Below are 53,398 nucleotides of genomic sequence, written 5' to 3' on the forward strand. Positions count from 1 at the left end.
CGCGGCCCTTCGTTCGAAAACGTAACGCTGAGCGCAGAAGAACGATTTACCTCCGGCGGCAGCCGTTTCCGGGTTTGTCAGCAATCTCGGGTTCCCCGTGGGGAACCCTTTCACTGCTGCCCCGGGGGCGCGGCACCTGATCTTTCGCCGTGCCGCCTTATGCCGCTTCGGCGCGCTCCTGGGCAAAGCCGCAGAGCGTGGACAGGGCTTCGGCGAAACGGCTGTCATCCACGGTCATCGCCACCCGCAGGTGGCCCGCGGCGGCGCGGCCAAAACTTTCCCCCGGCATCACCGCGATATGATGCGCGTCGAGCAGCGCATCGGCAAAGGCCTCACCGCTCAGCCCGGTGCTGCGGATGTCCAGCATCAGGTACATGGCCCCGTCCGAGGGCACCAGGGTGACGGCATTCTGCCCGGCCAGGATGTCATGCGCCAGCGCGCGGCGGCGGCGGAAGGGTTCCCCGACCTCCGCTTCAAAGGCCGGCCCCTGATCCAGCGCAAAGACGGCCGCATCCTGTATGAACCCCGGCACGCCATAGGTGGTATGGGTGGCCAGGTTGGTCAGATGCTCGATCATCCCGGCCGGGCCCACGATCCAGCCACAGCGCGAACCTGTCATGGCATGGGATTTCGACATGGAGCCGATCACCAGCGTGCGATCCGCCATGCCGGGCAGGGCGCGGGGGCTGATGTGTTCGCCCTTCCAGACCTGGGTGTCATAGACTTCGTCCGAGATCAGCCAGAGGTTGTGATCGGCGCAGACCTGCGCGATCCCCTCCAGCGTTTCACGGCTGTAGACCACGCCGGTGGGGTTGTTGGGCGAATTGACCAGCAGCGATCTTGCGCCTTTCGCCACTGCCGCGATATCCGCCGCCCGGGGCTGGAACCCCGCGTCTGGGCGCGCGGCAATGGCCAGCGGCTCGGCACCCGCGCCACGGATCGTGCCGGGGTAGGTGGCATAATAGGGGTCGATGAAAAGCGCGGTATCACCCGGATCGCAGCAGGCGATATGGGTTGCGAACAACCCGGCCTGACCGCCCGGTGTGATCAGCACGTTGTCGCGTGTGGTCGGCACGCCGGTGCGTCTTGTGACCCGCGCCGCAACCCGGTCACGCAGCGCGTCGGTGCCGGGCACCGCGGCATATCCGGTATGCCCCTCGATCGCCGAGCGGTGCATGTCCTGCAGGATCGGCGCGGCGGTGCGGATGTCATGTTCCCCGATGGTCAGCTCGGTGACTTTCGTGCCCTGGGCGATCATGCGGCGTGCCTTGGTGAAAACGCCCCATCCGTCGGAGCCTCCTCCCAGAATGTGGCTGATGCGGTGTGATGCTTGCATGGCGGCGCTCCTTGTTGTGACGCGCGCAGGGGCGCAGAGGCGGCGCGGTTTGTCAATCAGCCTTGACCTGCGGCAATCATGGGCGTACCTCATCCCCATGACCACGATGACATGCAAAACACGCATCATTATTACCTGCTGAGATTTCTCGCGGGCGTGCTCATGTCGTTTTCATTCTGAACCAGATGTGGCATCCCGCGCCAGACATGGCCGAGGACGACCGATGACGACAATCAGACTTCACAACACCAGGACCCGCAAGCGCGAGGACTTCGTGCCGATTTCGGCGGATGACGTGCGGATGTATGTCTGCGGACCGACAGTCTACGACCGGGCCCATATCGGCAACGCGCGGCCCGTGATCGTGTTCGACGTGCTCTACCGGCTGCTGCGGCATGTCTATGGGCCGGACCACGTCAGCTATGTGCGAAACTTCACCGATGTGGATGACAAGATCAACGCGCGCGCCGCCGAAAGCGGCCGTTCGATTGGCGAGATCACGGCGGAAACAACCCGCTGGTTCCTGCAGGACATGGCGGCGGTCGGGGCGCTGGAACCTTCGCTGAAAGGGGCGGAACACGACCGCGCCATGCCGCGCGCCACCGCCTATATCGAAGAGATGATCGCGATGATCCAGGACCTTGTCAGCAAGGATCACGCCTATGCCGCCGAGGGGCATGTGCTGTTCCGGGTGCGGTCATACGACGCCTATGGCGCGCTTTCGGGGCGGTCGGTGGACGACATGATCGCCGGAGCCCGGGTCGAGGTGGCGCCCTACAAGGAGGATCCGATGGATTTTGTCCTGTGGAAACCCTCCGACGCGGACACACCCGGCTGGGACAGCCCCTGGGGCCGGGGCCGGCCCGGCTGGCACATCGAATGCTCCGCCATGGCCGAGGCGCTGCTGGGCGATACCTTCGACATTCACGGCGGCGGCAATGACCTGACCTTTCCGCATCATGAGAACGAGATTGCCCAGTCGAAATGCGCGGGCCACGGCTTTGCCAATGTCTGGATGCACAATGAGATGTTGCAGGTCGAGGGGCGCAAGATGTCCAAGTCGCTGGGCAATTTCTTTACCGTGCGGGACCTGTTGGATCAGGGCGTGCCGGGCGAGGTGATCCGCTTTGTCTTCCTGTCGACCCACTACCGCAAGCCGATGGACTGGACCGACAAGAAGCGCGAAGAGGCCGAACGCGTGCTGCGCAAGTGGTACACCCAGGTGGCGGGGGGCGAGACGACGGCACCCCCGGCCGAAGCGGTTGACCTGCTGGCGGATGATCTGAACTCTCACGGGGTGCTGACCCTCTGCCACAGGCTGTCGGGCGAGAATGATGTCGCGGGTCTGCGCGGCGCGCTGGTGCTGCTGGGGCTCCTGGGCGACAAGATCCCCGATTGGGCGGTGGAACAGGCCTATGACCTGTCCGATGTCGAAGCCTTCCTGAGCGACGCGCGGGTCACCGCGATGGAGACCAAGGATTTCGCCGAGGTGGACCGGATCAAGACGGCGCTGACCGCGCTGGGGATCGAAGTGCAGATGAGCAAGGATGGCGTGAAGCTGAAAGCGCCGCCGGGCTTTGACGGCACCGGCCTGGAAGGTGTGTTGTGATGGTTGCCGCATCGCAGACCTTTGCCCGGCCGCGGGTGGGGCTTGTCCCCGCCCGGGGGGGCGGCCGGGGACAGGTCGTGCTGTGCGCAGGACCTAAAAGAGAAATCGGGGGGGCAATGTGATGACGAAAACCCGCCTCTACCTTTACGACACCACCCTGCGCGACGGGCAGCAGACCCAGGATGTGCAATTCTCCACCGAGGAAAAGCACCAGATCGCCGCTGCGCTGGACGCCCTGGGGGTGGATTACATCGAGGGCGGCTGGCCGGGGGCCAATCCCACCGACAACGCCTTTTTCGATGCGGCACCAAAGACCAGGGCCAAGCTGACCGCCTTTGGCATGACCAAGCGTCTTGGCATCTCGGCCCAGAATGACGATGTGCTGGCGGCGGTCATGAACGCGGGCACAGGGTCGGTCTGTCTGGTGGGCAAGACCCATGAATTCCACGTCACCCGCGCGCTTGGCATCTCGCTGGAGGATAACCTGAGCCTGTTGCGCGACAGCATTGCGCATCTGACGGCATCGGGCCGCGAGGCGCTGTTTGACGCGGAACATTTCTTTGACGGCTACAAGGCCAACCCGGAATATGCCCTGTCCTGCCTGAGGATCGTGCTGGAGGCCGGGGCGCGCTGGATCGTGCTTTGTGATACCAATGGCGGCACGCTGCCCGCCGAAGTGGGGCGGATCACCGGTGAGGTCATCGCGGCGGGCATTCCCGGCGACCGGCTGGGCATCCACACCCATGATGACACCGACAATGCCGTGGCCTGCACTCTGGCTGCGGTCGACGCGGGCGCGCGCCAGATCCAGGGCACGCTGAACGGGCTGGGCGAACGTTGCGGCAATGCCAACCTGACGGCGCTGATCCCGATCCTGTTGCTCAAGGAACCCTATGCCAGCCGCTACGAGACCGGCATCAGCCACAAGGCGCTGAAATCGCTGACCCGGACCAGCCGGATGCTGGACGAGATCCTGAACCGGGTGCCGCAGAAACAGGCGGCTTTCGTGGGGGCTTCGGCCTTTGCCCACAAGGCGGGGCTGCACGCCAGCGCGATCCTGAAAGACCCCAGCACCTACGAGCATATCGAGCCCGCGACCGTGGGCAACAGCCGCATCATCCCGATGTCCAACCAGGCCGGCCAGTCCAATCTGCGCCGCCGCCTGACCGAAGCGGGGCTGAACGTGGCCAAGGGTGATCCGGCCCTGGCGCGGATCCTCGAAGAGGTGAAAGCGCGCGAGGCCATGGGCTATGCCTATGACACGGCGCAGGCCAGTTTCGAACTGCTGGCGCGTGAGGCTCTGGGCCAGATGCCCGACCTTTTCGAGGTCAAGCGCTACCGCGTCACGGTCGAACGCCGCAAGAACAAGTACAACCGGATGGTCAGCCTCTCCGAGGCGGTCGTGGTGGTGAAGGTCGACGACGAAAAGCGCATGTCGGTAAGCGAATCCATGGACGAGGACGGCGACCGTGGCCCGGTCAACGCGCTGTCCAAGGCGCTGGTCAAGGACCTTGGCCAGTATTCGGCCATGCTCGACGACATGCGGCTGGTGGATTTCAAGGTGCGCATCACCCAGGGCGGGGTCGAGGCGGTGACCCGCGTCATCATCGACAGCGAGGACGGGCAGGGGCGGCGCTGGTCCACCGTGGGGGTCAGCCCCAACATAATTGACGCCTCCTTCGAGGCGCTGCTGGATGCGATCCGGTGGAAGCTGATCCGTGATCTGAAGGGCTGAGGCGCATGGTTTTCAACCTTGTCAAATTTCTGGCAATCTCGCTTGTGGTCACCGGGGCGATTGCCCTGATCCTGATCGCGTCCCAGCGGGCGGGCCGGCTGAGTGGCAAGGGGGGGCTGGATTTCAACGGCCCGCTCTCGGCGGCGGGTGCGCCTGCGCAGCCACAGGAAAGCCTTGCCCTGCGCGACGGGTTCGCGATGCAGCTCCGCGCCTATGACAGCGGGCGCGGTGACGCGCCCTTGCTGGTGCTGGTCCATGGGTCCGGCTGGCACGGGTTGCAGTTCGACCCCCTTGCCCGGCGTCTGTCGGCACGGGCCGATGTGCTGGTGCCGGACCTGCGCGGTCACGGGGAAAAGCCGGGTGTGCGCGGCGATCTGGCCTATATCGGCCAGTTGGAGGACGACCTCGCCGACCTCATCAAGGCGCGCCGCAAACCGGGGCAGAAGGTCATTCTGGGCGGTCATTCCTCGGGCGGCGGGCTGGTGGTGCGCTTTGCCGGTGGCCCGCATGGCGGGATGCTGGATGGGGCGGTGCTGCTCGCCCCCTTCCTGAAACACAACGCCCCGACCACACGGCCCAGTTCCGGCGGCTGGGCGCAGCCGCTGACCCGGCGTCTGATCGGGCTGAGCATGCTGAACGCGGCACGCATCAGGGCGCTGAACCACCTCACGGTGATCCAGTTCAACATGCCGCAGGCGGTGCTCGACGGTCCGCTGGGCGATACGGCGACGACGGCCTATTCCTACCGGTTGAACGCGTCCTATGCCCCGCGCGGCGACTATCTTGCCGATGTGGCAGCCCTGCCGCCCTTCCTGCTGGTGGCGGGCAGGGCGGATGAAGCCTTTGACGCCGCCCGCTACCAGCCCACGATGCAACCGGTGACCGACAAGGGCCGGTATCTGCTGGTCCCCGACATCGGCCATCTGGCGATTGTCGATGCCCCTGAAACCGCCCAGGCCATAGAAGGTTTCCTCAATGCGTTCTGACGACATGACCGCCTTTTACCAATTGCACCGCGACCTGCCCCGCGAAGGACCGGGGGAGGCGGCGGATGTGGCCTGGGCCACGGCGCTGGCGGATCTCGCGCCGGTGGCGCGGGTGGCGGATGTGGCCTGTGGCCCGGGGGGCGACATCCCGGCGCTGCTGGAGGCCGCGCCACAGGGCCATGTGACCGCGCTGGACAAGACCACGCATTTCGTGGATGCGGCCCGCGCGCGCTGGCAGGATGATCCGCGCGTGACGCTGCTGCGCGCGGATATGGCCGCGATCCACAACGAATATGATTTCATCTGGTGCGCCGGTGCGGTCTATTTCATGGGGGTGACAGAGGCGCTGACCGCCTGGCGCCGGGCGCTGCGCCCCGGCGGCATGATCGCCTTTTCGGAGGTCTGCTGGTTCACCGGCAGCCCGTCACCGCGTGCTGCGACACACTGGCAGCAATATCCCGCGATGACCGATGCGGAAGGGATCGCGGCACGGATCGCGGCGGCAGGTTATGAGACCATCGCGACCCGCAGGCTGTCCGATGCGGCCTGGGAAAGCTATTACACCCCGCTCGATGCACGCATTGCCAGCCTGCGCCCGGGGGCGGATGCAGCGCTTGCCGCGGTGCTGGACGCCGCGCAAGAGGAAGCCGCCTGCTGGCGCGCGCACCGGGAAGACTTCGGCTATCTGCTCAGCCTCGTGCGGCCCTTGCCCAGGGCCGGGTCGGCGGGCCGCTGATGGGGTTCGACGCTGATCTGACCGCCTGCGCCGCAATGTTGGAGCGGGGCGACCCTGCGCGTTTTCGCGCGGCGATGGCAGCCCCGGTGCCCGCGCGGCGGGTGCTGTTCCCGCTTTATGCCTTCAACATCGAAGTGGCGCGCGCGCCCTGGGTGACGCAGGAGACCATGATCGCTGAGATGCGGCTGCAATGGTGGCGCGATGTCTGCGAGGAGATCGCCGAAGGGGGCGCGGTGCGCCGCCACGAGGTTGCAACGCCGCTGGCAGATGTGTTGGACGCCGAGGATGCGCGCCTGCTGGACGAGCTGGTGGCCGCGCGGCGCTGGGACGTCTATCGCGACGCATTCGAGGATGCGGATCATTTTGCGCGCTATCTGGACCAGACCTCGGGCAACCTCACATGGGTTGCGGCCCGCAGGCTTGGGGCGGCGGATGAGGCCGTGGTCCGCGATGCCGCATATGGCGCGGCGGTTGCCGCCTGGCTGCTGGCCATTCCGGAGCTGGAGGCGGCGGGCCGGGTGCCCCTGCTGGACGGGACCGCCGAAGGGGTGCGGGCGCTCGCCCTTGGCGCGCAACAGCGGATGGCAGGTGCGCGCACCAGGCGCGGCGCCGTGCCCAAACCCGCCCGTGCGGCATTGCTGCATGTGGGCCAGGCGGATGCGGTGTTGAAAGCCGCCATCAGGGACCCGTCGGCGGTGGCCGGTGGCCGGTTGCCCACCGCTGATCCCGGCCTTGCCTGGCGCGCCCTGACCGGGCGCTGGTAGTCAGTCCTCCTCGGCCCAGGCCTTGCGCAGCCAGCGCGCCGGGCGCGCGCTCAGATGCGGCAGCGCGTCCGCCGGACCGAGGTCGTGGAACTTCAGGAACATCGCCAGAGCGACCGCACGGGATGGCTGGCCCATGTAACCGGCCCAGCCCGCGGTTTCGGCCCCTTCCAGCTCGATCACGCCGAAACCGGCGATGATCGTGTGCAGGTCGGTGGCCAGTTCATGCATCTCCGCGCCACCCGGCAGAAGATGCGCGACCTCTTCGAGGCGCGCATGCATGACCTCGTGGGCCAGCGTGTTGAGGAAGGTGAGGGGGCGGCGCACCAGCGTCGGGTCGTAGGTGATGAGCCTGGTCTCGCCATCGCTCATGTAAGTGCCCGCGACCTCCGACATCTGGCCGTACTGGTGGCGCAGATCGTCCGGCAGCACCTCAAGCGGTTGCAGGTCGATCCTGAGGTCGAGACCCATGAGGTCCTGGATGTTGCGCAGCACGCCCAGCGCGGTTTCGTGCCCGCCGCCGGGCGGGGCGTCGAAGAAATCCTTCGTCGGAAGGACCAGCCGGGCCTGATCGTGCCACTGGGGCCGGTTGGTGCTGACCCAGTCGAAATGGTCGACGATCCAGTCACGCATCTCCTCGCTGACCAGCGGTTTGCGTCGCCAGAACATGCGCTTCAGACCGTGCTCGGCCGCCGCCGCATGGTGAGCCACATCAGCGACCCGCCCGCCAGCACCAGGAAGGGGATCATCGCCCAGTTCACCGCCGCCCAGCCCTCGACCGCAGAGCCGCCGGAGCAGTTCATCAGCCCGCCCGAGGCCAGCGAGGCCATGGTCACGCCGCCAAAGACGATCAGGTCGTTCAGCCCCTGCATCCGGCCCCGCTCATGCGGCGCATGGGCACCGGCCAGCATCGTGGTGGCCCCGATGAAGCCAAAGTTCCAGCCCAGACCCAGCAGGATCAGCGCGACATAGAAATTCTCCAGCGCCACCCCCTGCAGGGCAACAACGCCGGCGGCCCCCAGGATCAGGATGCCCAGGCCCATGATCCGCTCCACCCCGAAGCGGGCGATCAGATGGCCGGTAAAGAAGGAGGGCGCGAACATCGCCAGCACATGGCCGGTGACCACATTCGACGCGAGGTCGAGGAAGGATTTCAGCCGCTCGGTCTCGGACATGCCGGCGGTGGCGCTTGCCCCCAGCAGATCCCCGCTCAGCCCGCAGCCGACAACGGCCAGCGGCGTGGAGGTCATCACCAGGTTCATCAGCGCATAGGAGACGGTGGCACAGATCACCGCCACCGCGATGCGCGGCGTGCGGATCAGCTCCATCCGGCTGCGCCCGCGCGGCGCATCCTGGGTCGGTACGGGTGGTTTCGGGATGTCGATGAAGAGAAACAGCAGGCTGCCCAGAACATTGACCCCGATGGCGGCAACATAGGTGCCGAGGAAGGGGATCACATAGGCATCCGCCGTCCATTTCACGATCTGCGGCCCGATCACGGCAGAGACGAGCCCCCCCGCCATCACGTATGAAATCGCCTTGGGCCGGAAAGCGTCCGAGGCGGTATCGGCGGCGGCAAAGCGGTAGAAGCCCTGCGCCGACATGTAGATGCCGGTCAGCAGCGAACCGATGAGGAAAATCGGGAAGGAGGCGGCGTAAAGGCCGTAGGCCCCCACCATGGCCCCCAGCGTACCGCCCGTCGTGCCGAGGAAGAACCCCGCGCGCCGTCCGTAACGTTGCATGATGGCAGAGACCGGCGTGGCCGAGAGCATCGAGCCCAGCACGATCATCGAGATCGGCAGCGTGGCAAAGCAGATGTTGCTGGCAAGTGATTGCCCGGCAAGCCCGCCCACCACGAAGAGCATCGGCATCTGAGCGCCCAAGAGGGCCTGCGCCAGGACAAGGATGGTTACGTTACGCTTGGCGCGGCTGTCATCAATCATGGGTTCTCGTCCGTTGCTTGGGGTCAGGGGTACTCCTGCGCTACCGGGGGGGCAAGTGTCAGATGTCAGGCAAAACCGACTTTTGCGACAGGTAACTGATCCAAAACGCATGGGAAAAAGGACAGCGGTCATTTGTGCCTGGCGCAGTGAAGGTCAGGATGGAGGCCAACCTGTGCTCTCAAAGTGCAGACCCATTGCCAAAGCAAAGCTTTGGCAGCGCCCGAACCGCCCCCACGGGGCGGGCGCTTCGCTTCCGCCCCTCGGTTCGGGCGCGACCTGTTTCGGGTGTTGGACACGGCAGCAAAGTCCGCAAGCGAACCCTCGCGTGTCCCGCACTGAAGGTGCGGTTTGGTTCCGGGCTTTGGGCGGCTTTGGTGGAACCGCTGTGCCGCGATCCCCTTGCCACGGCAGGGTCTCTGGCTAATGTCGGCGGATGACGTGCAGAATCCTCCTTCTTGCGGGCAGTGCAGAGGCCCGACGCATCGCCGTGGCCCTGCAGGCGCGGGGCGTCGAGGTGAAGGCGCTGGTGTCAGAGCCGCCGCGCGGCCCCGATCCGATGCCGGTGCCCTGCCGGTTGACCGGTTTTGACGATGTGGGGCGATTGGCCGGGGAAATGGCCGGTTTTGATGCCGTGATCGACGCAAGCCACGGATTTGACGGGCAGATGAGCCGCGCCGGACATGCGGCCGCCGCGCGCGCCGGTCTGCCCTTTGTCGGGTTGACGCGCCCCGGCTGGGGGCTGGAGGCGGCCAATTGGCGCGAGGTCGCGGATGTGGCCGCAGCCCAGCCGCTGATCAGTCCGGGGATGCGGGTATTTTCGGCCACCGGCTGGGCCAGCCTGCCGGATTACGCCGGATTTCCCGGGGCGCGGCTGCTGCTGCGCCAGACAACGCACCATGACAGGGTGCCACCCTTTGATTTCGTCGACCTGATCTTTGGCGACCCGCCCTTTGATGCGGCGCAGGAGAGGGCGCTGTTCCGCGATCTGGGCGTCGATCTGCTGATCTGCCGCAATCTGGGCGGCCGGCCCAGCCGCCCCAAGCTGGATGCGGCAAAGGCGCTGGGCCTGCCGGTGATCCTGATCGCCCGGCCCGCCCTGCCTGAGGGGGCGGAAGTGCTGGCGGATGTCGATGCGGTGCTGGACTGGGCCGCGGCCCTGTGAGCGACACGGGCGGCATCATCCGCAACGCCGCGGACCTGCAGGCCGGTGCCGCCTGGCTGGCTACGCACGAGCCGCGCTTTGCCCCGGTGCTGGCGGCCACCGGTCCCTTGCCCCTGCGGCTGAAACCACCGGGGTTTGCCGCATTGATGGAGATCATCGTCAGCCAGCAGGTCAGCGTGGCATCGGCCAATGCGATCCGTGCGCGGCTTGCAGCGGCGGGGCTGAGCGATGCCGCCGCCATCAGGGCCGTGGATGAACCCGCCCTGACCGCCACGGGGCTGAGCCGCCCGAAAGCCCGCTATGTCAGCGCCCTGGCCCATGCTGACATAGACTTTGACGCGCTGGGGAAAATGACAAATGCCGGGGCCGAAGCGGCGCTGATTGCCCAAAAAGGCATCGGTCCCTGGACGGCGCAAATATATGTGATGTTCGCGATGGGCCGGGCCGATGGCTTTGCCCCCGGCGATCTGGCCCTGCAGGAAGCCGCCCGTGTGGTGTTTGACCTGCCACAACGCCCGACCGCAGATCAATTGGCCGCGATGGCGCAGAATTGGTCGCCCTGGCGGTCGGTTGCGGCCCGCGCGCTATTTGCCTACTACCGGGTGCTGAAGAACAGGGAAGGGTTGGGATGACACGGGTATTGAACGCAGAGCGCCGCGCGCCGAAATCGGGGGACACGCGGTCGATTGTTGTCTTCCTGCATGGCTATGGGGCGAATGGGGCCGATCTGCTGGGGCTGGCGGACCCGCTGGGCGAACATCTGCCGGACACGCTTTTTGTCGCCCCCGATGCGCCGGAAATGGTGGCGGGGATGCCCAATGGCTACCAATGGTTCCCGATCCCCTGGATCGACGGCTCCTCCGAGGAAGAATCAGAGCGCGGGATGATGCAGGCGGTGGCCGATCTGAACGCCTTCCTCGACGCGCTGATGGTGGATGAGGACGTGCTGCCCGAGCAGGTGGTGCTCTTCGGCTTTTCCCAGGGGACCATGATGGCCCTGCATGTGGCGCCGCGCCGCGAGGATGAAGTGGCCGGGATCGTGGCCTTTTCCGGGCGGCTGCTGTCGCCCGAGGCGCTGAAGGACGAGGTCGTGGTGCGCCCGCCGGTGCTGCTGGTGCATGGTGACGCCGATGATGTGGTGCCGCCGCAATCCCTGCCGCAGGCCGCCGAGGCGCTGCAGGAGGCGGGCTGGCAGGACGTTTATGCCCATGTGATGAAGGGCACCGGCCATGGCATTGCGCCTGACGGGTTAAGCGTGGCGCTGGCCTTCATGCGCGACAAGCTCGGGCTTTGAAACGGTTATAAAACTGTCACCTTTCCGGTCTACTCCTGTCCGCGACATCTTGTGCCACGCTTGGGCTTGCCAGAGCTAAACCACGAGATATAGTCAGATTAAACGGGCAGGGGACGATACCGGACATGGACGGCGATTTCAGGACCGAATTTACCAGGCAGCCGGCGGGGCTGAAACACAGGCCCGCGCTGGTTTTGAATGCCGATTACCGACCGCTCAGTTACTATCCGCTGTCGCTTTGGCCCTGGCAGGAGGCGATCAAGGCGAAGTGGCTGGACCGGGTCGATATCGTTGCCGAATACGATGAAGTGGTCCGAAGCCCCTCGACCGAGATCAGGATACCCTCGGTTGTCGTTCTGAAAGACTATGTAAAACCTCAAAAGCGCGTGGCCTTCACGCGCTTTAATTTATTTCTGAGGGATGAATTCCGCTGCCAGTACTGCGGCGCGCGGGGCGATCTGACATTCGACCATGTGGTGCCGCGCGCCAGCGGCGGGGTGACGTCGTGGCAGAATGTGGTGGCGGCCTGTTCGCCCTGCAACCTGCGCAAGGGGGCAAAGGCCCTGCACCAGACCGGCCTGTCCCTGCGCAAACCCCCACGCCAGCCCGGCGCAGAAGAGCTGCGCAACATGGGCCGCAAATTCCCCCCCGGTCATTTGCATGAGAGCTGGATGGATTTCCTCTACTGGGATGCGGAACTGGAGGCCTGAGGGGGGGCACCAAATTACGTCCCGAGGGAAAAATCATGCCTGCCCAAAAACCAAAAAAGCCCTTAAGTCTTTGAGACTTAAGGGCTTTTTATGGCTCCGGCGGTAGGGATCGAACCTACGACCAATTGATTAACAGTCAACTGCTCTACCGCTGAGCTACGCCGGAACGGTCCCGGGCATATAGCAGTGGCATTTTTCCGCGTCCAGAGGGGAAAGGCGCAAAAATGTGATTTTTCCTCTCCCCGGTCAGAGCAGGCGAAAACGGGCGTCGGCCTGCAGATCATCCTGCAGTGCCACCATTGATTTCTGAGTGAGATCAACAAGATGCGCCAGCACGTTGCGGGTGGCGGCGGGCAGCAGGGCGGCGGGGGTGTCGGCATAGATGCGCGCGGCGAGGGTTGCGGCATCGGCGGGGCCGTCCCTCAGGGCTTGCACGATGGCCGCCTCGCGGGACAGCCGGTGGCTGACCAGCCAGTCCAGCCGCGCATTCGGGCTCTCCACGGCGGCACCGTGACCGGGGTAGAACACCCGCCAGTCCCGCGCCTGCAGCCGCGCGCAGGAGGCCATGAAATCGGTCAGGTCGCCATCGGGGGGCGACACCAGTGACGAGGCCCAGCCCATCACGTGATCGGCGGTGAAACAGGCATCACCCCAGCCGAGGCTGACATGATTGCCCAGGTGTCCCGGCGTGTGCAGCACCTCCAGACTCCAACCCGCGCCGGTGATGTGTTCGCCATCCGCCAGGGTGATGTCGGGCGCGAAATCGTGGTCGATCCCTTCGCCGCCGCCCATCGGGCCGCTTTGGGCCAGCCGTTCCATGATCGCGGAGCGGCCCGCCAAGGGTCCGCCAAAAGCCAGCACCGGCGCGCCGGTCCGTTCGGCCAGAGGCCGGGCGAGGGGGGAATGGTCCAGGTGGCTGTGGGTCACCAGAATATGGCTGATCCGCTGACCGGGGGTGAGGGCGGCCAGGATCGCCTCCAGATGCGCCGGGCTGGCGGGGCCGGGGTCGATCACCGCGATGTCGCGCCCGCCCAGAAGATAGGTATTGGTGCCGCGATAGGTCATCGGCGAGGGGTTGGGGGCCACAATGCGCCGCAGCCCCGGCTCCAGCTCCTCTGCCACGCCGACGGGCGGATTGAAATCATCGGGTGGCAGCATCGGCGGGACCTTTCATTTCGGCTTTCGCGCCGGTCGGGCGCTGGCTAAGGTCTAGCCATGTTCTTTGTCTGGCTCAAACGCTATGTGCCGCGTGGCATCTATGGGCGCGCTGCGCTGATCCTGCTGTTGCCGGTGGTGTTGTTACAGCTTGTGGTGGTGGTGATCTTTGCTCAGCGGCATTTCGAAGGTGTCACCACCCAGATGACAGATACGGTCCTGCGGGAACTGGCGCAGGTGCTGGACGTGGTGGCGGAAACCCCGGACCGGGCCGATGTGCCCGCTGCGGTCCGGCAGCGGCTTGGGCGGCTTGATATCGCGGTGACGCCGGTACAGGCGGCGGATATGCCCGGCACCAACATCTATCTGTGGTACGATTATTCGGGCCGGGTGCTGGCGCGGCGTCTGGCTGCGCGGCTGCCGGAATACCGGTCCGTCGATCTGAGCGATGGCGGGCTGGTCGATCTCTACCTTGAGACCGGCAAGGGGCCGCTGAAGCTGCGCTTCGACCGGCGGCGCATCTCGGCGGCAAATCCGCATCAATTGTTTGTCTACACGGTGTTTTTCGGTGTGGTCCTCAGCCTGATCGCCTCGATCTACCTGCGCAATCAGCTGCGCCCGATCAAACGGCTGGCCCGGGCGTCAGAAGCCTTTGGCCGGGGGCGCCATGAACCCTACAGCCCCTCGGGCGCGGTCGAGATCCGCGCGGCGGGCAATGCGTTTCTCGACATGCGCGCGCGGATTGAACGGCAGATGGAACAGCGCACGCTGATGCTGTCCGGGGTCAGCCACGATCTGCGCACGCCGCTCACGCGGATGCGGTTGAGCCTGTCGATGCTGGAGGACGAGGAAGCCGCGGCTCTGTTGCAGGATGTGGAAGACATGCAGCGGATGCTGGATGAATTCCTGAACTTCGCCAAGGGCGCGGCAGAGGGCGAGCCGGAGCGGGTGGACCCCCATGCCCTGATGGCCGAGGTGGTGGAAGACGCCAGGCGGGCAGGGCGCGACGTGACCCTGCTGCCGCCCGAGGGGGAGGGCACCGGCACCGTCAAGCTGCGGCGCATCGCGATCCGGCGCGCGGTGGACAACCTTGTCTCCAATGCGGTGCGCTATGGCGCGCGCGCCGAGGTTTCCGTGATGCTCAGCGACAAGACCCTGCGCATCCGGGTGGAGGACGACGGCCCCGGCATTCCCGAAGCGCAGCGGGTGGAAGCGGTCAAACCCTTCAGCCGCCTTGACCCCGCGCGCAACCAGGACAAGGGCAGCGGCGTGGGGCTGGGCCTGGCGATTGCCACGGATATCGCCCGCGCACATGGCGGCGTGCTGCGGCTGGGGGAATCGACGCGGCTGGGCGGATTGCGCGCGGATATCGTGATCGCGCGCTAGCAGGCGGGCAGAGACTTCGCGCCCGCCGAAGCGGCAATGGCACCCATGGGGCGCAACAGGCCTTGCATGGAAATTTGACAGGTCCCGATTTCACGGTGTTAGACAGATGCATCCGCCCTCGTGGGATGGCGGAATTTTTACAAAAGCCATTTAGCGCCCGCCCCCTGACCCGGGGTGGTGCCCGTGAACGGGAGCCTGCCCATGATCATTCACCGCATGTCGCAATATGCGTTGTTTCTTATATCCGCACTTGCCGCGCATCCGGCGGGCGCAGAGGATGTGTTTTACGAAGGTGTCAATATTTCTGACTACGATGTGTCGCGACCCGATCTGTGGGTGGATGACGATACTGTTCTGAACGGCAATCTCTGTGTCGGCTGGCGATGCCTCTTTGCCGAAAGTTTTTCGGCTGAGAGCGTGATGAAACTCAAGGCCACGGAAACCTCCATCTATTTTGACGATCAGCCCTGGATTTCAGGGTATCCGTCCCGCGACTGGCGCCTGATGGTCAATGACAGCGCGCTGACCAGCGCGGGCGGCATTGACCGATTTTCCATCGAAGATATTGATGCGGGCACCGTGCCCTTTACCGTTGCGGGCGGTGCGCCGGACAATGCGCTTTGGGTTGCCGATACCGGTCAGGTCGGCTTTGGCACCATGCTGCCTCAATCCATGCTGCACGCGGCCGGGCTTTTTGGCCCCGGACTGCGGCTGCAGCAGATCGGCAGCGGTGGCATGTTGCCGGCCCAGACCTGGGAGGTCAAAGGCCAGACCATATTCTCCATCAATGACATCACCGCCGCCACGATACCGTTTCAGATCGACCGCAATGCGCCCAGCTTTGCGTTCCATATCGACGAAAGCGGATTTGTCGGTCTCGGCACCAGCTTGCCCCAGGAGTTGCTGCACATCCGTTCGGACGCGGCCGACACCGACGCCTTTGCATTGTTCGAAGCGGTGGGAACAGGCTCCGACGCGGCCTTCCGCCTCAAGCAGAACGGGGTGACCCCCACCACCTGGGAATTCCGCAACCAGCAGGATTCAGGCCGGTTGAATGTCGGGCTGGCCGGGGGGAACACGCCGTTCAAGATCGACAATGCTGCCAACAACAACCTGATGCTGCTGGGCCGCAACGGTCGCCCGGACGAGGTGCATGTCACCGGCAAGCTGGTGGTGAACAACACGCAGCTGAATGTGCCGGATTACGTGTTCAGTGACGATTACGCCCTGCGCCCGCTGGCGGAGGTCCAGGCCTTCATCGACGCGCATTCCCACCTGCCGGATGTGCCGTCAGAGGCCGAGATCAAGGCTGATGGCGTGAACATGACCGCGATGCAGATGGCGCTGTTGAAAAAGGTCGAGGAACTGACGCTGTACACGCTGGAGCAGGAGGCCAAACTGGCGCGGATGGCGGAACTGGAAGACAGGATCGCCCGGCTGGAAACACTTCTGGATTGAATCAAGACAACCCTGCGTTGAATATATTGGGCCGGATTTCTTCGGCTGGGGCATCCGTTCTGACCGGAAAAAATTCCTTTAGATTAAAAATAACATAATAAGTTCAACCAATTATGGTCAAACTTTGAAAATATGTCAAAACCGGGTACAATGTCGCGATAGTGACGAATCTGCGATCTCAGCCCTTTTTGCTGAGTTTTTTAAACAACCTATTGATGCGATGACGACAGGGGACACCATGAAAAACACAACATTCACCCAGCGCGCGGCCTTTTTTGCGGCAACCAGCCTTGCCGGACTGACGGCCATTCCCGCAACCGCTCAGGATCTCGTGGTCGACGGCAGCCTTTGCGTCGGCCTGGATTGCCCGGCAAACCCGAGCTTTGGCTTTGACACGATCCGCCTGCAGGAAAACAACATGCGGATCCATTTCGAAGACACATCGACCTCCGCCAGCTTTCCGTCGAACGACTGGGCGATCCAGGCGAACGATTCAACCAATGGCGGCGGCAACTATCTGGCTTTCGTTGACCGGACCGCCAACCGCTTGCCCTTCCGGGTCGAGGCCGGTGCAAGGGCAGATGCGCTGGTTGTGGAAAGTGATGGCGACATCGGCATCGGAACGCAGAACCCGGTCACAGAGATCCATGCCGTCCGGGGCGACACACCGACATTGCGGCTGCAACAGGATACGTCATCCGGTTTTACGGCGCAGACCTGGGATCTGGCGGGCAATGAAACCAGCTTCTTCATTCGGGATTCCTCGAACGGATCGACATTGCCATTCCGCGTGCGCCCGGGCGCTGCCTCGAATTCACTGACCATTGACACAGATGACGATGTGGGGATCGGCACACTTACCTCAGATGCCCCCCTGCACGTCAAACGCACCGGTACGACAGAGGCAAAGGTGCTGATCCAGTCCGCTTCCGCCGACTCCTCCTTTGTGATCGAACAGGCCGGCACGGTCGCGACAAGCTGGGAGTTCCGCAATCAGGAAGACTCCGGGAACCTGAACGTGGGACTGGTGGGGGGCAATACCCCGCTGAAGATCAACAATGGCGCGGACAACAATCTGCTCAAACTGGGGACGAATGCGAATTCCAGCGCGGTTGTCGTGACCGGCGAATTGCTGGTGAACAACATCACCATGAACGTGCCCGATTACGTGTTCGAGCCGGATTATGCCTTGCCCAGCCTGCACGAGATCGAGGCCTTCATCAATCAGAACGGCCATCTGCCCGGCGTGCCTTCGGCCAGGAAGGTCGCAAGCGACGGTGCGCTCAACATGACCGAAATGCAGATGGCACAGCTTGAAAAGATCGAAGAGCTGACCCTTCATTCCATCGCGCAGCAAAAAACCATCGAAGCGCAGGAAACCACGCTGACGGCGCAGCAGGACCGCATTGCCCGGCTTGAGGCCGTGGTTCGGTCGCTTGCGGATCAATAAAGCGTCAGATCCCGTTTCTGGAAAGGCCCGCCACAACAGGAGGCGGGCCTTTTTCCGTTCACGGCAATTGGCGCCCGCAGGACGGGAGAGGGGGCTGACCCGAAAGGGGGGGCGTCGGATTGATCATGCAGGTGCAGGGAAAGTCAGGTTCAAGCTCTTTCCCCAAGCGCGAAATCGAGGTCGCAGGCCGCCGCGTATCGCGGGACCGCCTGCCAGCCCGCTCCGCCGGACGTCAACAGCAGGCAAAGGCTGCATTATTTTGTGTAGCGAAAATCATCTCATCCGGGCCAACAGGATTATTCAAGGCACGCCCCCGGGCCAAAACGCCGATAGCGCGACTGAAATTTCCAACTGAGGGACAATTGAACCATGACCAATTTTCACTTTAGCGCAGCTTTGCTGGCGACCGTTTCGACGATCTCTCTGGCCGGAGCGGTCAGGGGAGAGGAGCTGATCCTCGATGATCTGGTGGTGGACGGTTCCACCTGCATCGGCGCCGGCTGCGCAACTGGCGAGGTGTTCGGCGGCACCGACCTGAAGATCAAGCAGGCCGCGATCAGCATCCTTCTGGAAGACACCAGCAGTGGCACGGGCTTTCCCACCACCGATTGGGAGATCAAGGCCAACGACATCAATTCAGGCGGTTCGGATTTCCTTGTCTTCCGCAATGTCGATGCGAATTCCGCGCCGTTCCGGATCTGGGGGGATGCGCCCGACAACACGCTGGCCGTGTCGAACGTGGGGACGGCGGCCATTCCGGAGGCGGGGCTCGGCATCGGCACACGTATTCCACAGGCAAACCTGCATGTCAGCACGGCCGACAACGTCCCTTCCATCCGGCTGACCAGCAACGGATCGGGCGGCTTCACGCCAAGCGACTGGACGATCGAGTCGAGCGCCTTTGAATTTGCCATAAGGCATATTGATAACACCAACCAGCGCCCGTTACGTATCCGGGGCGACGCGCCCGAGGACAGCATTTATGTCTCTCCCCTCGGCAATGTCGGGCTGGGCACCGAAGCGCCGGAGGAAAAACTGCACATCGTGACCACGGCGGCAGACACCGATTCATTCGCCCTGTTCGACGCACAGGGCGCAGGCTCGGATTCGGCCTTCCGCCTGCGCCAGAACGGGGTGACCCCCACCACCTGGGAATTCCGCAACCAGGAAGATTCCGGCCGGTTGAACATCGGCATCGCGGGGGGCAACACACCGCTGAAAATCGACAACCTTGCCGACAACAACCTGCTGCGCCTGGGCCGCAACGGGAAACCGGATGAGGTGGTGGTGACCGGCACCCTGGTGGTGAACAACATCGACATGAACGTACCGGATTACGTTTTTGCCGAGGATTACACCCTGCGCCCTCTGGCCGAGGTCCGCGCCTTCATCGACGCCAACAATCACCTGCCGGAGGTGCCGTCAGAGGCCGAGATCAGGGCGGACGGGGTGGACATGACCGCGATGCAGATGGCGCTGTTGAAAAAGGTGGAGGAACTGACGCTGTATACGCTGGATCAGGAGCAAACGATCAGTGATCTCAAAGGCGAGGTATCGCGTCTCTCTGCGGTTGAGGCGCGGCTGGCGCAGATCGAAGCCTTGCTGATCGCGCAGGCTGAGTGAAATCACAGGACAGGCCCGCTCAAGCGTCCGACCTTTAACTTGAAACAAACTGTGACACGATTGTCCCGAGAGCGCCGCAAACGCGGCAGGGTATTCGTGTCTCAGGTATTACAGCGTTTCGGGATAGGCCTGAAACATCCCACATCACTTTTCGCCTAGGGCCGAAGGGAAAGGCAGCGAACAAGTGATTCAGGTATATCCCGAAGCGCTATAGGCCCGGCGCTTTCGGCTGTCGTTTTCCTGACTGTGGCGCGCCGCGTGCCGGAGTTTTTGAAAACTCCGGGCCGTTTTCTTTGAAGAAAACGTAAGGCTGGCGGTGGCGCTTGTGCCTAAGTCCGGCGCTTTCGGCTGTCGTTTTCCTGACTGTGGCGCGCCGCGCGCCGGAGTTTTTGAAAACTCCGGGCCGTTTTCTTTGAAGAAAACGCAAGGCTGGCGGCGGCGCTTGTGCCTGGGTCCGGCGCTTTCGGCTGTCGTTTTCCTGACCGGGCCTTGCCGCGCGCCGGAGTTTTTGAAAACTCCGGGCCGTTTTCTTTGAAGAAAACGCAAGGCTGGCGGCGGCGCTTGTGCCTACATCGTTTCGGGATAGGCCTGAAACATCCCACATCACTTTTCGCCTGGGGCGAAAGGGAGGGGCAGCGTACAAGTGATTCAGGTATGTCCCGAAGCGCTATGGGTCGGACGCTCTATTTGGGCGAGCGATTCACGTCAAGCGTGTGATTTGCCTTGAAAATGTCCATTTTGTTGCATTTCGAAGATTGCGCGGTCTAAGCTCCGACCCATCGCAATTTTCGGGGTTTCCCCCCATTTTCAGGAGTTTTTCGACTTGTCTATTCGCACCAATAAATACGCCAAATCTCTCCATGCTGTTGCAGCCGCCGCCTCGACCGCTTTTTTGTTTCCTGCCGCGGGCAGCGCTGAATATCTCAGTCTCACAAATCCATCCATCGCTTCGATGGTTTGCATAGGCTCAAATTGTTCGTCGTCGGAAACCTTCACCGGGGATGAGATCAGGTTCGAAGCGCCGACGATCAGCATTCTGTTTGATGACAGATCGAGCACTTCCAGCCTTCCCAATAACGACTGGCGTCTCAAGGCCAATGACGAAAACAACTCGAGTGGCGGGGAAGAATATTTCGGCATCGTGGATGTGTCGAATAGCAATACCACGCCTTTCCGTGTCATGGCCGGGGCGCCGGAGAATGCTTTCCGGCTGGGGGCAACGGGCGATCTGGGGCTGGGCACCGCGATCCCGCAGGCCGATCTGCACATCACCGAAACCGATGCTGTCACTGTCAAACTCGACGTTCAGGGGGTCACGCCGCAAAGCTGGGAGATGGCCGCCACGCCGGATTCCTTTGCGATCAGCTACGATTCATTTACAGTGCAGCCGTTCCTGATTTCCAACGGTGCGCCCACAGGCAGTTTTACAGTTGATGCAACGGGTCAGATCGGCCTTGGCACGACGACGCCTGAAGAATTGCTGCACATCCGCACCGATGCCGTCGATACAGATGCCTTTGCGCTTTTCGATGCCAATGGGGCGGGCTCGGATTCCTCGTTCCGCCTGCGCCAGAACGGTGTTGTCCCCACCACATGGGAGTTCCGCAACCAGCAGGACTCAGGGCGTCTGAATATCGGCATCGTGGACGGCAACACGCCACTGAAGATTGACAATCTCGCCAACAACAACCTGCTGAAACTGGGCCGCAACAACCGCCCGGACGAGGTGGTGGTGACCGGCAAGCTGGTGGTGAACAACACCGAGATGAATGTGCCGGATTACGTTTTTGAGCCGGGGTATGAGCTGCCCACCCTGGCCGAGATTGACGCCTTTATCGCCGACAACGGCCACCTGCCGGGCGTGCCTTCCGCCGCGGTGGTGGCCGAAACCGGGCTCGACATGACGCAGATGCAGCTGGCCCAGCTTGAAAAGATCGAGGAACTGACCCTGCATGTCATCGACCTGGGCAAGGCAAACGCCGAACAGCGCGACCGCATCGCGCAATTGGAAGGCATGGTCGCGACATTGATCGCCGACCACTGAACCGGGCCCGCCCTGTCAGACGCGCCGGACAAGGGCAGGTTTGACAGGGCACTGGGCTTCACAATACTTTGCCGGCATCCGTCACCGGGGACGGCGGATATTTTTATTGCAACGTTTCAGACGTCTTATTTTTGGGTCCCCGATTATTGCCGGGAGCATTATCTTGAAAACCTTCAAATCCTCCATCTTCTTTTCCGCTGCGCTGAACCTGCTGGGGCCCGTGGCTGCCAATGCCGACGTGCTGGCGACCCACGATCCAACGATCAGGAATTTCCTTTGCGTCGGTCCCGGCTGCGATGACAATGAAACCGCCGCCGGGGACGAATTGCGGCTGAAGGGCAACAATGTGCGCCTGCATTTCGTGGACGATTCAACCGTCGCAGGTCTGCCAGACAACGACTGGAGAATCTCGATCAACGATAGCTACAACGGTGGCGAAGATTATTTCTCCGTCGTGGACGCGACCAATGGCACGGTCCCCTTCCGCGTCGATGCCAACGCCCCTTCCAACGCGCTCCGGGTGACATCCAGCGGCAGACTGGGGCTGGGGACGGCCATACCGTTGCAGGAAGTCCATATCACCGACTTCTACGAACCCGGGATCCGGTTCGAACAAACCAGTGGGGCCTCATACGCTTGGGATCTGCGCGCGAACAAACATGGTTTCTACCTTTTCGACCTGGAGACCTTCCATATTCCTTTCGAGGTGCGCGCCGACGCGCCTGAGGGCGCGCTCTTTGTCGAATCCGACGGTTCCGTCGGGATCGGCACCCGCGACCCGGACGAGCTTCTCCACATCCGGAGCAACGCAGCGAACAGCGACGCTTTCGCCTTGTTCGAAGCGACGGGCAGCGGCTCTGACGCGGCCTTCCGCCTCAAGCAGAACGGGGTGACCCCCACGACCTGGGAATTTCGCAATCAGGAGGATTCCGGCCGGTTGAATGTCGGCATCGCGGGCGGCAACACCCCGTTCAAGATCGACAATGCCGCCAATAACAACCTGCTCAAACTGGGCCGCAACGGCAAACCGGATGAGGTGATCGTGACTGGCAAGCTGGTGGTGAACAATACCCAGATGAACGTACCGGATTATGTCTTTGCCGAGGATTACGATCTGCGTCCCCTGGCAGAGGTCCGCGCCTTTATCGCGGCCAACAGCCACCTGCCGGATGTCCCCTCCGAAGCACAGATCAGGGCGGACGGTGTCGACATGACCAAAATGCAGTTCGCCCAGCTCAAGAAGATCGAGGAACTGACGCTTTACACCCTCGCGCAGGAAGACCGCATCACCGCGCAGGAGGCCGAAATCTCCGCTTACCGCGATGCGCTGGCGGCACTGACACAGCGGCTCGACAGGCTCGAAGCCGTAAAGTGACCCCATGCGGCGGGGCGGCCTGCGCGCCGCCCACCGCCCTTGGCAATATAAAAGGAAGTTGTGCAAATTCCTCCGGCCCGTGCGGAGGCCCATCGGAGTTTTCAGAAATGATTTTCAACACCAAACTGCCTGCCACTGTCATGGCTCTCTGCCTGCTGGCCCTGCCTGCAGGCGCGCAGACCGAATTGGCAACCGGCGATCAATATATCGACGGCCGGCTTTGCGTCGGTGTTGCCTGCAACGGAACAGAGCAATACGCCCTTCACAGCCTGATCATGAAGGACACCAAGCCCTCGTTGCTGTTCGAGGATACTTCGGTCAACGGCTTTCCGACGGCCGACTGGATCATCGAAGTCGGCGGCGATTTCCCCGAACGGCTGTATTTCCGCAGCCTCGACACCTTCACCACGCCCTTCCAGATCGAAGCTGGCGCGCCGAACAATGCGCTTTATATCCAGGACGACGGAGATGTCGGCATCGGCACCACGTTGCCCCAGAACCAGCTTCATATCGTCGGCGCCGGCTCCTCTATCATCCGGCTGGAGAGTACCACCCCGGCACCTCAGTCGTGGCTGATGCAGGGCTTTCCGTCGATCTTCGCGATAACCGACATCACCAACGGCTCTTCGCTGCTGGGGTTGGAGACCGGTGCCCCTCCGGCGTCAATATATGTCGACGATGCGGGCTTTGTCGGGCTGGGCACCAACACGCCAGAGGAAAAGCTGCACATCGTCAGCAATACGGATGGCGTCGACGCCTTTGCCCTGTTCGACGCCCGGGGAGAGCGGGCCGACGCGGCCTTCCTGCTGCGCCAGGACGGACAGATCCCGACCACCTGGGAGTTCCGCAATCAGGAAGATTCCGGTCGGCTGAACATCGGCATCGCGGGGGGTAACACACCGCTCAAGATCGACAATCTTGCCGACAACAACCTGCTGCGCCTGGGCCGCAATGGCCGCCCGGACGAGGTGGTGGTGACCGGCACCCTGGTGGTCAACAACACCGACATGAACGTGCCGGACTATGTCTTTGCCGAGGATTACGCCCTGCGCCCGCTTGCCGAGGTCCGCGCCTTCATCGAAGCCAACAGCCACCTGCCGGAGGTGCCGTCAGAGGCCGAGATCAGGGCCAATGGCGTCGATATGACCGCCATGCAGATGACCCTGCTGAAGAAGGTGGAGGAGCTGACGCTCTACACCCTCGCGCAGGAGGAACGCGCGGCAGAGCAGGACAGCACGATTGCCCGCCAGCAACGCGAAGCCCGCGCGCAGGAAGCCCTGATCGCCTCCCTGGCGCGTCGCATCGAGGCACTGGAGGGCCACTGACCGCGCTTATGCAACGGGTCAGCATGCGAGACGACACCCCGCGCCGCAGATGGCGCGGGGGCAGGGGCACCGCTGTCATGCCATCAGGGGGAACCCGCACGGGCACGTTGACCAACCCCATGGCCCCGTGACGTGGGGGTCGCGGAGCGCTTGGGCTTCCGGTATTGTGATTGCGCGGTGATCTGGCTGACCCGGCGGAACAGTTGATCCGGCGCGCGGTGCAGGCCAGTCTGACGTCAAACGGAACGGAGCCCGCCATGACCCCCTATGACATGATCAAATCACATCTCGATACCGCCGTGCCTTTCGCCACCCACACCGGTGTCGCCTTGATCGAACTCGGTGACGGCACGGCCAGCGCGCGGCTTGACCAGCGCAACGAGGTGTCGAACCACATCAAGTCGATGCACGCAGGGGCGATGTTCACCCTGGGCGAGGCCGCCTCGGGCGCCGCCATGGCCGGGGCGCTGGCACCGGTGATTCTGGATATGCGCCCGGTCGCCGCCACCGCACAGATCGCCTTTGCCAAAGTCGCGCATGGCACGCTGACCGCCCATGCAAAGACCTCCGCCCCCGGTGCAGAGCTGCTGGAACGGATCAAGTCGGAGGGCAAGGCAGCCTTTGACGTGACGGTGGATATTCGCGATGAGAGCGGTGACAGCGTGGCGGAGATGACCGTGAACTGGCATGTGAGCGCGGCGCGGTCGGTTTAACGGCACCAGAGCCTGAAAACCTTCAGGTACTGCCCCGGTAAACGCAGCCGAATTTTTGTTGTATCTCTCGGTGTAGCTTTTTCCGCCGCGCGTCGGCTTCGGCGATGAGGGCCTGCAACTCGGTAATGACTTCTGCGGAAACGCTGTTTGACGTCATGGCAACAACCAGGGCCTTGGCCTGGATGCGGGCGGTCTCCCGCAGAGCAGGCTCAAAGAGCGCATGGGCGGCACGGGCGTTTTCCTGCGATATCCGGGTGGTTGCCGTGTCAGCGCAGCGATAGCTCAACGCGCCTTTGCCGTCCGAGGCGGGGAAAATGAAATCGCCGGACCCGGATGCGAACAAGCCGAGACTGCTGATTGCCATTGCAACCAGAATGCCAAGCCCACAAAAACCTGCGACAAGTCCGAATTTCATCAAAAACCGTCTGCTAATCGTTACCCGGCGGGCAATAACAGCGGAACGTGGCACAATTTTGACCTGTCGCCGCGGTTCCGGGCAAAACGCCTTATCGGCGGCGCTGCGGGATGCGCCCGATCCGTTAAGCTGAAAAAGGCAGGAATGAAAAAGGCAGGTGTGGTAGGCCCGGCAGGACGCGAGGTCGTCGCGATCACTAACGCGGTTTGTTTTCCGCCACCCAGCCCTTCTCGTATTCCGAGAAGCCGTTCGGACTTCTGCTCCATGTCGTATTGCTTCTGACGACGCGGGCCGGGCTGCCTGCGGCAATGCAGAAACTGTCGATATCGCGCGTCACAGTGCTGCCCGCACCCACAATGCTGCCATGTCCTATCCGAACATCCGGCATGATCAGAGCACGCCTGCCAATCCACACATGTTCCTCGAAAGTCATTCCATTTCGACCCGTGCGCAAAATAGAGCCGCTATCGAGGTCATGAATGCCGTGCTGGTCGCTTGTCTGGACGATAATTTCGTCCGACCAAAGGTTGTCCTTGCCAATTTTCAGATCCGCATTATCCAGAAATATCCGGGCATTATTGATGGTGGTTCGTTCACCTATCCACAGAGCAGAGTTCCGCCAAAAATTTATTACCGCTTTTAATTTACCAGCGGTTTCAATTGCGCATCTGTGCTTCCCCGGACCAACACCAAATAGGACCGCGCCAACGAAACTCACGTCGGAAATCTCCAACTGGAAACTTCTTTTGGACGGCGCTGCACCCATCGGGGTGATGTTGATCTTGCTCTTTGCGGCCCTGGAGCAGCGAACCTCGCCTTCAATGTGAAACTGGTCCTTTCCCTTTCCCAGGAAGTCGCGAACATCATACGTTTCAATCATTTTCTCGCCCTAAGGTTAAAATATGAACGGTGCGTATAGAAAGAAGCGGGCTTGATCAACGCAGTCCTTCAAAGACTAACCACGCCTACCGCAGCGGTGCTGTCTCGGCATCCTTCTCGCGGTACATAATTCGCTACAAAAAGGGCAATTGGCGGCATAATGGTAGGCCCGGCAGGACTTGAACCCGCAACCAAAGCGTTATGAGCGCTCTGCTCTAACCAATTGAGCTACAGGCCCGCCATGGGCGCTTGGGTATGCGCGGGGCGCGCTTTCGTCAAGGCTTACCGTTGCGCAAAAGGCGTCGATGCACTAACCCCGGCGCGAACGGGATCACTGCGCCGGGGGCCATGCCATGTCATCACCAAGAAACGGGATCACCTACGCCGATGCGGGCGTGGACATCGACGCCGGCAATACGCTGGTCGAACGGATCAAACCGGCGGCGAAACGCACCGCACGGCCCGGCGTCATGTCGGGGCTGGGCGGCTTCGGCGCGCTGTTCGATCTCAAGGGGGCGGGGTTCACCGACCCGGTGCTGGTCGCCGCCACAGACGGCGTGGGCACCAAGCTGCGCATCGCCATCGACACCGGCAATGTGGACAGCATCGGCATCGACCTTGTTGCCATGTGCGTCAACGATCTGGTCTGTCAGGGGGCCGAGCCGCTGTTTTTCCTGGATTATTTCGCCACCGGCAAGCTGGAGCTCGATCAGGCCACGCGCATCATCGAAGGCATTGCCGCGGGCTGTGCCGCCTCGGGCTCTGCGCTGATCGGGGGCGAGACGGCAGAGATGCCCGGCATGTACCACGCGGGCGATTTCGACCTCGCGGGCTTTGCCGTGGGCGCGATGGAGCGGGGCACCGAATTGCCCCGCGCGGTCAGTGAGGGCGATGTGCTGCTTGGCCTGCCCAGCGACGGGGTCCATTCCAACGGCTATTCCCTGGTGCGCAGAATCGTCGAGCTCAGCGGGCTGGGCTGGGATGATTCCTGCCCCTGGGCCGAGGGCACGCTGGGCGAGGCGCTGCTGACGCCGACACGGCTTTATGTCAAAGGTGCCGTGGCGGCACTGCGGGCCGACAGCGTTCAGGCGCTGGCCCATATCACCGGCGGTGGCCTGACCGAGAACCTGCCCCGCGTCCTGCCCGACACCCTGGGGGCCGAGATTGATCTGGGCGCATGGGACCTGCCCCCGGTCTTCAAATGGCTGGCAGCCGAGGGTGGCATGGCCGAGGCCGAACTGCTCAAGACCTTCAATTCGGGCATCGGCATGATCGCCGTGGTCTCCCCGGATCAGGTCGAGGCCGCCCGGGCCGCCTTTGCCACCGACGGCCACGCCGCGATTGAAATCGGCCGCATCACCCAAGGCAGCGGCGTGACCTACAAGGGCAGCCTGCTTTGACCAAAGGCGTTGCGATCTTTGCCTCCGGCGGCGGCTCCAACATGCGCGCCCTGGTGGCGGACATGACGGGCGACCACCCCGCGCGCCCCGCCGTGGTATTGTCCAACAACGCTGATGCCGGGTGCATTTCCTGGGCGCAGGGGCAGGGGATTGCGACGGTGGTGGTCGATCACCGGCCCTTCGGTGCGGACCGCGCCGCCTTTGAGGCGGCGATGACCGCGGCACTGGCCGCCCATGCGCCCGATATCATCTGCCTTGCCGGTTTCATGCGCAAGCTGACGGCAGGGTTCACCGATGCCTGGGCCGGGCGGATGATCAATATCCACCCCTCGCTGCTGCCCAAGTACAAGGGCCTGCACACCCATGCCCGCGCGCTGGAAGCGGGCGATGCGCAGCACGGCTGCACGGTACACGAAGTCACCGCTGCGTTGGATGACGGGCCGATCCTGGGGCAGGCCCGCCTTGACGTGGCCCCGGATGACACGCCCGAGACTTTGGCCGCACGGGTGCTGACCCTCGAACACAGGCTTTATCCCGCCGTCCTGCGCCGTTTTGCCGCCGGAGACCGCAGCCCGGTCACCCTCAAGGGGTGACTGGCAATGATGCCGGACATGCTGTAGCTGTGATCAAACCAGCAGTCACGAAGTGAATTCATGAAAACGATCACCACCACCGCCGACCTGGCCGCCTTTTGCACCGAGGCCGCCAATCATCCCTATGTTACTGTAGATACGGAATTTCTGCGCGAACGCACCTATTATTCCAAACTCTGCCTTGTGCAGCTGGCAATGCCGGGGACAGATGACAGCAAGGCGGTGCTGGTGGATCCGCTGGCCGATGGCATCGAACTTGATCCGCTCTATGATCTTTTCCGCGACACCTCGGTGGTAAAGGTGTTCCATGCCGCGCGGCAGGATCTCGAAATCTTCTTTGTCGATGCGCAGGTCTTTCCCGAACCGCTGTTCGACACCCAGGTTGCCGCGATGGTCTGCGGCTTTGGCGAACAGGTGGGTTATGAAACGCTGGTGCGCAAGATCTGCCATGCCGGGGTGGACAAGACCTCGCGCTTTACCGACTGGTCGCGCAGGCCGCTGACCGATGCGCAGAAGAAATACGCGCTGGCCGATGTCACCTTCCTGCGCCAGATCTATGAATTCCTGCGCGACAGGCTGGAGGAAAGCGGCCGTGCCCGCTGGGTTGCGGAAGAGCTGGAGATCCTGACCAACCCCGGCACCTATGTCACCGCGCCCCGCGATGCCTGGAAACGGGTCAAGACCCGCACCTCCTCGCCCAAGTTCCTTGCCGTGGTGCGCGAACTTGCGGCCTTCCGCGAGGATTACGCCCAGTCACGCAACGTGCCGCGCAACCGGGTCTACAAGGACGATGCGCTGATCGAACTGGCCAGCCTCAAGCCCGCCAACGCCGAAGAGCTGGGCCGCGCGCGCCTGTTGCTGCGCGAGGGGCGGCGGGGTGATGTCGCCGATGGCATCCTGGCGGCGGTCAAGGCAGGTATCGCCTGCAAGCCCGAGGATCTGCCCCAGCCCGACCGCAGCCGCGACAAGTTGCAGGTGAACCCCGCCTTGGCCGACCTGCTGCGCGTGCTGCTGAAGGCCAAGACCGAACAGGCCGGGGTTGCCGCCAAGCTGATCGCCCCCGCCGCGGATCTGGACGGGATTGCCGCAGGCCTGCGCGATGTGCCCGCCCTTTCCGGCTGGCGGCGCGAGGTCTTTGGCAATGACGCCCTGCGCCTCTGTGACGGGGAGATTGCGCTGACGGCCAAAGGAAACGACGTAATCGTTGTTGAGGTCTGACAGCAGCTGAGGTCTAACAGCGGTCAAGGTTTCACACCAAACCCTTTGCAGGAGCACAAAATGTCGCAAATCACCCGCCACCACACCAACGCCCGGATGAGCCAGATCGTCACCCATAACGGCACCGTCTACCTTGCCGGTCAGGTCGGCACGCCCGGTGCCAGCGTGGCCCAGCAGACCCAGGATTGCCTCGACAGCATCGACAAGCTGCTGGCCGAGGCCGGATCGGACAAATCCCGTATCCTGCAAGCGGTCATCTGGCTGGCCGACATGGCCGATTTCGAAGAGATGAACGGCGTCTGGGATGCATGGGTGCCAACAGGTCAGGCCCCAGCGCGCGCCTGCGGCGAGGCCAAGCTGGCCCGCGCCGATTTCACGGTCGAGATCATCGTGACCGCCGCCGCCTGAGCGGATCCTTCAACGTCGAACTGTAACCGTTTGAAAAATAACGATTCAACTGGCTTTACGGCGTTTCGGGATAGGCTTGAAACCTCCCATATCACTTTTCGCCCAGGGCCGAAGGGAGGGGCCGCGAACAAGTGATTCAGGTATATCCCGAAGCGCTATAGGCCCGGCACTTTCGGCAGTCGTTTCCCTGATTGTGGCGCGCCGCGTGACGGAGTTTTTGAAAACTCCGGGCCGTTTTCTTTGAAGAAAACGCAAGGCTGGCGGCAGCACTTGTGCCTGGTTCCGGCGCTTTCGGCTGTCGTTTCCCTGATTGTGGCGCACCGCGCGCCGGAGTTTTTGAAAACTCCGGTCCGTTTTCTTTGAAGAAAACGCAAGGCTGGCGGCGGGGCTTGTGCCTGGTTCCGGCGCTTTCGGCTGTCGTTTTCCTGACCGTGCCTCGCCGCGCGCCGGAGTTTTTGAAAACTCCGGGCCGTTTTCTTTGAAGAAAACGCAAGGCTGGCGGCGGGGCTTGTGCCTGGTTCCGGCGCTTTCGGCTGTCGTTTTCCTGACCGTGCCTCGCCGCGCGCCGGAGTTTTTGAAAACTCCGGGCCGTTTTCTTTGAAGAAAACGTAAGGCTGGCGGCGGCGCTTGTGCCTACATCGTTTCGGGATAGGCTTGAAACCTCCCATATCACTTTTCGCTTTGGGCCGAAGGGAGAGCGAACAAGTGATTCAGGTATATCCCGAAATACTATCGTGTCAGCGGCGGCGGCTTTCCTGGGCGTTCAGCGCCCCCTCGACCCGGATCACCCGGACATTGCGCAGCTGCTGATCGGTCAGTTTGCGCCCCGCGGTGACTTCACGGGTCGGTTTGGTGCCGACCGGCGTGTTCTTGTCGGGCCGCACACCTTCCAGACGATAGATCAGAACGCCGTCTACCGGCTCTTCTTCTTCGTTCTGGGGTGTCAGCTGCACCGCATAGATGCCCTGCCGCGCGGCCAGCCCGGTGGCCCGGATGATCGCGCCGCCGGGAATGGGCTCCACCGTCAGATCGGTGATCTGTTCAAAGGGACGGCCCAGATAGGGTGCTTCTTCCTTGCCGGCCCGCGAAAGGAAACCGCCGCGTCGCGGGATCAGCGGATTGGTCTGTTCCGGCGCGACAGAGGTTGCCACGGAGCGCGACTTGCCAAACCAGTTGAACGGGTTGACCCGACTGTCGCGGATCGCCCCACAGGCCGAAAGTGTGAGTGTGAGGACCGCCAAAAGGGTCAGGGTCTTGCGCATGGTGCCGCCTCGGGTGTTTTCTTGATCTTTGACTAGCCTATTCCCCGGTCCTTGGGAAGGGGGTGGACCTTTGCCGGGCTGCTGCTTACCTCTGACCACACGCGCAGTTACAAAGGACCCCGATCTATGGCCACCGCCGCATTCGAAGAACTTGTCGAGGATTTCGAATTCCTGGATGACTGGGAGGACCGGTATCGGCATGTCATCGACCTGGGCAAGGCGATGGATCCGCTGGAGGAAGCCCTGCGCGTGCCCGCAACCAAGGTGGACGGCTGCGCCAGCCAGGTCTGGCTGCATGCCCAGTTCGACGATGGCACGCTGCATTTCGACGGGGCCAGCGATGCGATGATCGTGTCCGGCCTGATCGCGGTGCTGCGGGTGCTTTACAACGGGCTGACCCCGGCCGAAGTCGTCGCCGTTGATGCGCGCGCCGAAATGGGCCGCCTGGGTCTGAACGATCACCTGTCGGCGCAGCGTTCCAACGGGCTGCGCGCGATGATCGAACGGATCAGAGAGACTGCCGCGCAGACGGCGTGAGGGCGGCAGCGTCGCGGCGGCGCTGCAAATGTAGGATGAGCCGGACAGGGCCGCTGTCCTCCTGGCGTTTTGCCCGCCCCGGATTGCCCCGCCCGGCCAGCGCCTCAGGTCGGTCCGGTGTTCGGGGGCTGAAGACCGGCCAGCGCCGTTTTCAGGTCACCATAGCCGGTATAGCGCCGCTCGAACGCCAGCCCCAGAACCTCGGCACAGGCGCGGGCCTTTTCCGTCAGTTCGGGGTCGTCGGTCTGCGCCTGATAGACCAGCTTTTCGTAATTGCCGAAATACATGTCCCGCAGTTCCGGATGACGGTCCAGCCCCATGGGTTTCATGATGAAGGCATCGAACTGACGGACCAGAAAGTCGGTCAGGTAAAAGCTGGTGAATTCTTCCTCCGCCTTGGCGGCAAAGGCGTCGTTGCCTTCGAAAAAGCTGTAGCAATGGGGCCCTGCAACCATTTCGACCCCCATTTCCGCACAGGCCGCCTGCAACAACCCGCCGGTGCCGCAATCGGCATAGACCACAAAGATGCTGTCATAACGGTCGCGGTGCCTGGCGACACTCTCGCGCACGGCGGCCGTGATCTTTTCGGGGTAGAGGTGGTATTTGGCGGGCAGGCAGGTCAGGTCCAGATGGGTCCAGCCATTGGCCTGTTTCAGGGCCAGGATCTCGCGCGCCAGCGCCCCGCAGGCGATCAGCAGGATCGAGCCCGCGCCCTTTGCCCGCAGGCCGGTTTCGGTCAGCTGGTCGAGGTCGGGCAGGGGTGTCGCGCGGTCTGTCACAATTCTAACCAATGCGTGTGGGTGTCTCTGTGTCGTTGCACGCTGCCACGGAAGGCGCGTAACTGGCTAGGTCAGATACGACATTTCAGACAGGGATGGAACCAATGGCAGTTTACTCGAACAAGGCGGGATTGAACACGGGCACGCTTGGGCTGATGTTCATATCGGGCTGTTTCGCGACGATGGCGTTTGATCTCTGGGGGCAGGTGGTCAGCCCGGGCCTGGGCTTTGCCAATCTGTCGCCGCACGGGCTGGCCAAAAGCCTGTTTGGCGCGCTGGGGCTGCCGAATGGCGATTTCGCGGGCTATTTCATGCATTTCTATCTGGTGGGGCTGATCGGATACCCGGTGGGCTGGCTGTTTATCTTCAAACCGGTCTGGGACCGGGTGATCGGCAAGGGTCGGCCCTGGATCGTGCCGGCGGCGGTCTATGGCTTTGGCCTCTGGGTCTTTGCCATCGGCGGGATCACGGCGATTGCGGGCCTGCCGTTTTTCCTCAATTTCACCGGAATCACCTGGGTCGCTCTGGTGGGGCATGTCCTTTACGGCATTGTCATGGTGGCGGTGATGGTCTGGCTGACACGCGGCAGGGCCTGATCCTATTTCTCTCTGGACCGGCCGCGCAGCAGCCGGACCAGCACAATGACCAGCAGGGCCAGCGGCACCAGCGCCAGAGCGGATTGTGGCAGGCTGAGGGCCGGGGCGGCAAGCATAGCCAGCCAGATGGTGACCGCAGCGGCGGCAATCACCAGGGCAAGGAGCAGGGCAAGGTGCTTGAAGGGCATGGAACCTCTCTTTCAATCCCAAGGTAAGACTTGCCAGCCCATATAAAAGACCCGGGCAGGCAGGAGCCGCGACAAGGGGCAGCTCCCCCGGATACAAAAAGGCCCCCGAATCCGCTTCGGGGGCCTTGTCATTCAATAAGCCGGGCAGCGCACTCAGGCGGAGGCGGCCCTGTTGTGCTTGCGGTGCATCCAGGTCTTTGCGGTTTCCACCGCCACTGCGGCATCCCGGCAATAGGCATCTGCGCCGATGGCCTTGCCGAATTCCTCGTTCAGCGGCGCGCCGCCGACCAGAATGATGTAATCGTCACGGATGCCCTGTTCGACCATCGTGTCGATCACGACCTTCATATAGGGCATGGTGGTGGTCAGCAGGGCGGACATGCCAAGGATGTCGGCACCCTCGCGGTCCAGCGCCTCAAGATAGTTTTCCACCGGGTTGTTGATGCCCAGATCGACAATCTCGAAACCCGCGCCCTCCATCATCATGCCGACAAGGTTCTTGCCGATGTCGTGAATGTCGCCCTTCACGGTGCCGATCACCATCTTGCCGATGGTCGGCGCGCCGGTTTCGGCCAGCAGCGGCTTGAGGATGGCCATGCCGCCCTTCATCGCATTGGCGGCCAGCAGCACCTCGGGGACAAAGAGGATCCCGTCGCGGAAATCGGCGCCGACAATGGTCATGCCGCCGACCAATGCCTTGGTCAGGATGTCATAGGGCTCCCACTTGCGTTCCAGAAGGATGTTTACGCCCTCTTCGATCTCTTCCTTGAGACCGTCATAGAGGTCGTCGAACATCTGCTGTACAAGCTCTTCGTCATCGAGTTCGGAGAGGATGATATCTTCGTCGTCAGACATGGTGGTTCCTTCTGCCGTCTGTGCAGGTGCGGTGCGCTTTTGCCTACATGTCACGAAATCCCCCGGTCAGAAGAGCGAATTGCGACATCGACCGCGTAAAGCGCGACGCGATCCGGTCCAGACTACGCTTTTTCGCGCAGGGGAGACAAGGCGCGCAAGTGTACCGGGCGGCGGATTTGCATTGTCCGCGTTCTCATTTTGTTCTAGTGTCGGGCATGGACAGGGAAGATCGGCGATTCAAGGTGGTCGGGCGCGCGGCGGGCAGCAACCATGCCGGGCGGTTCGAGCGGCATGAAAGGGTGCAGGTCGATGACGGCTGGACGCCGGAAACCGATCTGCCGGTGCTGCGCACCCAGACCGCGATCGAGGTGCCGCGCAGGCTGATCACCTACAACAGTTCGCCCGATCTGCCCTTTGACCGGTCGATCAACCCTTATCGCGGCTGCGAACACGGCTGTGTCTATTGTTTCGCACGTCCCAGTCACGCCTATCTCGGTCTTTCGCCGGGTCTGGATTTCGAAACCCGCCTGGTGGCGCGCCCCGATGCGCCACAGGTGCTGAAGCGGGAACTGGCCGCCAGATCCTACAAGGTGGCGCCGATTGCCATCGGCACCAATACCGACCCCTATCAGCCGATCGAACGGGAGCATGAGATCATGCGCGCCTGCCTGCGGGTGCTGTCCGATGCGGGACATCCCGTTGCCATCGTGACCAAGGGGGCGCTGATCGAACGCGACATCGACATTCTGGAGGACATGGCCCGGCGCGGGCTGGTGCGGGTCGGCATCTCGGTGACCACGCTGGATGCCAGGCTCAGCCGGTTGATGGAGCCGCGCGCACCCGCGCCGCAGCGGCGGCTGCAGATGATCCGGTCGCTCTCCGGGGCGGGGATTCCGGTGCGGATCATGGCCTCTCCGATGATCCCGGCGCTGACCGATCCGGAGCTGGAAAACATCCTGCGGGCGGGCCGGGATGCTGGGGCGCGCCATGCAAGCTGGATCATGCTGCGCCTCCCGCGTGAGGTTTCGCCGCTGGTGCAGGACTGGCTGGCGCAGCATTTCCCGGACCGGGCGGGGCGCATCATGTCGCGCCTGCGCGAGATGCATGGCGGCCGCGAATATGATGCCAGCTGGCACCGCCGGATGCGCGGCGAGGGTCCCTATGCCGAGATGGTCGCGCAGCGCTTCAACGTGGCGGTCAAACGCCTGGGCCTGAAGTCGCGCGGCAGCCCGATGCGCTGCGATCTGTTCCAGCCGCCACAAAAGGAAACCGCGCAGATGTCACTGTTTTAGCGGGTGGGGCGCAAGCCGGGCCGCTCCCCGGCTTTTCGAAGCGCAGCGCGCGCCACGTTAACGGAATAAAAATGAATGTTAACAATGTGTTGCGTAACCCACGGGTTAACCGCCTGCCAGTTCTGCCGCCCCGCCGTGCCGGGGTCAGCCCCTCTGTCAGCCCCTGCGGCGCCCCTTGCGCGGCGCGCGCACCGGTCCCTGGCCGTCGGTGCCATCGCTGGCAGAGGAGAAATCACCCAGCGTCGCGACGATCTCCTCAAGGGTCGGGGCCGCGCCCCTGGGCTGGCTGTCCAGTGCCGCGCGCATCGCCACCAGATGCTCCGGCATGGTGCCGCAGCAGCCGCCGATGATCGTGGCCCCGCAATTGCGCGCCATCACCGCGTATTTGCCCATCAGTTCCGGCGTGCCGTCATAATGGATGTGACCGTCATGGTATTTCGGAATGCCCGCATTGCCCTTGGAGATGATCGGCAATGTGCCACCCTTGGCGGCAAAGCCCAGCACCGTGCGCAACAGGTCCGATGCCCCGGTGCCGCAATTCGCGCCGTAGGCCATCGGCCGGTTGTCCAGCCCATGCACCATGTCGACCATCGCTTCCGAGGTGACGCCCATCATCGTGCGCCCGGCGGTGTCGAAACTCATCGTGCCGCACCAGTCCAGACCGGCCAGGGCAAAACCTTCGGCGGCGGCCTTGTATTCTTCGGGGGCGCTGATCGTCTCCAGCCAGCCGATGTCGACCCCGCCGGCCTTCAGCCCGTCGGCGGCCTCGTGAAACATCTCCACCGCTGATGCATGGCTGAGGGTGCCGACCGGCTCCATGATTTCGCCGGTGGGGCCGACCGACCCGGCCACGATCACCTTGCGCCCGGCGGTATCCGCCACCTCGCGCGCCAGTTCGGCCGAGACCCGGGCCAGTTCGTGCACCCGCTTTTCCGCGCCATGCAGTTTCATGCGCGAGGCATTGGCGCCGAAGCTGTTGGTCAGGAACAGGTCGCTGCCGCTGTCCACCGCGCCGCGGTAGAGCTTGATGATGTTCTGCGGCTCTTCGACGTTCCACATCTCGGGCGCATCGCCGGACATCAGCCCCATGTTGAACAGGTTGGTCCCGGTGGCGCCATCGGCCAGCAGAAAGCCTTTTTCGGCAAGAAGGTCGGTGAATGCATTAGACATCAGGTATACTCCGCGCGTGGTTCCCTGCCTATTTCACGCAGCCCGCCCTGGGGCAAGTTCATATTCTTCATCACCTTCATGAAGCGGGCCACCACCCGCCAGCGCGGGCGGATGATGGATCTCGCGGGTGAGGTCGGCCAGGCAGAGCGCCAGCGCCGCACGGCTTGGTGCCGCGACATAGCGGGGCGACCAATGGGGGGCGAAACCGGATTTGAACTGCCGCAGCCCCGCGGCACCGGCGCGCGCCAGCAGCTGCGCGCGCATGGGGGCGAGCAGCGGATGCGCCAGCGCCGGAATATCCGGCACCGCGGCAAGGCTGAAGCCGCTTGACCCGTCGGCACGCGCCGCCTCCAGCGCGGCGATCACCAGCGCCTGCATCGTCCCGGCGGGGGTTTTCGCCGACAGGCGCATCAGGTCCAGCGCCATATCATGGGCGCCCGCGTGGAAGCTGGCAAAGCCCAGCAACCTGTCATCCTGCCAGGCCAGAAAGACCTGCTGACCCGCGATGTAATCGGGGCAGAACCGCCCCATGGTGCCGCCCCGCGCGGGGCCGTTGCGGCGCTGCCAGCAGGCATCAATCGCCGCCATCGGCGCCAGCGGCAGCACCCCGGCCTGCTGCACAAGGACCCCCGCCTTTGCCGCCTGGCGCAGCTTGCGGCGCAGGCCCCGGCAGGCGGGTTGGTGCAGATCGAAGGTCTGCGGGTCCAGCAGCGCCTCCTGCGCGATGCGCAGCACCTGCCAGCCCGCCGACCGGGCAAGCGCTGCCTCGCGGGCGGTGCATTTGTACAGGCAGGCCAGCCGGTTGTCGTGCCGGGCCTGGCGCTGCAGCGCGGTGAGGGACTCAACGGTCGCCAGCGGCGCGGCACCGGGCAGCACGACCAGCGCCTGACCGATGCGCCAGAGCGCCATGTCGCGGCCGCCCAGCCGCGCGACCCGGCCGCCGTTCTGCCGCAAGAGACTCAGTTCCGCGCGTCCCGCGCCATGGGGGCGCGGCGCGGGCGGGGCGGGCAGGTTCAGCGACAGCGGGCGGAGCAGGGCGAGCGCGCCAAGGACGGCGGGCAGCGCATAGTAGAGCCCGCGATAACCCATGATCGCGCCGATCAGCATGGCATCCGGGACCTGCGGCAAGAGGCTGAGCAGGACAAGTTCAAAGGGGCCGACCCCGCCCGGCGCACCGGACAGCAGCCCGGCCCCATAGGCCAGCAGGAAGACCGGGACAAAGCTGCCGAAACCCAGGGTGCCTGCCGGGATCAGCAGGTAGAGGACCAGCGCCGCCGCCAGCAGGTCCAGCGCCGCCCAGAGCAGGATGGCACCAAGTGCCGGCAGTGTCGGCAGGCCAGCGCGCCACCGGGGGTGACCTGGGTGCGGACCGAAAGCCATCAGCCCCGTACAGAGCGGCAGACCGGCCAGCGCAACCATGGCAGGCAGCGTGGTCCAGCCCGGCGCGGGCAGAACGACGCAGGCCAGCGCGGTGATCCAGAGCCAGGCGGCCAGAAAGCTGAGCGACACAAAGAACGAAAGCTGCAACGCGCGGCGAAACCCCAGACCGGGCAACAGGCGGTGGCGCACCAGCGCCCCGGTGATCACGCCGAAGCCGAGGGTCTGGGCCAGGGCAATGGCCATGGTGCCGCTCAGCCGGGCGACCCGTGGCGGCACCCGGGTGCCGAAATGGCGGTGCGACAAACCGTCATAACGCCCCACGGCCCAGAAACCGATCGCAACGCAACCCAGCGCCAGCAGGATGTTGACCGCGCCAATGCCGGACAGGCTGGCGGGCAAGGCGGCGGGCATGTCATCGCCCACCTGCTGACGGACCAGCCAGAGACAGCCCGCCGTAAGGGCCAGCGGCACCACAAAACGTGCCCCCCGCGCCAGATGCCGCGATGCCACCGCGATACGTGCCATGATCCCATGTCCCCCATGCCTTGCCTGCGGGGCGACAATAGGGGGCGGTGGCGGTCAAAAGGTTAAACCGCCGCCATCACAAACAAAAACGCGCCTTCCATTTGAATGAAAGACGCGTTGAATTTTCAAGCCTTTGCAGCGGGTTTATGGCGGGATCCGGTTTCAGTCGGTCTCGTTCAGGATCTGGGCCTTGGCCTCGGTCATCAGGGCGGCCATCCGGGCGCGGATCGTCGCCTCGTCCGCCTTGTCGCCCAGATCGCCCGAGACCTTGCGAAAGACGTCTTCGTGGCCTGCTTCCTCGAAGTCCGCCTTGACCACCTCGCGGGCATATGCCTGCGCCGCATCGCCGGTCTTACCCATCAACTCCGCCGCCCAGAGGCCCAGCAGCTTGTTGCGCCGTGCCTCGGCCTTGAACTGCATTTCCGCGTCATGTGCAAATTTGCTCTCGAACGCTTTTTCGCGGTCTTTCATCGTGGTCATCGGGTTCTCTCCCTGGCAATGATCGTTCTGAATTTAAATGTGGGTGCTGGGGCGGACGGGCGCAAGGGAAAACCGGCCCAAGGCATGCTTGCGGTGTGCGCACCCATAGACTAAGAGGAGCGCAAACGGGCCTTGCTTCTCTTCTAGCGGCTGGCCCCCTTGCGGAAAGGACGCCCATGGCCCGGCGCACCAAGATTTACGAAGGCAAAGCGAAAATCCTCTACGAAGGCCCCGAACCCGGCACCATCGTTCAGTACTTCAAGGACGACGCCACCGCCTTCAACGCGCAGAAGAAAGACGTGATCGAAGGCAAGGGCGTGTTGAACAACCGCCTGAGCGAATTCTTCATGACCGGGCTGAACCAGATCGGGGTGCCCACGCATTTCATCAAGCGTCTGAACATGCGCGAACAGCTGGTACGCCAGTGCGAGATCATTCCGCTGGAAGTGATCGTGCGCAATTTCGCCGCCGGGACGATGGCCAAGCGGCTGGGGATCGAGGAAGGGCTGCAGCTGCCGCGCCCGATCGTCGAATATTGCTACAAGGACGACAAGCTGGGCGATCCGCTGGTCACCGAGGAACATATCGCGGCCTTTGGCTGGGCCAGCCAGCAGGACATGGACGATATCCTGAGCCTCGCCCTGCGGGTGAACGACTTCCTCAGCGGTGTGATGATGGCGGTCGGTATCAAGCTGGTGGATTTCAAGATCGAGATCGGCCGTGTCTATGACGGTGATTTCCAGCGCCTGATTGTCGCCGACGAGATCAGCCCGGACAGCTGCCGGTTGTGGGACATCGAGACCGGCCAGAAGCTGGACAAGGATGTGTTCCGCCGTGACCTTGGCTCGCTGACCGACGCCTATACCGAAGTGGCGCGGCGGCTGGGTGTGATGCCCAAGTCTTCCACGCCGATTTCCAAACCGAAGCTCATCAACTGAGGCGGAAGACAATCAGGGCGGGCAGGGCGCCTGCGTATTTTGGCATAAAGAAGCGAGGGGACGCGCCATGAAAGCACGGGTGCATGTGATGTTGAAGAACGGGGTCCTGGACCCCCAGGGCGAGGCCGTGCGTCATGCGCTTGGCGCGCTTGGCTTTGACGGGGTGAACGGGGTGCGTCAGGGCAAGGTGATCGAACTGGACCTGGCCGAAGGCACCACCGAGGCCGATGTCACGGCCATGTGCGAAAAGCTGCTGGCCAACACGGTGATCGAATCCTACGCGGTGGAGCTTTCCTGATGCGCGCGGCGGTTGTCGTCTTTCCCGGATCGAACTGCGACCGCGACCTTGCGGTGGCCTTTCGCGCCGCCGGGGCCGAGGTCGAGATGGTCTGGCACAAGGACAGCGCGCTGCCCGAGGGGATCGACATGGTCGGCATTCCCGGCGGCTTTTCCTATGGCGACTACCTGCGTTGCGGCGCCATTGCCGCGCAATCGCCGATCTGCGGCGCGGTCAGGGCCCATGCAGAGCGGGGCGGTTATGTGCTGGGGGTCTGCAACGGCTTTCAGGTGCTGACGGAAACCGGGCTGCTGCCGGGTGCGCTGCTGCGCAATGCGGGGCTCAAGTACATCTGCAAGACCGTGGGTCTGAAGGTGGAGACATCGCAGAGCGATTTCACCTCCGCCTATAACGCCGGTGACGTGATCGACATTCCCATCGCACATCATGACGGCAATTATTTTGCCGATGCCGATACCATCGCCCGGTTGCAGGACGAAGACCGCGTCGCCTTTACCTATACCGACAATCCCAACGGGGCGCAGGCCGATATCGCCGGCATCCTGTCACCGAACCGCAGGGTGCTGGGCATGATGCCGCATCCGGAGCGGGCGGCGGATGCGGGGCATGGCGGAACCGACGGGGTGGCGCTCTTCCGCGCATTGGCAGGGGCGCTGGCCACGGCCTGACTTGAGTGCGCGGTGCCTTGCGCGTAAATTGCGCAGATGGCGGAAGCAACAGACAAACGACGAACCTTGACGGTCTCCTGGCGGGTCCGGGTGGCCATTGGCGTGCTGATGTTGCTGGCGGTGGCCGTGATCTCGGTCACCAACAGCCTGCTGACCGACCGTTTTACCGACAGCACCCGCAGCCGCGCGGAACTGCGGATTGCGCTTTATTCGGGAAACCTGCTGGCCGAATTGCGCCAGAACGCCATTGTGCCGCAGCTGCTGGCGCGTGACCCCACGCTGATCGGCGCGCTGCAGACGGCAGATTATTCGCTTTCAACCCAACGGCTGATCTCCTTTGTCGAGGAAATCGGGGCGGCCTCGCTGATGCTTTATGATCTGGACGGGCGCACCGTGGCTGCAACCGACCGCAACCGGCTGGGATCGAACCATCGGTCGAATGCCTATTTTGTCGATGCGATCCGGTCGAATGCCACCATCTTCAGCACCATCAAGGTGGATGGCGGCGGCTATAAGTTCATGTATTCACGGCGGATTCAGGATGGCGGCACCACGCTGGGGGTGATTGCCGTCGAGGTGGATCTGCAAAAGTTCGAACGCGCCTGGGCGGGCATTTCGGATGCGGTGATCGTGATGGACAGCGCCGGAGAGATCATTCTGGCGACCGAGCCGCGCTGGCGTGGCCGGACCGAGCCCGAGGCGCTGTCGACCCAGCCTGCGCGCAGCGCCATCGAACGCGCGATCAAGGTGACCGCGGACTGGACCGCGCTGCCCCCCGATGCCTATCTGCAGGGCGAGGCGGTGATGCGGCTGGAAAACAAGATCCCGTTCCGGGGCTGGCGCATGACCAGCTACACCACCTATGCCTCGGTCCGCGAGAAGGTGAACGGCGTGCTGGCGCTGGAGGTGATGGCATTTGCCATCCTGCTGGCGCTGGCCTTTTACTTCCTCAGCCGCCGCACGGCGGGCAGGCTGGCGATTTTCCAGCGTGAGTCGGCCAAGCTTCGGGCGCTGAACGCCGCCCTGCAGCGGGAAATCGCCGAGCGCAAAAGGGTGCAGGAAACCCTGGCGGTGGCCGAACAGACGCTGGAACAATCCAGCAAACTGGCGGCGCTGGGGGAAATGTCGGCCGCGGTGAGCCATGAGTTGAACCAGCCGCTGGCCGCGATGAAGACCTATCTTGCTGGCGCGCGGCTGTTGTTGCGGCGCAACCGGCCCGAGGAGGCGCTGTCCTCTTTCGGGCGCATCGACGATCTGATCGAGCGGATGGGAGCGATCACCCGGCAGCTGAAATCCTATGCCCGCAAGGGGCAGGAGGCCTTTTCACCGGTGGACATGGCGGCGGCACTTGCCTCAAGCCTGTCGATGATGGAACCGCAGCTGCGCCAGCGGCAGGTCCAGATCAGCCGCATCCTGCCCGATGCGCCGGTGATGGTCATGGGCGACCGGATGCGGATTGAACAGGTGATGGTCAACCTCTTGCGCAATGCGCTCGACGCCACCAAGTCTGAAAGGAACCCGCATGTGGAGATCATGCTGAGCGCGGGTGAGACGGCGACACTGACAGTGCGCGACAACGGGCCGGGGATCGAGGACCTCGACGCGCTGTTCGAACCGTTCTACACGACCAAACAGCCCGGCGACGGCGTTGGTCTGGGCCTTGCCATCTCAAGCGGGATCGTGACCGATCTGGGCGGAAGGCTGACGGCTCGGAACGGACAGGGCGGTGGCGCAGTTTTTGAAATGCAACTGCCCATTCTGGGCGATACGAACAATATGGAAGCGGCGGAGTAAACGGCTATGGCACAGGCAATGAAGATCGCGATTGTCGATGACGAACAGGACATGCGGCAGTCGATCAGCCAGTGGCTGGCGCTGTCGGGATATGACACGGAGACCTTCGGGTCGGCCGAGGATGCGCTGAAGAAGCTGGGGCCGGATTACCCCGGCATCGTGATTTCGGACATCAAGATGCCCGGCATGGACGGCATGCAGTTCCTGAAAAAGCTGATGGGCAATGACAGCGCGCTGCCGGTGATCATGATCACCGGGCATGGCGATGTGCCGATGGCGGTCGAGGCGATGCGCGTCGGGGCCTTTGACTTTCTCGAAAAACCCTTCAACCCGGACCGGATGAACGAACTCGCCAAGAAGGCGACCCTGGCGCGGCGGCTGGTGATGGACAACCGCGCATTGCGGCGTGAACTCTCCGACGGCGGCCAGCTGATGAAAAAGCTGATCGGCCAGAGCCCGGTGATGGAGCGTCTGCGCGAGGATATCCTCGATCTGGGGCAGGCCGATGGCCATGTACTGATCGACGGTGAAACCGGCACCGGCAAGACGCTGGTGGCCCATGCGCTGCATGCGGTGGGCAGCCGCGCGGGCAAGAAATTCGTGCTGGTCAGCTGCGGCGCGCTGGAGGAAGACGCGCTGAGCAAGCGGCTGTTTGGCCCGATGCTGCCCGAGGACACGCAGTTGCCCGCCATCGAAGAGGCGCGCGGCGGCACCCTGGTGCTGGAGGACATAGAGGCGTTGTCGGAAACCCTGCAGGCGCGTCTGCTGAGCGTGATCAACGAACAGGGCACCCCGGCGGAAACCCGGATCGTGGCGATCTCCAACCTGCAGGAAGCGGGCCGCACCTCGGAAGATGCGCTGCGGTCGGATCTGTTCTACCGCCTTGCGGCGCTCAGGATCACCGTGCCGCCGCTGCGCCAGCGGGGAGAGGATATCCTGACATTGTTCACCCGGTTGTCGGACCAGTTTGCCGATGAATATGGCTGTGACGCGCCGCAGGTCAGCGCGCAGGAAGCCGCGCAACTGTTGCAGGCGCCCTGGCCGGGCAATGTGCGTCAGCTGATCAATGTGGCGGAACGCGCGGTGCTGCAATCGCGGCGCGGATCGGGGACCATCGCATCGCTGCTGATGTCCGATCATGACGAGATGCAGCCGGTGATGACCACGGAAGGCAAGCCGCTGAAGGAATATGTGGAAGCCTTCGAGCGGATGCTGATCGACAACACGATGCGCCGCCACAAGGGCTCCATCGCCAGCGTGATGGACGAGCTTTGCCTGCCCCGGCGCACCCTGAACGAGAAGATGGCCAAATACGGGCTGCAACGCTCGGATTACCTGTAACCCTGACGCATCAGGCCGCCCATGGGGCGGCCTGATGGAAATTCTTTCAAAAGAATTTGCCCGGAATTTTTGAAAATTCCGGCCCCCGGTCAGCCCCGGCGGTTTTCCACGATGGTCTGAGCCTGGCCTTCGTCATTGGTGAAGCAGGTCCAATAGGGGGCGTTGGGCACATTCACGATATACTGGTTGATCTCGATGATCGGGATGGTTGTGTTGATCGCGGCACCGCTCACGCCGGTTTCCTTCTCCACCGCCGCTATGCAGCTCTTGGTGGCGCGCAATTCCGCCCGCGCAACCGGGTCATTGGCCACGGCAACCTCGTCACAGGCGACAAGCGCCAGCAGTGACAGGAAAAGGGCGGGGCGCAGAAGTCTTGGCATGGCAGGTCCTTTGGTATCAGGGCGACCGGCAGAGGGCCGCAAAATGCAATTTGGCGCGTGCACCGTGCAGCCGGTTTGCGCGCAGGGACTGTCCCCAAGCGGCTGCGTGTTGTCAAGCTTTGCCCGGGTTTCAACTCCATTCGATATAAACGGGGACGATTGCCCATTGTCATTTGCCCCCCAAACCTCTTAACTGCACAGAGGGGGGACTGGAGCGTCAATGCGCCAATCCGACACCCCGCAATGAGTTTCGCTGTTTTCGCGCGCCCCACCGGGGCCGCCTGAACAGGCCGATTGGGCCGGAAACGGCCAAAGAACCGCTGACGGTCCGGGCAATGCCCCCTGAAAAACCGCAGTAAATAATGGGTATGGCCCCTTTCGGGGGGATTCATATCGGAGAAGAAACGCGATGACGCGCGCGAGTGCCAAGAGCAGACGATCAGAGGCCGGTTCCGGCCCCGTTTTTGCGCCGTCCCCCATCGCCCTGACAAGTCTCATCACGCAGCCCCTGGCGCCCCCCGGGCGGGCAGCGGCGCGCGTGTTGTGCAAAGTGGATTTATGCCTAAGAAAATGCTTATCGATGCCACCCACGCGGAAGAAACCCGTGTTGTGGTCGTGGACGGAAACAAGGTTGAGGAGTTCGATTTTGAATCCGAAAACAAACGCCAGCTTGCTGGCAACATCTATCTCGCAAAGGTAACACGGGTCGAACCGTCGCTGCAGGCGGCGTTTATCGATTACGGCGGCAACCGTCACGGTTTCCTCGCCTTTTCCGAGATTCATCCCGATTACTACCAGATTCCCGTAGCCGACCGTCAGGCGCTGCTGGAAGAGGAACGCGCCTATGCCGAGGCACAGGCGGCCCGCGAGGAAGAGGAGGACAAGCCCAAGCGGTCGTCCTCCCGGTCGCGGTCGCGCAGCCGGTCCAGTTCCAAGGCGGCGGATGTCACAACCCAGGATGCAACCACATCCAGTGATATCAACGGCATGGAAACCGTCGATCTGTCCGAGGATGACGAGGTCGATGTGCGCGAGGACGAGGCTTCCTCTCCGATGGAGCGGGTTGGCGAGACTCCGGTTGAAACACCTGCCGTCGGCGAAGACGAGCAGGACGACGACCGCAGCGATGACGACCGCAATGATGACGACGCCGAAAATGGCGATGCCTCCGAAAACGATGACAGCGGTGAAGAGGACGGCGCTGACGCGCGCGGCAATGACAACAGTGGCGATGCTTCGGACAAGGACGACAGCATCGAATCCGTTGCCGAGGAAGACGACAGCGAAGATATCCGCCCGGTGCGCAAGCCCCGGCCCAAGCGCTACAAGATCCAGGAAGTCATCAAGGTCCGTCAGATCCTGCTGGTTCAGGTCGTCAAGGAAGAGCGTGGCAACAAGGGTGCGGCGCTGACCACCTATCTGTCGCTGGCGGGCCGGTACTGCGTGCTGATGCCCAACACCGCCCGTGGCGGCGGCATTTCGCGCAAGATCACCAATGCGGCGGACCGCAAGAAGCTCAAGGAAATCGCAAACGAGATCAAGGTGCCCCAGGGGGCCGGGCTGATCGTGCGCACCGCCGGGGCGAAACGCACCAAGGCCGAGATCAAGCGCGATTACGAATACCTGCAGCGCCTGTGGGAACAGATCCGCGAGCTGACGCTGAAAAGCATGGCACCCGCCAAGATCTATGAGGAAGGCGACCTGATCAAACGCTCGATCCGCGACCTTTACAACCGCGACATCGACGAGATCCATGTGGAGGGCGAGCGCGGCTACCGCATCGCCAAGGACTTCATGAAGATGATCATGCCGTCCCATGCCAAGAACGTGAAACGCTATGAGGAGCGGCTGCCGCTGTTTGCCCGCTATCAGGTGGAGACCTATCTCAGCGGCATGTTCAATCCGACGGTGCAGCTGCCGTCGGGCGGCTATATCGTGATCGGCGTGACAGAGGCGCTGGTGGCGATCGACGTGAACTCCGGCCGGGCGACCAAGGAAGGCTCGATCGAGCAGACCGCGCTCAAGACCAACCTGGAGGCCGCTGACGAAGTGGCGCGCCAGCTGCGTCTGCGTGACCTCGCGGGGCTGATCGTGATCGACTTCATCGACATGGACGAGCGCAAGAACAACGCCGCCGTCGAGAAGCGGATGAAAGACAAGCTCAAGACCGACCGCGCGCGCATCCAGATTGGCCGCATTTCGGGCTTTGGCCTGATGGAAATGTCGCGTCAGCGTCTGCGCCCCGGCATGATCGAGGCGACGACGCAGCCCTGTCAGGCCTGTCATGGCACCGGTCTGATCCGCAGCGACGACAACCTTGCGCTGTCGATCATCCGCCAGATCGAGGAAGAAGGCACGCGCCGCCGGTCCCGCGAGGTGCTGATCAAGGCACCGGTGGCCATCGCGAACTTCCTGATGAACCAGAAACGCGAACATGTCGCGCAATGCGAGGCGCGCTATGGCATGTCGGTGCGGATCGAGGGTGATCCGCATCTGATCAGCCCTGAATTCAGCATGGAAAAATTCAAGACCGCGACACGGGTCGTGCCGCCGGCCAACCATGTGGTATCTGTCGATACCTCGCTGATGGACAAGATCGACGAGGATGACGCCGCCGCCGCGGAAGCAGCGGAACGGGCCGGGGAGGATGCCGTCGAGGAGACAGATGACCGCGGCGGGCAGAGCCAGTCCAGGGGGTCTTCCTCTGACAAGGGGTCGTCCTCTGACGGTGAGGGCAAGCCCAAGCGGCGTCGCAGGCGCCGGCGGAGCCGGTCCAAGAGCAAGTCGAACGGCGATTATCAGAATGGCGATCAATCCTCCGATGACAATGAATCGGATGATGAGGATCAATCTTCGGATGCCGATGCAGGCCAGGTAAGCCAGAGCGCCGCATCCGCTGAGGATGCGGCCACCGCAGGAGAGCCTGCGGCAGAGGAGGCCAAGGCCAGCGCAGAACCGGTCGAGGCGGAGACCAAGAAGAAACCCTCCACCCGCAGCCGGTCGCGCAGCACATCTGCCAAGGCGAAAGCCGAGGCCGAAGCTGCCCTCGATGCGGATGCCAGGACTTCGGCACCAGCGGAAGCCGGGGAAGCAGCGGATGCCGAGGCGGCGCCGAAGCCCAAGCCGAAAACCACCCGTTCGCGCAGCACGTCCAAGGCCAAGACTGCGCCAGCGGCGGATGACACTGCCAAGGCGGCCGCAACCAAGGAAACCACGGGCAAGGAAACCACGGCCAAGACCACTACGGCCAAGGAGACCCCTGCCAAGGAAACCGCGGCCAAGCCGAAAACCACCCGCAGCCGGGCCAAGCCGAAACCCAAGGTTGATCCCAAGGCGGAGACTGCGGCGGCACCTGTCGAGGCGGCAACGCCGGAACCCGTGGCCGAGGAAAAGCCGGAGGTGACGCCAAGCGTGGCACCGGTTGCACAGGCGGCTTCGACCCCCAGCGTGTCAGCCGAGCCCGAGCCCGCGCCCGAAGCGGCGGCGCCAGAACCCAAGGCGGCGGCGCCAGAACCCAAGGCGGCGGAGCCCGAAGCCAAGGCAGCTGAACCCGCGCCCGAGGCGGCACCGGAAGAGGTTGCCGAGAAAAAGCCGAAGAAACGCGGCTGGTGGTCGCTGGGCGGCTGACGCCGCAGCGCAGATCATGAATTATGGCGTCTGACGCCTAAAAAGAGGCGGGTCTTTGGGCCCGCCTTTTGCTATCCGCCCTTGCGCACGAGATAGAGCTGGGCGGCCCCGTCCTCGCGGGTTTCGACCAGGGTATGCCCCGCCTCGGCGCAGAAATGCGGCACGTCGATGATCGCTGCGGGATCATCCGCGCGCATGGCGATGCAATCGCCCGGTGACAGCGCGGACAGACGTTTGCGCAGTTTCAGCACGGGCAGGGGGCAGAGCAGCCCGATGGCATCGAGGTCTTGTGTGATCATACCGCCGGGATAAGACAGATGTTACACCCCGTCCACAGGCTTGTGACCGGCGCGGGGCGTGACGCGGCTGCGCAACGGGGGTAAGGGTGGCGCATGTTTGGTATCGAACTCATAGATGCGGGTCTTTTCCCTGCGATGCTGGTGGCGCTTCTGGCGGGGGTGATCAGCTTTCTCAGCCCCTGTGTGCTGCCGATCGTTCCACCCTATCTTGCCTATATGAGCGGCGTCAGCCTGGGCGATATGTCCAGTGTGGCTGCGGCGCGCAGGCGTGCGGTTGTGGCGGCGGTCTTCTTTGTTCTGGGGCTGAGCACGGTTTTCCTGATCCTGGGCTTCACCGCATCGGCATTTGGCGCGTTTTTCCTGCAAAATCAGGTGCTTTTCGCGCGAATCTCAGGTGTTGTGATCATTGTCTTCGGTCTGCATTTCCTCGGGCTGTTCCGCATTCCCTTTCTTGACCGCGAGGCGCGGCTTGATGCGGGTGACAAGGGCGGGTCCAGCTTTGGCGCCTATGTGCTGGGGCTTGCCTTTGCCTTTGGCTGGACGCCCTGCATCGGGCCGCAGCTGGGGGCGATCCTGTCTCTGGCGGCATCCGAGGCTTCCGTGACACGTGGCACGCTGCTGCTGGGGATCTATGCGGCGGGGTTGGGCATTCCCTTTCTGCTGGCGGCGATGTTCATCACCCGCGCCATGGGGCTGATGAACCGGATCAAGCCGCATATGGGGCTGATCGAGCGGATCATGGGCATCCTGCTGGTGCTGGTGGGGCTGGCGATGCTGACCGGGGCCTTCTCCGGCTTTGCCTTCTGGTTGCTGGAGACTTTTCCGGCGCTGGGGTCGCTGGGCTGAGGGCCACTCCTGAGCGATTGCTGTTGTCTTGGTGTGGTATATGCCTCTGCCGCTTTATGCCCGACATCTGCGGTCGCGGCAGCTTGCGATTGTTGTTCCTCAAATGAAGACATGTCATTTTTGACATGTCTACCAAGACCGGTCTGAAATGACATGTCATCGCAGACCTGTATAGAATGACATGTCTTCGCGGAGCGGTATCAAACGGCCCGGCCGCGCAGAACCTTTCGGCATGATCCGCCGTGTTTTACGGGCGCATGAGCGCCGGGAGGCACAGGGCCGATGGCCATGCCGCTTGCGCTAAAGCGCCTTACTCTCGCCTGGATTTCTGGCTAAACTCGCGCCAACAACGGGCGGCAGGCAATGAGCGAACAGGTGGAAAATCGGGTGGCGCGGCGTCGGGTGTTTTACATTCCCGGCTACGATCCCATCCATCCGCGCCGCTACCGGGAGCTGTATCGCAAGGAAAGCGCGGCCCAGGCGGCGATTTCGGGATATGAGATTGCCCTCAAGCCGAAACCCAAGGGTGGGAACTACGGCTGGCACGTCGATGCCACCATCGAGGCGGCAGATGTCGCTGCGGATGTGGAGGTGCTGGTCTGGTCCGACATCGTGCGCGACAGCATGAGCAATTCGATCCCCGCCACATACCTGCAATTGCTGCGCACGGCCTGGGTCTATATCGCCTCCGGCGCGCTCTGGCGGCTGATGAAGCTGCGCAAGGGGCCGGTGATCGCGGCACTCTATCCGGTGGGGATGCTGCTGGGGCAGTTGGGAATTGCGGTGGGTCTTGGCTGGTTGGCGGGCTTTGCGGTGGTCGCGCTGCAGCGCGGGTTCCTGCCGCAGGTTCCCACGGTGCTTGCAGTTGTCGCAGGGGCTGCCATCGGGGTTTTCCTGGCCGTTGCGCTGCTGCGTTGGTTCAAGAAGAAGGACAGCAGGTTCTTTGCCTATTACCTGATGCATGACTACGCCTATGGTGCCGCCACGCGCGGGGCCAATCCCGCCGCACTTGAAGCGCGGATGGCGGCATTCGGCGACAGCATCGCAGCGGCATTGCAGGAGGACGTGCAGGAAGTGCTGGTGGTGGGCCATTCATCGGGCGCGCATCTGGGGGTCTCGGTGCTGGCCGATCTGATCCGCGCGGGCCGGGTGCCGGATGACGGGCCTGCACTGTCCTTTCTGACGCTGGGGCAGGTGGTGCCGATGGTATCATTCCTGCCTGAAGCGCACCGGCTGCGGGCGGATCTGCAGTATCTCAGTGCCTGTGACGAGCTGACCTGGGTCGATGTCACCGCCCCCGGTGACGGCTGCGCCTTTGCGCTTTGCGATCCGGTGGCGGTGTCGGGCGTGGCCCCGGCCGGCAAGAAATGGCCGCTGGTGTTCTCTGCCGCCTTCACGCAGTCGCTCAGCCCCGCGCGCTGGAAGGCATTGCGCTGGCGGTTCTTCCGCCTGCATTTCCAGTACCTTTGCGCATTTGACCGGCCAAAGGACTATGATTACTTCCAGATCACCGCAGGGCCCCGGACCCTTGCCGCGCGCTATGCCGGGCGGCCGCCGTCGAAATCGCGCATCGACCGCCCGGTCAACAAATACACGTCGCTGGCCGCATGAGCCTGCCGCCGAAGCCCGCCAGCCGCCCTGACAAGGTCTCGCTCTGGCGTTATGCGCGGCTGTTTCGCGCCGATATCCTGTCAGCGCAGCCCGCGCGGCTTTACCGCGCCTGGATGGCTGAGTTCCGCACGCCCTTCTTCCGCAGCTACCTGATGAACCAGCCCGAGCTGATCAAGACGGTGCTGAAGGACCGGCCCGACGATTTCCCCAAATCGGACCGCATCGGCGAGGGGCTGCGCCCGCTGCTGGGCAATTCGGTGTTCCTGACCAATGGCGACACCTGGAAGCGCCAGCGCCGCATCATCGACCCGGCCTTTGAGGGGGGCCGCCTGCGCGAGACTTTTCCCGCCATGTGGGAGGCGGCAGAGGCGGCGGCGCAACGGCTGGCGCCCCATGCAGGCCAGGTGATCGAGATCGAGGCGGAGACCAGCCATGCCGCTGCCGATGTGATCTTTCGCACGCTGTTCTCGATCCCCATCGAACATCACCTGGCGCGGGAAGTGTTCGAGGAGTTCAAGACCTATCAGCGCAGCCAGCCGCTGCTGAATCTTGCCGCCTTTGTGCCGCTGCCCCGCTGGATGCCGCGTTTCTTTCGCCGCGGGACAAAGGCAAGCGCCGCCCGCATCCGCCGGCTGATCACCGCATTGACCAAAGGCCGGATGGAGGAGATTGCCACAGGCACCGCGCCCGACGATCTGGCGACCAAGATCATGACCACCGCCGACCCGGTGACCGGCGCGCGTTTTGACACCGAAGAGATGGTGGACCAGGTCGCCATCTTCTTCCTCGCGGGGCATGAAACCAGCGCCTCGGCCCTGGCCTGGACGCTGTATCTGCTGGCAACCCATCCCGACTGGCAGGACCGGCTGGCCGAAGAGGCGCAGGTGCTGGAGACCTGCGATTTTGCGGTGATGTCGAAACTCAGGCTCAGCCGCGATGTCTTTCGCGAGGCGCTGCGGCTTTATCCGCCGGTGCCGATGATGGTCCGGGAAAGCACCTGCCCGGAGCACTTCCGCGACCGCGATGTGAAACCCGGGGCGCAGCTGGTGCTCAGCCCCTGGCACCTGCACCGCCACGAAAGGCTGTGGGACAATCCGGATGGGTTCGACCCGGCGCGCTGGGGCACGGAAAACGGGCAGAAATGTCAGCGCGAGGCCTATATCCCCTTTTCCGCCGGGGCACGGGTCTGCACCGGGGCCGGCTTTGCCATGGTCGAGGGGCCGCTGATCCTGTCGCGCATCCTGCGCGATTACCGGGTGGCGGCGGTGCCGGGCAGGGTGCCTGTCCCCGTGGCGCATCTGACGGTGCGCTCTGAGCGCGGGATCTGGCTGCAGCTGACGCGCCGTTGAGGCACCCGGGCGCTTGCGGGGCCGTTTGCGCTATCATCCGGCACGCTCTCTACCATCGGTCGCCGTCTTGTCTTATGAACGATGCTGACAGGAATCACAGGACAGGCGGAGCTCTTCATGGCGATCAATTCAGCACAAAAGATGCAGATGACCAGCGGCAAGGGGTTCATCGCGGCCCTGGATCAATCCGGCGGCTCGACCCCCAAGGCGCTGAGCCTCTATGGCGTTGAGCCCGAGGATTACAACGGCGACGAAGAGATGTTTGCCGCGATGCATGCCATGCGCGCACGGATCATTCTGGCGGATGATTTCACCAGCGAGAAGGTGATTGGCGCGATCCTGTTCGAGCGGACCATGGATGCCGAGATCAACGGCAAGCCCGTTGCGCAGCTGCTGTGGGAAGACCGCCGGGTGGTGCCCTTCCTGAAGATCGACAAGGGTCTGGAAGAGACCGACCGCGATGTACAATTGCTGAAACCCATGCCCGGTCTCGAAGACTTGCTGGCCCGCGCGGCGGACAAGGGGATTTTCGGAACCAAGGAGCGTTCAGTTATCCATGCAGCGAACGAGGCGGGCATCGAGGCTGTTGTGGCGCAGCAGTTCGAAGTGGCCAGGACGGTCTGTGCGGCGGGACTTGTGCCGATCATCGAGCCGGAGGTGAACATCAACTCCGAAAGCAAGGCGGAGGCCGAGGCGATGCTGGCCCGCGCGCTGCTGGCACATGTTTCCGAGCTGGGGCCGGACCAGCTGGTGATGCTGAAGCTGACGATCCCCGAAGAGGACGGCATCTATGACACGCTTGCCGGGCATGACAATGTGCTGCGGGTGGTGGCGCTTTCGGGAGGCTATTCCACCGACGAGGCCTGCCGCCGTCTCAGCCGTAACCCGAAGATGATCGCGAGCTTCTCTCGTGCGCTGACCGAGGGTTTGAACGTGAAGATGTCGGATGCGGATTTCAACGCGGCACTGGGCGAGAATATCGGCAAGATCTACCGCGCTTCTGTCGGCTAGGGCGCCGGACTTTTCAAAAAGTCCGGTTCGTTTTCTTCAAAGAAAACGGGTTTTGGTGCGTCTGGCCGATGCAGGGGCTGTGAAGCGAGCTTCTTCGGTTCGGACCGGTGGATGCGGACTTTTCAAAAAGTCCGGGTCGTTTTCTTCAAAGAAAACGGGATTTGGTGCCTCTGGTTGGGACATGGGCAGTGAGGTGAGCCTCTTCGGTTCGGACCGGGTGGATGCGGACTTTTCAAAAAGTCCGGGCCGTTTTCTTCAAAGAAAACGGGATTTGGTGCCTCTGGTCGGAGCAGGTGCTGTGAGGTGAGCCTCTTCGGTTCGGACCGGTGGATGCGGACTTTTCAAAAAGTCCGGGCCGTTTTCTTCAAAGAAAACGGGTTCTGGTGCCTCTGGTCGGAGCAGGGGCTGTGAGGTGAATCTCTTCGGCGCGGACCGGGTGGATGCGGACTTTTCAAAAA

General features: G+C 63.3%; 50 protein-coding genes and 2 tRNA genes. 34 read left to right on the top strand and 18 right to left on the bottom strand.

What is annotated here, in order from left to right:
• Window positions 1-157: 157 nt before the first annotated feature.
• Window positions 158-1,336 carry a pyridoxal phosphate-dependent aminotransferase gene (locus PVW51_RS21165; RefSeq protein ID WP_274577301.1) on the bottom strand — a complete coding sequence of 393 codons (1,179 nt, stop codon included), beginning with the start codon at window positions 1,334-1,336 and terminating at the stop codon, window positions 158-160.
• Window positions 1,337-1,559: 223 nt separating this feature from the next.
• On the opposite strand from PVW51_RS21165, the gene cysS reads away from it, so the two are divergent.
• The 5 genes from cysS (at window position 1,560) to PVW51_RS21190 (ending at window position 7,166) form a co-directional block, all read left to right on the top strand.
• Window positions 1,560-2,945: a cysteine--tRNA ligase gene (cysS, locus tag PVW51_RS21170; RefSeq protein ID WP_274577304.1), complete on the top strand. Its 1,386-nt coding sequence runs from the start codon at window positions 1,560-1,562 to the stop codon at window positions 2,943-2,945.
• Window positions 2,946-3,066: 121 nt separating this feature from the next.
• Window positions 3,067-4,680, top strand: coding sequence for a citramalate synthase (gene cimA / locus PVW51_RS21175; RefSeq protein ID WP_274577306.1), 1,614 nt, complete (start codon window positions 3,067-3,069; stop codon window positions 4,678-4,680).
• A 5-nt stretch (window positions 4,681-4,685) separates the two neighbouring features.
• Window positions 4,686-5,666: an alpha/beta hydrolase gene (locus PVW51_RS21180; RefSeq protein ID WP_274577308.1), complete on the top strand. Its 981-nt coding sequence runs from the start codon at window positions 4,686-4,688 to the stop codon at window positions 5,664-5,666.
• A complete protein-coding gene (locus PVW51_RS21185) occupies window positions 5,656-6,402 on the top strand; it encodes a class I SAM-dependent methyltransferase (RefSeq protein WP_274577310.1) in 747 nt (248 codons plus the stop codon). Before PVW51_RS21180 ends, PVW51_RS21185 begins: the two co-directional genes overlap by 11 nt.
• On the top strand, window positions 6,402-7,166 hold the full coding sequence (locus tag PVW51_RS21190) for a squalene/phytoene synthase family protein (protein ID WP_274577312.1): 765 nt from the start codon (window positions 6,402-6,404) through the stop codon (window positions 7,164-7,166). The genes PVW51_RS21185 and PVW51_RS21190 overlap by 1 nt, the downstream gene beginning before the upstream one ends.
• On the opposite strand, the gene PVW51_RS21195 is transcribed toward PVW51_RS21190, so the two are convergent.
• Window positions 7,167-7,832, bottom strand: a complete 666-nt coding sequence (locus PVW51_RS21195) for a hypothetical protein (RefSeq protein WP_274577313.1) — start codon at window positions 7,830-7,832, stop codon at window positions 7,167-7,169.
• Window positions 7,833-7,837: 5 nt separating this feature from the next.
• Window positions 7,838-9,106 carry an MFS transporter gene (locus PVW51_RS21200; RefSeq protein ID WP_274577314.1) on the bottom strand — a complete coding sequence of 423 codons (1,269 nt, stop codon included), beginning with the start codon at window positions 9,104-9,106 and terminating at the stop codon, window positions 7,838-7,840.
• A gap of 433 nt (window positions 9,107-9,539) precedes the next feature.
• Between PVW51_RS21200 and PVW51_RS21205 the strand changes: the two genes are divergently transcribed.
• The 4 genes from PVW51_RS21205 (at window position 9,540) to PVW51_RS21220 (ending at window position 12,272) form a co-directional block, all read left to right on the top strand.
• Window positions 9,540-10,268: a precorrin-6A/cobalt-precorrin-6A reductase gene (locus PVW51_RS21205; RefSeq protein ID WP_274577315.1), complete on the top strand. Its 729-nt coding sequence runs from the start codon at window positions 9,540-9,542 to the stop codon at window positions 10,266-10,268.
• Window positions 10,265-10,900, top strand: a complete 636-nt coding sequence (locus tag PVW51_RS21210) for a DNA-3-methyladenine glycosylase family protein (RefSeq protein WP_274577317.1) — start codon at window positions 10,265-10,267, stop codon at window positions 10,898-10,900. Before PVW51_RS21205 ends, PVW51_RS21210 begins: the two co-directional genes overlap by 4 nt.
• Complete coding sequence (locus PVW51_RS21215; protein ID WP_114275460.1) at window positions 10,897-11,562, top strand: alpha/beta hydrolase; 666 nt, start codon at window positions 10,897-10,899, stop codon at window positions 11,560-11,562. The genes PVW51_RS21210 and PVW51_RS21215 overlap by 4 nt, the downstream gene beginning before the upstream one ends.
• Before the next feature lie 125 nt (window positions 11,563-11,687).
• Window positions 11,688-12,272, top strand: coding sequence for an HNH endonuclease (locus PVW51_RS21220; RefSeq protein ID WP_067293170.1), 585 nt, complete (start codon window positions 11,688-11,690; stop codon window positions 12,270-12,272).
• 91 nt (window positions 12,273-12,363) lie between these two features.
• Here the strand turns inward: PVW51_RS21220 and PVW51_RS21225 are convergent.
• Together PVW51_RS21225 and PVW51_RS21230 are read right to left on the bottom strand one after the other, a co-directional pair.
• Window positions 12,364-12,438: transfer RNA gene (locus PVW51_RS21225), tRNA-Asn, on the bottom strand.
• 80 nt (window positions 12,439-12,518) lie between these two features.
• On the bottom strand, window positions 12,519-13,430 hold the full coding sequence (locus PVW51_RS21230) for an MBL fold metallo-hydrolase (RefSeq protein ID WP_274577318.1): 912 nt from the start codon (window positions 13,428-13,430) through the stop codon (window positions 12,519-12,521).
• 57 nt (window positions 13,431-13,487) lie between these two features.
• Here PVW51_RS21230 and PVW51_RS21235 point away from each other — a divergent pair, with 57 nt between their 5' ends.
• From PVW51_RS21235 to PVW51_RS21250, 4 genes are all read left to right on the top strand, one after another.
• The gene (locus PVW51_RS21235) at window positions 13,488-14,813 is read left to right on the top strand and encodes an ATP-binding protein (RefSeq protein WP_274577319.1); all 1,326 of its coding nucleotides are present in this window, start codon (window positions 13,488-13,490) and stop codon (window positions 14,811-14,813) included.
• Between the two features lie 201 nt (window positions 14,814-15,014).
• Window positions 15,015-16,271, top strand: coding sequence for a hypothetical protein (locus tag PVW51_RS21240; protein ID WP_274577320.1), 1,257 nt, complete (start codon window positions 15,015-15,017; stop codon window positions 16,269-16,271).
• A 238-nt stretch (window positions 16,272-16,509) separates the two neighbouring features.
• Window positions 16,510-17,721 (top strand): hypothetical protein, encoded by a 1,212-nt coding sequence (locus PVW51_RS21245; RefSeq protein ID WP_274577321.1) that lies wholly within the window; start codon window positions 16,510-16,512, stop codon window positions 17,719-17,721.
• 369 nt (window positions 17,722-18,090) lie between these two features.
• Window positions 18,091-19,344, top strand: a complete 1,254-nt coding sequence (locus tag PVW51_RS21250; RefSeq protein WP_274577323.1) for a hypothetical protein — start codon at window positions 18,091-18,093, stop codon at window positions 19,342-19,344.
• Between the two features lie 807 nt (window positions 19,345-20,151).
• Here the strand turns inward: PVW51_RS21250 and PVW51_RS21255 are convergent.
• Window positions 20,152-20,505, bottom strand: a complete 354-nt coding sequence (locus PVW51_RS21255) for a hypothetical protein (RefSeq protein ID WP_274577325.1) — start codon at window positions 20,503-20,505, stop codon at window positions 20,152-20,154.
• Between PVW51_RS21255 and PVW51_RS21260 the strand changes: the two genes are divergently transcribed.
• The 4 genes from PVW51_RS21260 (at window position 20,492) to PVW51_RS21275 (ending at window position 24,801) form a co-directional block, all read left to right on the top strand.
• Window positions 20,492-21,388 (top strand): hypothetical protein, encoded by an 897-nt coding sequence (locus PVW51_RS21260; protein ID WP_269361756.1) that lies wholly within the window; start codon window positions 20,492-20,494, stop codon window positions 21,386-21,388. The two genes, PVW51_RS21255 and PVW51_RS21260, sit on opposite strands and share 14 nt — an antisense overlap.
• Before the next feature lie 163 nt (window positions 21,389-21,551).
• On the top strand, window positions 21,552-22,763 hold the full coding sequence (locus PVW51_RS21265; protein ID WP_274577327.1) for a hypothetical protein: 1,212 nt from the start codon (window positions 21,552-21,554) through the stop codon (window positions 22,761-22,763).
• Between the two features lie 107 nt (window positions 22,764-22,870).
• Complete coding sequence (locus PVW51_RS21270; protein ID WP_274577328.1) at window positions 22,871-24,088, top strand: hypothetical protein; 1,218 nt, start codon at window positions 22,871-22,873, stop codon at window positions 24,086-24,088.
• Between the two features lie 257 nt (window positions 24,089-24,345).
• Window positions 24,346-24,801 (top strand): DUF4442 domain-containing protein, encoded by a 456-nt coding sequence (locus PVW51_RS21275; RefSeq protein WP_274577330.1) that lies wholly within the window; start codon window positions 24,346-24,348, stop codon window positions 24,799-24,801.
• 22 nt (window positions 24,802-24,823) lie between these two features.
• On the opposite strand, the gene PVW51_RS21280 is transcribed toward PVW51_RS21275, so the two are convergent.
• From PVW51_RS21280 to PVW51_RS21290, 3 genes are all read right to left on the bottom strand, one after another.
• Window positions 24,824-25,216 carry a hypothetical protein gene (locus tag PVW51_RS21280; protein ID WP_274577332.1) on the bottom strand — a complete coding sequence of 131 codons (393 nt, stop codon included), beginning with the start codon at window positions 25,214-25,216 and terminating at the stop codon, window positions 24,824-24,826.
• A 196-nt stretch (window positions 25,217-25,412) separates the two neighbouring features.
• Entirely contained in the window at window positions 25,413-26,096 is a 684-nt protein-coding gene (locus tag PVW51_RS21285; RefSeq protein ID WP_274577333.1) for an acyltransferase, read from the bottom strand.
• A gap of 160 nt (window positions 26,097-26,256) precedes the next feature.
• A tRNA-Ile gene (locus PVW51_RS21290) sits at window positions 26,257-26,333 on the bottom strand.
• Window positions 26,334-26,448: 115 nt separating this feature from the next.
• Between PVW51_RS21290 and purM the strand changes: the two genes are divergently transcribed.
• From purM to PVW51_RS21310, 4 genes are read left to right on the top strand one after another with little or no spacing between them, the layout of a single operon-like run.
• The gene (gene purM / locus PVW51_RS21295; protein WP_274577334.1) at window positions 26,449-27,495 is read left to right on the top strand and encodes a phosphoribosylformylglycinamidine cyclo-ligase; all 1,047 of its coding nucleotides are present in this window, start codon (window positions 26,449-26,451) and stop codon (window positions 27,493-27,495) included.
• A complete protein-coding gene (gene purN / locus PVW51_RS21300; protein ID WP_274577335.1) occupies window positions 27,492-28,088 on the top strand; it encodes a phosphoribosylglycinamide formyltransferase in 597 nt (198 codons plus the stop codon). Before purM ends, purN begins: the two co-directional genes overlap by 4 nt.
• A 60-nt stretch (window positions 28,089-28,148) precedes the next feature.
• The gene (rnd, locus tag PVW51_RS21305) at window positions 28,149-29,306 is read left to right on the top strand and encodes a ribonuclease D (protein WP_274577336.1); all 1,158 of its coding nucleotides are present in this window, start codon (window positions 28,149-28,151) and stop codon (window positions 29,304-29,306) included.
• A 60-nt stretch (window positions 29,307-29,366) separates the two neighbouring features.
• The gene (locus PVW51_RS21310; protein ID WP_114277326.1) at window positions 29,367-29,714 is read left to right on the top strand and encodes a RidA family protein; all 348 of its coding nucleotides are present in this window, start codon (window positions 29,367-29,369) and stop codon (window positions 29,712-29,714) included.
• Window positions 29,715-30,451: 737 nt separating this feature from the next.
• Here PVW51_RS21310 and PVW51_RS21315 read toward each other — a convergent pair.
• Window positions 30,452-30,976 (bottom strand): hypothetical protein, encoded by a 525-nt coding sequence (locus PVW51_RS21315; protein ID WP_274577339.1) that lies wholly within the window; start codon window positions 30,974-30,976, stop codon window positions 30,452-30,454.
• 126 nt (window positions 30,977-31,102) lie between these two features.
• Here PVW51_RS21315 and PVW51_RS21320 point away from each other — a divergent pair, with 126 nt between their 5' ends.
• Window positions 31,103-31,513 (top strand): SufE family protein, encoded by a 411-nt coding sequence (locus PVW51_RS21320; protein WP_269361772.1) that lies wholly within the window; start codon window positions 31,103-31,105, stop codon window positions 31,511-31,513.
• Window positions 31,514-31,617: 104 nt separating this feature from the next.
• Here PVW51_RS21320 and PVW51_RS21325 read toward each other — a convergent pair whose 3' ends face one another.
• Window positions 31,618-32,292: a DUF1638 domain-containing protein gene (locus PVW51_RS21325; protein ID WP_274577340.1), complete on the bottom strand. Its 675-nt coding sequence runs from the start codon at window positions 32,290-32,292 to the stop codon at window positions 31,618-31,620.
• A gap of 104 nt (window positions 32,293-32,396) precedes the next feature.
• Here PVW51_RS21325 and PVW51_RS21330 point away from each other — a divergent pair, with 104 nt between their 5' ends.
• Window positions 32,397-32,888 (top strand): hypothetical protein, encoded by a 492-nt coding sequence (locus PVW51_RS21330; protein ID WP_269361777.1) that lies wholly within the window; start codon window positions 32,397-32,399, stop codon window positions 32,886-32,888.
• A 2-nt stretch (window positions 32,889-32,890) separates the two neighbouring features.
• Here the strand turns inward: PVW51_RS21330 and PVW51_RS21335 are convergent, their stop codons facing one another.
• A complete protein-coding gene (locus PVW51_RS21335; protein ID WP_274577344.1) occupies window positions 32,891-33,076 on the bottom strand; it encodes a hypothetical protein in 186 nt (61 codons plus the stop codon).
• A 153-nt stretch (window positions 33,077-33,229) separates the two neighbouring features.
• A complete protein-coding gene (locus tag PVW51_RS21340; RefSeq protein WP_114277321.1) occupies window positions 33,230-33,931 on the bottom strand; it encodes a corrinoid protein in 702 nt (233 codons plus the stop codon).
• 215 nt (window positions 33,932-34,146) lie between these two features.
• Here PVW51_RS21340 and PVW51_RS21345 point away from each other — a divergent pair, with 215 nt between their 5' ends.
• A complete protein-coding gene (locus PVW51_RS21345; protein ID WP_269361782.1) occupies window positions 34,147-35,223 on the top strand; it encodes a PA0069 family radical SAM protein in 1,077 nt (358 codons plus the stop codon).
• Window positions 35,224-35,379: 156 nt separating this feature from the next.
• Here PVW51_RS21345 and bmt read toward each other — a convergent pair whose 3' ends face one another.
• The 3 genes from bmt to PVW51_RS21360 form a co-directional block, all read right to left on the bottom strand.
• Window positions 35,380-36,393 (bottom strand): betaine--homocysteine S-methyltransferase, encoded by a 1,014-nt coding sequence (gene bmt / locus PVW51_RS21350; RefSeq protein WP_274577346.1) that lies wholly within the window; start codon window positions 36,391-36,393, stop codon window positions 35,380-35,382.
• Window positions 36,394-36,426: 33 nt separating this feature from the next.
• Window positions 36,427-38,298 (bottom strand): phosphatidylglycerol lysyltransferase domain-containing protein, encoded by a 1,872-nt coding sequence (locus PVW51_RS21355; RefSeq protein WP_274577347.1) that lies wholly within the window; start codon window positions 38,296-38,298, stop codon window positions 36,427-36,429.
• Between the two features lie 162 nt (window positions 38,299-38,460).
• Window positions 38,461-38,778 (bottom strand): DUF1476 domain-containing protein, encoded by a 318-nt coding sequence (locus tag PVW51_RS21360; RefSeq protein ID WP_269361787.1) that lies wholly within the window; start codon window positions 38,776-38,778, stop codon window positions 38,461-38,463.
• A gap of 176 nt (window positions 38,779-38,954) precedes the next feature.
• Here PVW51_RS21360 and purC point away from each other — a divergent pair, with 176 nt between their 5' ends.
• The 5 genes from purC to PVW51_RS21385 all read left to right on the top strand — a co-directional run bounded on the left by purC (window position 38,955) and on the right by PVW51_RS21385 (window position 43,817).
• Complete coding sequence (purC, locus tag PVW51_RS21365) at window positions 38,955-39,716, top strand: phosphoribosylaminoimidazolesuccinocarboxamide synthase (protein WP_114277317.1); 762 nt, start codon at window positions 38,955-38,957, stop codon at window positions 39,714-39,716.
• Between the two features lie 67 nt (window positions 39,717-39,783).
• A complete protein-coding gene (gene purS, locus PVW51_RS21370; protein ID WP_274577349.1) occupies window positions 39,784-40,014 on the top strand; it encodes a phosphoribosylformylglycinamidine synthase subunit PurS in 231 nt (76 codons plus the stop codon).
• Entirely contained in the window at window positions 40,014-40,682 is a 669-nt protein-coding gene (purQ, locus tag PVW51_RS21375; RefSeq protein ID WP_269361790.1) for a phosphoribosylformylglycinamidine synthase subunit PurQ, read from the top strand. The genes purS and purQ overlap by 1 nt, the downstream gene beginning before the upstream one ends.
• A 36-nt stretch (window positions 40,683-40,718) precedes the next feature.
• Window positions 40,719-42,476, top strand: a complete 1,758-nt coding sequence (locus tag PVW51_RS21380; RefSeq protein WP_269361792.1) for a sensor histidine kinase — start codon at window positions 40,719-40,721, stop codon at window positions 42,474-42,476.
• Between the two features lie 6 nt (window positions 42,477-42,482).
• Complete coding sequence (locus PVW51_RS21385) at window positions 42,483-43,817, top strand: sigma-54-dependent transcriptional regulator (protein ID WP_114277313.1); 1,335 nt, start codon at window positions 42,483-42,485, stop codon at window positions 43,815-43,817.
• Window positions 43,818-43,906: 89 nt separating this feature from the next.
• Here PVW51_RS21385 and PVW51_RS21390 read toward each other — a convergent pair whose 3' ends face one another.
• Entirely contained in the window at window positions 43,907-44,197 is a 291-nt protein-coding gene (locus PVW51_RS21390) for a hypothetical protein (protein ID WP_274577351.1), read from the bottom strand.
• Between the two features lie 558 nt (window positions 44,198-44,755).
• On the opposite strand from PVW51_RS21390, the gene PVW51_RS21395 reads away from it, so the two are divergent.
• On the top strand, window positions 44,756-47,824 hold the full coding sequence (locus PVW51_RS21395; protein ID WP_274577353.1) for an Rne/Rng family ribonuclease: 3,069 nt from the start codon (window positions 44,756-44,758) through the stop codon (window positions 47,822-47,824).
• A gap of 71 nt (window positions 47,825-47,895) precedes the next feature.
• On the opposite strand, the gene PVW51_RS21400 is transcribed toward PVW51_RS21395, so the two are convergent.
• Window positions 47,896-48,123, bottom strand: a complete 228-nt coding sequence (locus PVW51_RS21400) for a sulfurtransferase TusA family protein (protein WP_274577354.1) — start codon at window positions 48,121-48,123, stop codon at window positions 47,896-47,898.
• A gap of 93 nt (window positions 48,124-48,216) precedes the next feature.
• Between PVW51_RS21400 and PVW51_RS21405 the strand changes: the two genes are divergently transcribed.
• The 4 genes from PVW51_RS21405 (at window position 48,217) to PVW51_RS21420 (ending at window position 52,940) form a co-directional block, all read left to right on the top strand.
• A complete protein-coding gene (locus PVW51_RS21405; protein WP_114277309.1) occupies window positions 48,217-48,969 on the top strand; it encodes a cytochrome c biogenesis CcdA family protein in 753 nt (250 codons plus the stop codon).
• A gap of 363 nt (window positions 48,970-49,332) precedes the next feature.
• A complete protein-coding gene (locus PVW51_RS21410) occupies window positions 49,333-50,580 on the top strand; it encodes a hypothetical protein (RefSeq protein WP_274577357.1) in 1,248 nt (415 codons plus the stop codon).
• The gene (locus PVW51_RS21415) at window positions 50,577-51,929 is read left to right on the top strand and encodes a cytochrome P450 (protein WP_274577358.1); all 1,353 of its coding nucleotides are present in this window, start codon (window positions 50,577-50,579) and stop codon (window positions 51,927-51,929) included. Before PVW51_RS21410 ends, PVW51_RS21415 begins: the two co-directional genes overlap by 4 nt.
• Window positions 51,930-52,046: 117 nt before the next feature.
• Window positions 52,047-52,940 carry a fructose bisphosphate aldolase gene (locus tag PVW51_RS21420; protein WP_274577360.1) on the top strand — a complete coding sequence of 298 codons (894 nt, stop codon included), beginning with the start codon at window positions 52,047-52,049 and terminating at the stop codon, window positions 52,938-52,940.
• Window positions 52,941-53,398: the final 458 nt, after the last annotated feature.

It is taken from the genome of Sulfitobacter sp. PR48, assembly GCF_028807335.1.
Lineage (GTDB): Bacteria > Pseudomonadota > Alphaproteobacteria > Rhodobacterales > Rhodobacteraceae > Sulfitobacter.

What these genes read in the sequence shown, in the direction of transcription:
- PVW51_RS21165 (WP_274577301.1), bottom strand. Translation starts at nt 1,336, where the DNA reads ATGCAAGCATCACACCGCATCAGCCACATTCTGGGAGGAGGCTCCGAC.
- cysS (WP_274577304.1), top strand. Translation starts at nt 1,560, where the DNA reads ATGACGACAATCAGACTTCACAACACCAGGACCCGCAAGCGCGAGGAC.
- cimA (WP_274577306.1), top strand. Translation starts at nt 3,067, where the DNA reads ATGACGAAAACCCGCCTCTACCTTTACGACACCACCCTGCGCGACGGG.
- PVW51_RS21180 (WP_274577308.1), top strand. Translation starts at nt 4,686, where the DNA reads ATGGTTTTCAACCTTGTCAAATTTCTGGCAATCTCGCTTGTGGTCACC.
- PVW51_RS21185 (WP_274577310.1), top strand. Translation starts at nt 5,656, where the DNA reads ATGCGTTCTGACGACATGACCGCCTTTTACCAATTGCACCGCGACCTG.
- PVW51_RS21190 (WP_274577312.1), top strand. Translation starts at nt 6,402, where the DNA reads ATGGGGTTCGACGCTGATCTGACCGCCTGCGCCGCAATGTTGGAGCGG.
- PVW51_RS21195 (WP_274577313.1), bottom strand. Translation starts at nt 7,832, where the DNA reads ATGTTCTGGCGACGCAAACCGCTGGTCAGCGAGGAGATGCGTGACTGG.
- PVW51_RS21200 (WP_274577314.1), bottom strand. Translation starts at nt 9,106, where the DNA reads ATGATTGATGACAGCCGCGCCAAGCGTAACGTAACCATCCTTGTCCTG.
- PVW51_RS21205 (WP_274577315.1), top strand. Translation starts at nt 9,540, where the DNA reads ATGACGTGCAGAATCCTCCTTCTTGCGGGCAGTGCAGAGGCCCGACGC.
- PVW51_RS21215 (WP_114275460.1), top strand. Translation starts at nt 10,897, where the DNA reads ATGACACGGGTATTGAACGCAGAGCGCCGCGCGCCGAAATCGGGGGAC.
- PVW51_RS21220 (WP_067293170.1), top strand. Translation starts at nt 11,688, where the DNA reads ATGGACGGCGATTTCAGGACCGAATTTACCAGGCAGCCGGCGGGGCTG.
- PVW51_RS21230 (WP_274577318.1), bottom strand. Translation starts at nt 13,430, where the DNA reads ATGCTGCCACCCGATGATTTCAATCCGCCCGTCGGCGTGGCAGAGGAG.
- PVW51_RS21235 (WP_274577319.1), top strand. Translation starts at nt 13,488, where the DNA reads ATGTTCTTTGTCTGGCTCAAACGCTATGTGCCGCGTGGCATCTATGGG.
- PVW51_RS21240 (WP_274577320.1), top strand. Translation starts at nt 15,015, where the DNA reads ATGATCATTCACCGCATGTCGCAATATGCGTTGTTTCTTATATCCGCA.
- PVW51_RS21245 (WP_274577321.1), top strand. Translation starts at nt 16,510, where the DNA reads ATGAAAAACACAACATTCACCCAGCGCGCGGCCTTTTTTGCGGCAACC.
- PVW51_RS21250 (WP_274577323.1), top strand. Translation starts at nt 18,091, where the DNA reads ATGACCAATTTTCACTTTAGCGCAGCTTTGCTGGCGACCGTTTCGACG.
- PVW51_RS21270 (WP_274577328.1), top strand. Translation starts at nt 22,871, where the DNA reads ATGATTTTCAACACCAAACTGCCTGCCACTGTCATGGCTCTCTGCCTG.
- PVW51_RS21275 (WP_274577330.1), top strand. Translation starts at nt 24,346, where the DNA reads ATGACCCCCTATGACATGATCAAATCACATCTCGATACCGCCGTGCCT.
- PVW51_RS21280 (WP_274577332.1), bottom strand. Translation starts at nt 25,216, where the DNA reads ATGAAATTCGGACTTGTCGCAGGTTTTTGTGGGCTTGGCATTCTGGTT.
- PVW51_RS21285 (WP_274577333.1), bottom strand. Translation starts at nt 26,096, where the DNA reads ATGATTGAAACGTATGATGTTCGCGACTTCCTGGGAAAGGGAAAGGAC.
- purM (WP_274577334.1), top strand. Translation starts at nt 26,449, where the DNA reads ATGTCATCACCAAGAAACGGGATCACCTACGCCGATGCGGGCGTGGAC.
- rnd (WP_274577336.1), top strand. Translation starts at nt 28,149, where the DNA reads ATGAAAACGATCACCACCACCGCCGACCTGGCCGCCTTTTGCACCGAG.
- PVW51_RS21310 (WP_114277326.1), top strand. Translation starts at nt 29,367, where the DNA reads ATGTCGCAAATCACCCGCCACCACACCAACGCCCGGATGAGCCAGATC.
- PVW51_RS21315 (WP_274577339.1), bottom strand. Translation starts at nt 30,976, where the DNA reads ATGCGCAAGACCCTGACCCTTTTGGCGGTCCTCACACTCACACTTTCG.
- PVW51_RS21320 (WP_269361772.1), top strand. Translation starts at nt 31,103, where the DNA reads ATGGCCACCGCCGCATTCGAAGAACTTGTCGAGGATTTCGAATTCCTG.
- PVW51_RS21330 (WP_269361777.1), top strand. Translation starts at nt 32,397, where the DNA reads ATGGCAGTTTACTCGAACAAGGCGGGATTGAACACGGGCACGCTTGGG.
- PVW51_RS21335 (WP_274577344.1), bottom strand. Translation starts at nt 33,076, where the DNA reads ATGCCCTTCAAGCACCTTGCCCTGCTCCTTGCCCTGGTGATTGCCGCC.
- PVW51_RS21340 (WP_114277321.1), bottom strand. Translation starts at nt 33,931, where the DNA reads ATGTCTGACGACGAAGATATCATCCTCTCCGAACTCGATGACGAAGAG.
- PVW51_RS21345 (WP_269361782.1), top strand. Translation starts at nt 34,147, where the DNA reads ATGGACAGGGAAGATCGGCGATTCAAGGTGGTCGGGCGCGCGGCGGGC.
- bmt (WP_274577346.1), bottom strand. Translation starts at nt 36,393, where the DNA reads ATGTCTAATGCATTCACCGACCTTCTTGCCGAAAAAGGCTTTCTGCTG.
- PVW51_RS21355 (WP_274577347.1), bottom strand. Translation starts at nt 38,298, where the DNA reads ATGGCACGTATCGCGGTGGCATCGCGGCATCTGGCGCGGGGGGCACGT.
- PVW51_RS21360 (WP_269361787.1), bottom strand. Translation starts at nt 38,778, where the DNA reads ATGACCACGATGAAAGACCGCGAAAAAGCGTTCGAGAGCAAATTTGCA.
- purC (WP_114277317.1), top strand. Translation starts at nt 38,955, where the DNA reads ATGGCCCGGCGCACCAAGATTTACGAAGGCAAAGCGAAAATCCTCTAC.
- purS (WP_274577349.1), top strand. Translation starts at nt 39,784, where the DNA reads ATGAAAGCACGGGTGCATGTGATGTTGAAGAACGGGGTCCTGGACCCC.
- purQ (WP_269361790.1), top strand. Translation starts at nt 40,014, where the DNA reads ATGCGCGCGGCGGTTGTCGTCTTTCCCGGATCGAACTGCGACCGCGAC.
- PVW51_RS21380 (WP_269361792.1), top strand. Translation starts at nt 40,719, where the DNA reads ATGGCGGAAGCAACAGACAAACGACGAACCTTGACGGTCTCCTGGCGG.
- PVW51_RS21385 (WP_114277313.1), top strand. Translation starts at nt 42,483, where the DNA reads ATGGCACAGGCAATGAAGATCGCGATTGTCGATGACGAACAGGACATG.
- PVW51_RS21390 (WP_274577351.1), bottom strand. Translation starts at nt 44,197, where the DNA reads ATGCCAAGACTTCTGCGCCCCGCCCTTTTCCTGTCACTGCTGGCGCTT.
- PVW51_RS21395 (WP_274577353.1), top strand. Translation starts at nt 44,756, where the DNA reads ATGCCTAAGAAAATGCTTATCGATGCCACCCACGCGGAAGAAACCCGT.
- PVW51_RS21400 (WP_274577354.1), bottom strand. Translation starts at nt 48,123, where the DNA reads ATGATCACACAAGACCTCGATGCCATCGGGCTGCTCTGCCCCCTGCCC.
- PVW51_RS21405 (WP_114277309.1), top strand. Translation starts at nt 48,217, where the DNA reads ATGTTTGGTATCGAACTCATAGATGCGGGTCTTTTCCCTGCGATGCTG.
- PVW51_RS21410 (WP_274577357.1), top strand. Translation starts at nt 49,333, where the DNA reads ATGAGCGAACAGGTGGAAAATCGGGTGGCGCGGCGTCGGGTGTTTTAC.
- PVW51_RS21415 (WP_274577358.1), top strand. Translation starts at nt 50,577, where the DNA reads ATGAGCCTGCCGCCGAAGCCCGCCAGCCGCCCTGACAAGGTCTCGCTC.
- PVW51_RS21420 (WP_274577360.1), top strand. Translation starts at nt 52,047, where the DNA reads ATGGCGATCAATTCAGCACAAAAGATGCAGATGACCAGCGGCAAGGGG.